We start from the raw sequence: 57,671 nt of genomic DNA on the forward strand, positions 1-57,671 counted from the left end.
ATTTAATTAATAATCGCCCAAGAAAATGCTTGGGCTGGAAATCTGCACACGAAGCGTTCATGGAGCAAGTGTTGCACTTAATTTGACAAAGTAACATATATTAATAAAGTTCAAATATCAACAATAAGTTATAACATAGCCTAAATAAAAAATGACCAACCCACAGGGCAAGTCATTTACTTGGAATACAGACAAATCTACTTCATGATATCGAGTAACGAAATAGCTTTTAAGAATTATAAAATAATAATCATTATCAATATGTAAATACTATTCAACCTTATTTGCCAGCATTATTTTCCGATGGGAAGCAAATAGTAACAGTAGTTCCTTCATTTATTGAACTTTGGAAGTCAATTGTTCCTTTATATTTTGCTGCTATATTAAAGCAAATCATCATACCTAATCCGGTTCCTTTGCTTTTTAAAGAGTAAAAAGGTGTACCGAGGCATTCAACTTCTTTTTCAGACATTCCGCGTCCATGATCTATTACTTGAATCTCTACAAAATCCTTTTTCTTTCCACCTTTAACAATAACGGAATCGCCAATATCAGAAGCCTCTATTGCATTTTTTATCACATTAATAAGCAATTGTTTTAACTCTATATTGTTCGCTGCGATATAACAATCTTCTGTTATGTCTAATTCAATATTATTATTATTTAAAAGCCCATATGAATTTAGTAAATCGGTTACGCTTTGAAGGACAACTTTTAAATTCACTAATTCAATATTTAGATTTTTTTCTGGTTTCGCAATAGATAAAAATTGAGATACCACACTCTCAGCTGTATTTAATTCATCAATCATCAAAGTAAATTGGCTCTTTACAGCATCATTAAATTGCGGATCTCTTTCATATAACTGCAAAAATCCTTTAACAACTGTAACAGGATTTCTAATTTCATGAGCAACAGCAGCTGCTAATTGTCCAGCTGTCTTTAAACGCTCTGCTTCTTTCACTTGCTCATAATATAATTCTTGTTTTTTAATACGCATATTTGTTAGATAGTAAATAAAATAAATGAGAACTTGACTAGCTAAATAGTTAAAACCGTTCCCTACTAAGTCTTGATTTATATAGATATATAGATCTCCCTGATCAATTAACGCAATAAAACCGAACGTAAATGCTATTAAAATAGCGTTGATAACTAAAGAAAAATAAAAGAGCTTAGAATCGAAAAACATAATAGCAACTGCTGGAATAAAACAGAGAAAAATAAAGTTCGACCAAGTCTCTGGATATAAAAAGAAAATATTATAAAAGTAGATGAAGGCTTCAATAATAATAATTGTTCTAAAACCATGCGTTCCATACTTAGGGTAGAGCAATAAACTTATAGATATAATTACAACAAATATGAATTGAATTGCACAACCAATTCCTAGTTCACCATCAAGTGGGTTTTTAATCAACAACCCCATAGTCATAAGTGTTATTACTAATAATACTGTAAAAAAATATACCCTCTGATTATTACGTATATAAGTCTTATACATACAAACTCCTTTAATAGTATTTCAACTTTTCAAATAGGACGTAAGATATCTAATAAACGAACAAATACAAAAAGGAAGACTTTTTTTGTAAAATGCATTTACCAACAAACAAATCACAGAAAAAGATCTTCCACATAACTAAGTTTACACCAGTTTTTGACCAACCTCTAGTAAAAAAAGAAGATATTAGGTAGTTTTTTTGTACAAAACACGCATCAGACTTAAAACAAACTGAATAATCTTACTCTCCCATTTCAAATCCTTATTCACCTCGAATATGCTATACACCTTCAGCTGTACTAGGTATTACACCATATTCTATTAAATAAGCACCTAGTGATTCACTTGTGCCACCTGTTGCTGGTTCTTCTGTAATTCCCATGGCAGCTGCAAACATTGTGATGTTCTCTTTATGCGAATTGTACATTCACCATTATTTTTAAACATAATATCACACTCCTAGAATCACTATAAGCAATTTAAAAAAAGTAAGTATATTATATTTTTGATATATTTCGCTCTCACGCAAACGAACGCACACCATCCAATAAGGGGGGGCAACAAGGCATTCGTTTGTGTCAGAACAAAATAAAAAGTACCACTAAGGGTACTTTAATCATTATTAGTTTTCGTGAATATTAATCTTCAACTTTCCATGAAAATTTGATCAAACTATCACAACACCCTGCTTATAGATTTTCGTTCCAACGTATAGCGGTTGGAGATAATTCAACAAGTTTTACTTTTCCTCAACTATTAGCCTCCTTTGATATTTAATATAAGTTAACGAAATTCAACTGCCCCATTATCTGCTGCCATTTCAAAAGCTTTTTGCCAATTACGGTATAAGTCAATCCAGTATTCACCTTCATCCAATGTATCTGCGAAGTCTTTTGCTTTTTCTGCATTATCATAGAAGTCTTTTGCTAATTTTTTTGCTACTACAAAGCCGATAACACCTTCATTGTCCGCAAAATTTATTAGTTCTTGAAATGCTTCATTGTTTGAAAATTGTTCTAACTTTGAACGCCACCAGTTAAAACCACTGTAACTACCAGCACGGAATCTAAAAACTTCTGCCCAAGTATAAACTTTTTGCGAGTCAATACCTTCTGCACGACCAGGAAAATTTTTTTCCGACCAATCCATACTATCTCCTGGCCTCCATTCCGTTGCCCAATTTAAAAGTTCTCCTTCCTCATCAAATTTAGGGTCTAAAACAACCGTTAAATTTCTGTATGTTTTAATATCTAATCCCATTTCATTCATCCCCTTAAATTTATTAATTATTAATGAAACTGACTACTTTACAATTTCCTGCCGTTAACTCTCCACCCCACGCTTAACCACTAAAGCCTGGTGAATAATCTCGTAATCTAGCAATTCAATTCGATCACCTTTGATTTTGATAATTCCCACATTCAAGTAGCCATGAATAAAGTTCTTTCTCACCAATATCAATATGGTTCTGTTTTAATAACTTTGCTAACTCCCTAATCAAGTTAGATGTTTGACTAGCAACTACCGAATCTGCGAATAATACCTTATGGCTGTTGTTGTTGAATGACAATCTTTTCTACGTTACATTTCCTCCTCTTTTAATTGAATTGCTACATTGATGATTGTGTCTGGATTTAACAAAACTTGTTCAATAGTGTCTGGTGGCATGTATGCTCCGTATTTTCTTATAGATCGAAGGACTTTTGATGTCACCATCGTTCGAAACGTTTTGCTGATCCGAGCTTCGATATAAGAAGTTAACAGTGCATACTTGATTTTTTGATGCCGTACATATCTCGATTTTGACCTGATACGTTAATTTAGCGTATTATTTAATCCTCATCCTCTTCCCCTTACACACACCAGTAGATTCTTGATCATGGCATTGGTATATTACTTTCGCTGAGGATTTAATCGATTCGTCGTGGCGTACTCCGCTCTTAGAATGTTTATTGCTGGGGGCGAGTAGTGCATTTAAGTAATTTTCAATTGTGCATATCTTACACAATTTAGCGCAAAAAAAATTAGTCCATTCAATATCTAAAACCACACCTATAGATTGTGCAACTTTTACACTTGGTATTAGACCATTCTCTATCTTGGTGTAATAAGAACGTTCTATTCCTACTTCATCAGCTACTATTTGTTGTGAAAAGTTCAATATCTTGCGTCGTTCTTTTAAAATATCAGTGAACATCTCGTCACCTCCTTTTGTATTTATTACTCATAATATATCGTGCATTTTTTGCACAGTCAACTGTTTTTGTGTATTTTCCACACAAATTAATTATTGTGCATAAAATTCACTTATAATAACCAAAGAGAAGGAGTTGATTTAGTTGGAATTTGGCGAAATCTTAAAACGATTAAGAAATAGTAAAGGGTTGTCCCAAAAAGAACTAACAGATAGACTTTTATTAAATCGTTCAACATATGCCCGTTATGAAACTTCTTCAACACAACCGGATTTTGATACTTTAAAAAAATTAGCAGACTTTTATAATGTCACTGTAGATTACCTATTAGGAAGAACAGACTCTCCTACTACTCCATCACCACTCTATAAGGATAAAAAAGAGTTCCAGGCATTCGTAAATGATCCATCGTTGCAGAAATGGTATAAAGACTTGCCGAAGTCTAGTGAAGAGGATTTACATAAGTTACGCAAGATGTGGGAGATTTTGAAGGATAACGATGACATTTAATACGATTCATAATAATGTCACTGGGCATTAATTTTTTACTTTTTTTATAAGTAAATATTGAAGATAATCTTATAAATGATTTTATGAGGTGATAATATGAAAACAAACATTTATTTAAACAATGAGAGATTTATTGCAGGAATAACCCTAAAAGATGAAACCGAACTTGAAAGCAACAACATGGCTCTTCATACATGTGTAAACCAAGAGAATGTAATGGAAAATCGCAAAAATTTAGCTACTTCCTTAAAATGCGAAGTACATGCTTTCGTCTGCGCCAACCAAACACATAGCTCGAATTTCCATAAGGTCACACTTGCTGATAAAGGCTGTGGCTCTAATCGTATTGATACCGCTATTACAGATACCGATGCCCTATATACTTATGAGTCAAATCTATTATTATGTTCTTTCACTGCTGATTGTGTCCCTGTTATTTTTTATAATGAAGTAACTGGCCTTATTGGCGTGATTCATTCTGGCTGGCAAGGTACAGTAAAAGAAATATCCTTAAACGTTTTTAATCATTTAATACAAGTCGAAAACTGTAATCCAATTGATTTACATATTCATATTGGTACGGCTCTTAGCCAAGAGAAGTTCGAAGTTGACACTGATGTATATGTAAAATTCAAAAACCTTGGCTACGCAGATGATTTTATCTATTATAATGGTGAAACTCACAAGTACCACATTGACAATCAGCAAACCGTAAAAAAACAATGTGAGCTAGCAGGAATCCCGTCTGATCGAATAATAATTGATCAAACTTGTACGTATTTAAGTCCGGAAGGATTTTCATATCGTCAGGATAAAAAAGCTGGAAGACATTTGAGTTTTATTATGAAAAAAGAAGAGTAATAAAATTAGAGCGGACTCAAATGTATCATCTTGAGTCCGCTCCTTTCATTGTTGATTTGGAATAAAGTTTGATTATTTTCTAGTAACTCTTCTTCGGCCAAAGTCCCCGTTCATAGGTCAGCAAAAGTAATCTTCACAATTTCTTCTAAGCTTAAAATAATCAATCCCTTAAATGGATTGTTCGAGAATCATGCCCAAAAATTCAGTGTACTGTACTATTCATCTGGAGTCCTGCCAAAATGACTGTATTCATTGCCAAGAGCTTAGGCTTCTTCCGAAGACATTGCATCTGCTTTGGTAACATGAACAGTACCAAATGGATGGTTAGGAGGAGCATATATCGAGTAAAGTTTTAGAGGGATATTACCTGTATTTGTTACATTATGCCATGTTCCAGCAGGTATCATTATTGCAGAATCATCGTAGACATTTCTTTCAAAGTTTAAATTATCTTTACTCTTTCCCATTTGAACAAACCCCTGACCTTGTTCAATACGTAAGAATTGATCAACGTTAGGATGTATTTCCAAACCGATATCTTCCCCAACCTTGATACTCATTAAAGTAACTTGTGAATGTTTTCCTGTCCATAAAGCAGTACGATACGTATTGTTTTGCTTCGTTGCTTTATTGATATTAATGACAAATGGTTTTGAACCATAATCTGTTAACAATATTCCACCATCACCATTGGAAGAGCGATAAGAATCAAATCTGTTTGAATGTTCTATCTCATTAGGATAATTCCAGTAAACCGGTTGTCTTTCATAGTTATACATTGGTACATTAGCATAATAAGTACATGGATACATATAAGGAACATAGTACATTTCCCTCAATCCCTTCACAGTTATAAAAATAGTTTATGCAACTTATTAACTTAAAGTACTTAGATTCAAAAAGACTAATTTTAAAGAAAGCATTTTCAGCCAAAAAACTTATTTTATTAAATAACCCGATTGTTATGCAGAGATCAAACAAGTACCTTTTAGCTAACACATTAATGTACGTACATCTCTTCACAATCTTTAAAGTTTCATTTACATAAATATCAATAAAGAAACCACCTCAACTCTAAGAAATACTATAGAGGTAAGGTGATTTCAATCAAATTTCATTATAAATAACAATCTTTTTTACAAAACTACATTCATTCATCGATACTATTTTTCTCAAACAAATAAATTTTAGCTCACAACTTTCTTAAAATATTGATAAATTTTTTCTAACTTTTTTGTTTGTCTTCCCTTTGGACTTTCCATATTACCAAATTCAAAAAACTTTACTCTTTTAATTCCTACAAAATTAAATAACGCTTTTCTCATCAATACCTTATGTGCATTATTCAACCATAAAAGTGGATACTTTGCAGGCCCCTTCATGGTGGATACACAAACGACGGACTTCCCTTTCAAAAGCCCCTCTGGTAATAGTCCCTTCTTATCTCGGTAAGCAAAATTCGCAGCGAATAATTGGTCAATGTAACCCATTAGCATTGCTGGGGGCCTCCCCCACCAGATTGGATAAACAAAGACTATTTTATCAGCCCAAGTAATTTGATTGCGATATTTCTCTAAAGAAGGATCACGATACATATCTCGCCTTCTTTTATTTTCATTAAATACTAGAAGTGGATTAAAGCCCTCTTCATATAAATCTAAAACCTGTAACTCTTTTATATTAGGATTTGCATTACTTCCTTTGATGATTTTTTGTAAAAATGCATAATTTAAGCTTTTATGATTAGGATATGTATAAACTATTAGTGTCTTCATAACGCACCTCTTTACTTATCATTCGATAACTAAAATGTACCACTTAACCAATTTCGTTGTCAAATGATAATTGTTTTATGATAACCCTTCTGTTATCTTCACTGTAAGAGGTGAAATTTATGGACAAAAATGCTCTATTTAATAAATGGGTTTCATTTACAACTTCTGTTCATCGTGTGACACACGAATTGACAAAAAACGCTAAATCAGATTCTATCACGCCAGTTCAATATAACATTTTAGAATATATTACAGTGAGTCAGCCTATTACACCAAGTGAAATCAGTGACTGTCAACATTTATCAATGCCGAACACAAGTCGAGAGCTAAAAAAATTAAGTGAAAAGAATTTAATCGAAAAGTTTAGTGATACTAAGGATCGACGAAAACAATATATTCGTCTCTCAAAAGAAGGGGAATCCATGATGAACGAGACATTTACATTAGTAGAATCCCGTTTCCTAAATCGAATACAAAATGCTTCAAAAGAAGATTTAGAGGATATTGACCGCGCCTTAAATATTCTTCAATCAAAATTATTTTTCTAAAAAACTATAGCTCCTCAATTAAAAGTTGAAAGCTAACTACAAATCAACTTTTATTGAGGAGCTATTTTAATAAGTATTCATGGAATATTTATTTGCTTAACAATTCATTGCAATAACATATAAGTTGCACTTAAAACTACTATAAAGCTCAATACCAAAACTTGTATAGCGAATGTAAAATTCGAATTTTTATGTTTCCTTTTCACTTGATGTAATTGGCTATTTGAAGAAATTAAATCCTCTTTGTACTGTTCATCCAACATTTCTTTTCTATTAATTTTTTTTTCACTTTCACTTAAGGAATTAAACCAGTTTATAAATTTTTTATAATCACCAATCACCTTTTTAGTTTCATCATACATTTTAATTTGTCCAAAATGAATCCACATCACTCTATCACAAAACGCTTCGATTTGAGATAATGAATGACTAACAAAAATGATCGTTTTTCGTTGGCTTTTAAATTCATTAATCTTATCTAGACATTTCTTGTAGAATGTTTGATCTCCAACAGATAATGCTTCATCTACAATTAATATATCGGGATTCGTATGAATTGATATTGCAAAACCTAATCGAGATTTCATCCCACTAGAATAGTTCTTAACAGGTTGATTAATAAACTTCCCTATATCTGCAAAATCAATGATATCTGATTTTAATTGATTAATTTCAGCATTACTTAAACCATGCATCAAACACTTTAGTTTTATGTTTTCTAAACCTGTTAATGAATTATTTAATCCAACAGAAATAGCAATTAATGAAGTTTCTCCATTAATTTCTATCGTTCCTAGACTTGGAGGAATTACTTGTGCAAGTAGATTTGAAAGAGTAGATTTGCCAGAACCATTAAGTCCAATAAGGCCAATGGCTTCTCCTTCATTCACTTCAAAACTGATATTTCTAAGCGCAAAAAAATGGTCTCTATCTTTTTTAAAAGAAATGATATCAAATAGTTTTTCTGATTGCTTACTATATAACCTAAAACTTTTTGATACATTCGTAAATCGAATTTTCGGATGCATTTCTTTTCCTCCGACTATAGATAGTCAACAAATCTATCACGAAATTTTATATGCATATAAGAACCAATTGTCAGTATTAAAATGGTTATACTCCAAAAATAAATGGTATAAGGAAAATCTTCGAAAAACCATTGTCCACCTAACAAAGAGTACCTAAATCCTTCGATAATATAAAATAAAGGATTTAATTTCAAAATACCTACCAATAGTTCAGGGAAATTTTGAACATTCCAGACGATTGGTAAGAAAAACATCATTAATCGAACGATTGATTGTACCATAATCTGAATATCTCGAATGATAGTTGTGAGTGTTGATAAGAGCAGTGTTAATGCAAAAAGAAAAAAATATAGGCAAAATAAATAATATAGTATTTGTACTAAATAAATCCCCGAGAAAATACCATATATTAAAACAATGACAAAAGTAAGGATAATCATAGGAATTAATGAGATTGAATTCCCCACGATTATTATAGTAGGCAGTACACTTACCGGGAAGTTCATTTTAGATACTAAATTTGCTTTTGCGTAAATACTATTGGACCCCTGTGTAATAGTCCGGCTGATATATAGCCACGGCACTAGACCAATGATTAACCATAGAAAAAATGGGGTTCCCTCAACAGGAGAACCCTTTCTTATTCCTAAACCAAAAATGAGCCAATACACGCTTATTTGAATAAATGGATTTAATATTTGCCATAAAGCTCCCAAGTAGTGCATTGCATACTTACCTTTTTCTTCATATAAACTCAATCGAAAAATCAAATTAAAATGAAAAACTTGTTCCTTCAGAATCTGTCGAACAAAATTCATACAATAGTAGCTTCCTTTTTAGTATATTTATATAGATTGCCATAGTTAATATATTCAACATAATTCGGAACACGTTTCACTACATTTTTTGTATCAAAAATCCTTATATTCGACATGTTGGCAAAATCAGAATTTCCAAATTCCTTAAACTCATGATGATCTGATAATACGACGATGAGATCTGAGTCTTTCACTGCTTGCTCTAAATCTTGCATAACCCAATCTAATTTAATATGTGGATCATACGCTCGTATCTCATAATTTTGTTGAGCTTTTAATTGATTAAAAATTTCGATTGCAGGACTTTCACGAATATCATCAACATTTCCTTTATATGTTAGTCCGAATACAGTTACTACTTTTCCTTCGACATTATTCATTAGCTTATTGACACTCTCTACTACAAATTGAGGCATAGAGGTATTAATCGTACGGGATAACTTTATTAATTGAGCAATCTCTGGTGCTTTAGCAACGATAAAATATGGATCTACAGCTAAACAGTGTCCACCTACGCCTGGCCCTGGTGTATGAAGATTGACACGTGGGTGTTTATTGGCCATTTCGATAACATCTAATGTATTTATTTCTAATAGATTACACACATTTGCTAATTCATTAGCAAGTGCTATATTTACATCTCTAAATGTATTTTCCATAAGCTTGGACATTTCCGCTGTCTTCGCATCAGTTTTAATAATTTCACCTTTTACGAAAGTACTATAAACGCTAACCCCTGCTTCTACACATGCAGGAGTTAACCCGCCAACAATACGATTATTAAATACTAATTCATGAAGAATTTGACCAGGTAGCACTCTTTCCGGACAATGCACTAAAAAAATGTCTTTTCCAACAACAAATCCTGCTTCATCTACTAATGGTTTAATGACGTCATCCATACTACGAGGTGCAATAGTAGATTCAACAATAATTACATTACCTTGCTCTAAATATGGTAATACTGATTTTATTGCACTAATCACATAGGTTAAATCACAGGATCTATATTGATCATGATTATTAGGTGTTGGAACAGCAATAATAAACACATCGGCCTTTTCAGGAATGATTGAAGCTCTGAATGTTCCCATTGCAATGACTTCATCTAGTGCATCTTGTAGTCCTGGCTCTTCGATATGAATTTCTCCATTATTTAATGAATCAATTACTTCTTTCTTCACATCAACTCCTACTACCTCTACATTGTTTTTTGCAAACATGATAGAAGTCGGTAAGCCGATATATCCTAAGCCAACAGTGCATAATTTCATCATTATTTCCTCCAATATTCATGGTAAAAGTTTAATGGATTGTTGATGTACTAAATTGATTCATGTTGACATTGAAGTTGCCCTTTTAGCATTCTCACTTCCTTTCAAAATGATTCTTTGCATTCAATTAATTCGAAAAATATTTAACGATTTGCTTATATTTTCTCTTCTCATATAGAGCAGCAAATTTATCAATATCCAAAGAATTATTAATTAAATACTCTTTATACAATAAGTAAATCTTGTAGAGAGTATCAATTGCCTCTTGTTGATCCTCATACTTTATCTTTTTAATTCTAATGAGATACCAATTTTTAAAGTAGAAGTTAAATCTTCGCTCCATATATAAATCCAACAGGTTATTTTTTATCAAAAATGGTAGTCTTTCTTTCTCTAATGTATAATATTTTTCAAAAAACTCTTTCGTAACCGTATTCGTAACAGATCCTGATACAGCTGCGTAATAAATATGTATATCTTTATCAATCACAGCCCCTTTACTAGAATGCAACAGCAATTCTTGGAAAAATAACGTATCTTGACCACCTGCATTTTCAACCATTTTCAAGTTATTATTTATTATGATTTCCCTTTTCACTACTAATGCCTGAATACTTTGTGCCCTCAAGTCAGTATCCATTAATAATTGTTTTGGATAATTAATAATATTGCTCTGACATGCACCAATGACCGTTTCAAAATATTTAAAATTAACAATTTTCAAATTATTTAACTTAATCATATTTCCTATTGCTATATCTACTTCTCTATTACTTTTTAGTACATGTAACAATTGTGCATATCCATCATTAACGGCTTCATTGTCTGGATCTAAATAAGTTACATATTCGGTAGTAGCAAGTTCTGCTCCCTTATTTCTTGCTCTTGAAGCACTTCCACTTCCACCCTCATGAAAGAAATGGGTTAAGACGTTAGGATGTTCCCTGGCTATTCTATTAATAGTAGTAATCGTCTCTTTCTTCGAAGAACCATCATCTACAATGATGATTTCCATCTCCTTAAAAAGGCTACTTCTTTTAAGACTATTAAAACATTTGTTTAACAAGTATTTCCCATTATTAAAAACAGGTACGATAACAGATAATTCATACACAATTTCATCCGTTTCAAGTTGAGGATTCTTAGGTAAAGCATTTAATTCAAAGTGGTCAATAGAATAGCCATTATCGCTTCGATAATTTTGCTGCATCTTTAACAACTCATTTGCTTTGAAAGAACCGGACCAAAACACCGTTTTATATTTATCTTTTATCTCATTTATATAAGTATGTTCATTACCTTCAACTAGTTGGTTTCCATGATAGTAACTATTTTTTGAAATATAATCAGAGTTTGTATATTTAAATCCATTTATCATATCTTCTAGATAATATTCTTGATAATTATATGTTGAATTAAAAAATGCTATAAAATCATACTCTATTTTTAGATGTTCATTAAACTCAGCTTCTGTTACGATTTGCTTTTCTAAATAAGTTTGATGATTAAAATCTCTTATTACATTAGCACTCATAGAATCTACTACTACCAGTACTTTTTTTGAATGTAGCTGCCTACTATACCCAATACAACCTAATAGATAATCAAATCTTTCAAACGTAGTATGCGATGACATGACATTTCTAATGCCAATTACCTGATGTTTATACACCTCTTCACTAGTAAATCCGTTTATAATATCTTTCATTTCGTTCTTATCATTCACTAGAAAGACGTTTGGAAACTTATCATTCACCCCTACACTATAATTAGAGACAATTATATTTCCAATGGCTTGTAGTTCGTAAATTCTGTTCGCAAACATTGTTTCACTAAATTTTATTGAATTTAAGTTAATAGCCCAATCGTATAATTTATGAACTTTTTGAAGATATTCATGTTCAATAGATGGAGATATATACTGCAAATACTTTGATGGAAAAAAATAGTTAGGTTTATTTAACTGAAAATTCCTATCGATTATTTTTAATCTTCTATTCGCCTTAGTTACCCCATCGAATATCTCCATTGTTTCCTTTTGTCTTTCTGGATATTTCGTTAGCCAGGATCCAGCAAAGAAAACATCATTACTTTTTTGAATGTTTTTTATCCCAATTGGATTATGGTAAAGTGGATTTACGCCAAACTCTAAAACAAAGATTTTGTCATGATGACAGTCTTTTCGATAACTTTCAATTTTCTCTATTGCTGTAGTAAATACGTACTCACATTTTTTGGCTAACCCTATGAATGCCTCGTAATTAACAGGATCTTCTTTAGAGTAAAACACCGTTTTCACTTTATTCTTTTTAAAAAAATGTATCACCTTGTGAGCTTCTCTTCTTTTATTGGAAGAAGGATTTCCTAAACCATCCCACGTTTTATCTACACCTTTCCAAGTACTGACCACTAATAAAATATCTAATTGATTTTTGTAATCTTTATAGTTGGAAAATGTAATTGGATAAAAGTTTGCTACATCTTTGTATGATTGATATAAAAATTCATCGGCTATGATTCCGACATTCATTTTATACTTTTGATAATAACGACTTCCGTTGCTATCAGGTATCTTTTCAAGCATAGGTTTTATGTGATCAAAATACTCGAAATCAGCAACTTCTTCCCTATACTCTAAATATTCCTCTTTATCCATTTTATTTGATGTATCTACCTCTTCATCAAATAAAGTGAACTGTTCGATTGAGATATCTATTGGTAATTCACAATTTTTTAATAAATAGTCAATTTCATATTTTTCTTTTTTAATCGCATATTCGATTATTTCTTTTCTTGATTTTATTTGATTGATTTGCTCATCCAAATTAGCTATTTTCATTTTTCTTGCCTCGCTTAATTCTTTTCAGGAATCTCCAATATGCATAAGTTAACTTACCTAGTTTCGAATTACTAATTGCATAATATTGCGCTGATAATTGTTTGTACGACGTTAATAATTTTTCTTCACTTTCATAAATTCTTATAAGCTCCTCAAAAATGCTTATTTTAGACTGCTTTTCGTATATTAGTCGTTTTGTTAGTTGATCCAATTCTTCAGATGTGTCATTTGTTTTCAAATCCAACATAAACACTCCTATTATTTTTAATTAGATATAGTAGTTTCAATTGCTTTAAAATAACTTGAAAATCTCTTAGTATAAACATTCATGAACAATTCTTTTTCTCTATCCCAATTATAGATTTCACTTGCTTTTATACTGTTTTCACTTAATTGATTACGCAATTTTCTATCTTCTAATAACCTGTTTACGGCATCAGCAATTGCGCTTGGATTATGAGAGTCTATACATATCCCTGTATTTTCTCCCTCGATTACTCTTTTAATTTCAGGAAAGTCACATGCTACAACTGGCACACCTGCCATCATATATTCAAATAATTTATTTGATGAAGCCGAGTAATGGTTAAAGTTTGTATTATTTAATACTTGAAAAGCTAAATAAGCATTTATTGTATATTTAGATAGTTCATTTAGTGGTACCTTTGCTATGAACCTTACCTTTTCTTGAAGGCTCATCTCTTTCACCATTTTTACCAAATCAGCTTTAATTCTACCGTCACCTATTAGCACTAGCGTCCCTTCCTTAAATTTTGGGACAGCCTGTATTAATTGTTTCAATCCCCTACCAGCTTGAATGCCTCCTTGGTAAAGAAGGATCTTTTCATCTGTAGGTAATTGAAGGATTTTATGAAGGTTTACTGTCTCATTTGAAATGGCTGTCTGTTTAAATGGATAATTATGAACTACATCTGGATAAAAGCCATATAAATCTTCATTGTATTTAGCTCTTGTATGATTTTCTACTATCATGGAATCAATTCTTTTTATGAAGAATCGCTCCATCATGCCATAAATAGGACTATCGTAGCCTGTTCTACTAGTTTGTACTTCATGGGAATCGTAAATAAGTGGTTTCTTATTTAGTCGCCATTTCGAACATATAAAACCTTGGGGTAAGGTATTCAAATCATTCGAATGATACAGATCATATTTTTTCTTGCTGCCTTTCATAATCATTCGAGAAATTATGCTGCCTCTAATAAACACTGTCTTCACCTTTGTCTTTAGAATAAGAAGTCCCAATAAGGTTAGCGGTAGGATTACTAAAGGAAGAAAACAAGCTGTTAACATCCAAATTATAAAAGTGATAACGCCAACTAATTTATACCTCAAACAAAACCTGTAATACGTTTGAAGTATAGTAAATAAAATAGGATATCTCCGAACTCTATAAACATTAAAATTTCCAGCTCTATTTTCTTCGAATTTCATCGTTTGATCATTTGGATCATGTATACAAATAAGATCTACTTTATATCCCTCTTCTGATAAAGCGGTACATTCCCTAAGCACTCTAGCATCGTTCGTGAAATTATTCCAAACAAACATACATACGTTTTTACTCATAATGTTAAATCCCTATCTATTTTGCTGTTTAATGGTCCTGCTCCACTGAATTTATAATCACTTTCAAATAAACATGTTAATTTTTGAATATTTTTTTCCCACAAGAAATGATTTTTAATTAACTTAATACTGTTATTCGCTATTTCTTCTCGTACTTCAGGTTTGTTTTTTAACATCAAAATATATTCTACTATTTCAGCTGCATCTCGATTTTCAGAAACAAAGCCTGTTTGATTTTTTTCAATAAGTTCTTTTGAATATCCTGAAACAGCTGCTACAACTGGTAGTCCAGATGACATATAATCAATTAATTTACCGGGTAAAACCGTATCAAACACTTCTTTATTATTTAATGCAAGTACACCAACATCATGATTTGCATTTAACTTTAAACACTCATTTCTAGTAGTTGGATTCTCAATTGTTACATTATGCAACTTGTTTTCTTTAATAAAATTGAATAGTTCATTTTTCTTTTGTCCATAGCCAACAATAGTGATCATAATATTATTTTCAGCCAAGTTATGAACTAATTCTTTGAGGAAATCTACATCTTGAGCAAGTCCAATATTACCTGTATAAATGACTTTAAAATGTTCATCTTCTTTATCTACTGGATTTACTTCATATTCTCTAGCAGCATTCGGAATAAATATGATTTTATTGTTATCTACTTTTGCCTTTTTCACTATATAATCCATGAAAGCAATACTATTAATGACGATGTAGTTTGCTTTTCTATATAAATAAATTTCTAATATGGAAAAAAACTTAATAATAAATTTATTATTAAAGACCCCAACCCCTTTTAATGATTCTGGCCAAAGATCTCTAATATCTAAAATAAATTTGGATTTATACTTAATTTTTGCTATGACTCCAACAAATGCCATAAATATTGCTGGTGATGTAACGAATACTGCGTCATATTTTTGTTTATCAAATAAAACATAAAACAACATTTTTAGAGAGATTTCCAAATAATGAATTAACCTATTTAACATACTAAATGCGTATTTCCTATTTTTAACATGCACTCTGTGAATATTTTGATGATCATTTAACGATTTGTTATTCCAAAACTGCCTATCTTCATATAGACTTTTATTCGGATAAGATGGTTCTGTTGTCAATACAGAGACCTCGTATCCTTCTATCTGTAATAATTGAAAAATATTATTCATTCTATTTGCATGGCTACCAATTTCAGGATGAAAATTTTGTGTGATAATCAATACTTTGGTTTTTGACAATTAGAGTATCCTCCTAAATTAAATGGTTTTACCGTAACAAGTTTGATTGTTGTTTTTTCATTACATCTGATAGCCTATTCATTGTAACATTAGTTTTTACATTATTTGTTAATGTAATGATTCTTTATTATTAACTTCTTGTAAACTTATATTAATAAAAGTAAATTATCGAAGTTTATTATTAAATTCGCTTCTTTATTGAATTTGTACTTTTTTAAAACTATAATTACTCATAAAGATCCCTTTATTCGAACTAACTCAGATTTCTTTTGAACTGACTCAACTATTCTTTAAAAGTATTACCGACTTTGATTTTCTGCTAAAATAAAAAAAACCATCTTCAAAAGAGGCTTTTGAGATGGTCATTTTGCTATTTTTTCATCAGTTAAGCGATACCCTTCTTTAAGCATGGGGATACTCAATCCGAAGGTCATCTGTAAATGAGGGTAATCTTTGAATCCCCTCCAATCTCCACCCCATTCAAATCCAAGTTCTTTTGCTAGTTCAGCGACTTCAAACCAATCGGATTCTCCATCCTTATTACCATCATATTCGATATCCCATTCTATACCGCCAGTAGCATTTTTTATAGCATAATCAAAGGCTAATCCATAATTATGATATGATTCTCCACCTTTTGAGTAAGTGACGATATTTCCTTTGATAGACCTTCCTTGTTCGTATAACTCATCCTGTTTTTCAAAGGATCTAATACCTGCTGTAATCATGACATCTATATTTTTATCTGCTGCTCTTTGTAATAAAATATTTTTGGCTTCCTCCACAATCGGATGTAGTCCAGTTGGTATTGGTGCTTCATCTCCTAGGTACGTATATTGGTCATTTTTTACTTGGTTGTATATAAAAAATATACTAATAGGGATAAGGATAAGGATAGAAATAATAATACCCATTACTAAACGATAATTAATACTGCTCTTCATGTATAATTGTTCTCCTCAAAAAATGATTCAGCTTTAGTATGAATCATTCATTTGTCTTCATTCATTATAACGTAAAATGAATGGGGACAAAAAAGGAGAAAATAGCTTAGATATTAGCTCAAATTTCAATTTTGAATATGAACAGTAGCCAATAAAGGCATGTTCTTTCTTCAAGATTCTTCGGAAGATTTTTTTCCATTATATTAAAACTCCTTCAAAAAATTGTTCTACCACCACGTTTTCAAAAATTGCATCGTGCTTTCTCTTCCAATTCTGATTAAACTATCTTTCGTCTCTTGATCTAAATCAAATTGTGTCGCGCTGTAATTTTCAACAGGTATGAAAATAATATCCTTTTCAAGTCTACGAGAAATATAACGTTCATCATGTGCATCTTTTATCGTTGTAAAAAGTGCTTCAAATAAATTGAGTCCATTATTAATTTTTTGAGGAGCCATATCTTCTCTAGGATTACTTAGCTTCAAGCCAATAACTGGACGTTCCTTTCGACCAGTTTCATCATCAAAAATCCATATGGGAAAATTACTAAGTACACCGCCATCCACTACTATCGATTCTCCGTTAGCAATCTTTAATTTGACCGGCTCAAAGAAAAAAGGAATACCACAGCTCATTCGTAAAGCACGAGCTACCGAAAATGACTCCCCATCTATCCCGTATTTTTTCAAGTCATCAGGCAATATTAGCATTTTGCCATTGGTTAAATCAGAAGCGATAAGCTTTATAGAACCATCTGGTAAATCCCCAAATGTATAAACACCTTTAACTGCAAGTTTTTTATAAAACCATTTTTCTAATGCTTTGCCTTGATATAATCCCATTTTAAAATAAAGATTGAGCCATTTTAGAAATGATAGTCCAAACAATGTTCTAGGTGGATCAAGAAGCGAAGAAACGTCTAGTTCATCTAACATCTTCTCTATTTCATCTGAAGTAAATCCAGCCGCAATAAAACTTGCAAAAATAGCGCCAGCACTTGTTCCAGCTACTCGATTAAAATGAATGTCCCTTTCTTCAAGCACTTGATATGCCCCTACATATGCAAAGCCTTTTATTCCTCCACCAGAAAATACCCCGTCGACAATCAATGCTTTCCCCCCTTTATACCTACTTGTATTTCTGTAAGAAATAAGAGCGTTATTAAGAACTTATGTCGAAAAAGCAATGAAAATGTTTCTCTTTTAAAATTTTTGTTAGATTGATTATCGAGAAACTAATGTTTTAGAATCTAATTAGGTAAATTCATTGGATAGAAGGTTTGTTTATACGTACCGTTAGTTTAAGACCGTTAATTTCCACTACGGTCGACGCTTTCCGCGGACGGGAGCCAAGTCGCTTCGTCGCTATGCTCCTGCAGGGTCTTAGACTGTCCCTTTCCCGCAGGAGTCGCCACCTTCGTTCCAATCAACTACACATGCAATATAAATAAATAAATAAATAAGACTGTTGATTTCCGCTACGGTGGACGCTTTCCGCGGGCGGGTGCCAAGCCGCTTCGTCGCTACGCTCCTGTAGGGTCTTGGACTGTCCCGCTTTTCCCGCAGGAGTCGCCACCTCCGCTCCAATCAACTATACATGTAATATAAACAAATAAATAAGACCGTTGATTTCTGCTACGGTCGACGCTTTCCGCGGACGGGAGCCAAGTCGCTTCGTCGCTATGCTCCTGCAGGGTCTTGGACTGTCCCGCTTTTCCCGCAGGAGTCGCCACCTTCGCTCCAATCAACTACACATGGAATATAAACAATCTTTTAAAGTTAGGAAAATCATGATTTAAAAAATAATCCTGAAAGAGATCAAATTGAAATGATTGCTTTGGATCCACTAGTACCTCAAAAACGATGCTATGGAATACCTTAAAAGGTCTTAAATGTGTTCATACAAGCGATGCTTACTTTTGCTGTGAATTTAAAGAAACTCGCTAATTGTCCTTAGTAAAGTTCAAAAATGGTATACAAGTTAACACTCAAAAAGTATTTTATCTATAAAAGAGGTTCTTAAATAACAAAAGACATTCAGGATTAAACCATTATGAATGCCTTTTATCTACATATTGAAGCCATCACTATTATGAAGGCTTTTCAGTGTATTTATAATTATAAATAATGGGATCTGGAATTACTTGAACGATTTTCCCGTCCTTATCGATATAAATATACTCAATATCTTTTTCATCTTCAAAAACAACTGTAAGGGCCCCCTCATTCCCAAATTAGTTTCAATTTTAAATTCACCTTCATCGTATTTTTCTATCAAATGGTTATAAATCTCTTTTTCAAGTATAAAGAGCTTATATTTGATTTTTTTCAAGAAAAACTTTTTGCTGGTTACCCTTTGTTATTTAGTAAATTAATGAACTTTATTGTCACTATACAAATTATATTTTGGATAAATTTCTCTTTATTAACAAAATATTTTATTTTAGTTTATAATTTTAGTTAAATAACATTTTAAGGTTGATTGAAATGAATGAAAAATTAGTGAAAGTACAAGAAGCTTTATTTGAAGATGATTTATCAACGAAGTAAACGATGGTACTCAATTTTGTACACAAGCATGAAAAATGTACGATGGGCGGTATTGTGCACTATGTGGAGAGTTCTCCTAGTACTGAAAGTCAAATAGTGCCGCGACTTGAAAAAAAAATTATCTCAAGCGTGACATTAACCCAAACAATCGTCGTGAATTGGTTGTCATGATTGCTGAACACGGAGAAGCGTATTATCGTCGAGAAGAACAAATTGACAAGCTCATTATTGAAAAATTTAATAGCAAAATGCCAGTTGGAGATTTAGAGCAACTGTGCAGCTTAATTCTGCGCTTGCATTAATTGTTGAGGAGGAAATTACAAACGATGGTTTGGAATAAAGTAAAAGAACAGCTTGAAAACACGTTTAATGGTACTGTGCTACTTGCGCAAGACGAGACAATTTTATTACAAGGTGCCTATGGGGAAGCTTCTATTCAAACACATGCTCCTATGCAACTTCATCAACGTTTTAACTTAGCTTCTGTATCAAAACCTATTACAGCATTAGGTATTTTACTATTAGTACAAGAAAATCAAATCACATTAGATGATGATATTAACAAGTGGTTCGCAAAATTGCCTTACGTTAATATTACCGTACGCCACTTATTACATCATACATCAGGTTTGCCCGATTATATGGAATTGTTTGCAGATCATTGGAACGAAACAACATTTGCGACAAATGAAGATGTGCTACAGCTACTAACTCGATATGCGCCACCTCGCCTTTTTGAAGCAGGTGAACGAATGGAATACAGCAATACAGGTTATGTATTACTCGCTCTTTTGATCGAGCGTGTCACTAATAAAAGTTTTTCTAAATATATGACAGAGGCTATTTTTAAACCTTTAAATATGATGCATACAACTGTAACTTCAACTACTTTTACAGAACAATATACAAATGAAATTGCACATGGATATGTGTATGATGTGTATGCTGGCCAACATGTTGACCCTGCTGAATTTGAAGAAACTAAAAGTACTATCTGTTTGAATTATATTACTGGTGATGGAGGGATCTATTCAACGGTAGAGGACTTATGGAAATTAGGTCGTGCTGTCATTCATGCACAACTTTGGGAAGAAGCTCTACTTGAGCAAGCCTTTACCCCATCGACTCTTACAGCAGAACAACCTTTTTCTTACGGAATGGGCTGGATTATTTATGAAGATGAACAGCTGGGAAAATGCGTATGGCATAACGGTGGTTGGCCGGGCTATGCAACTACATTTAAAATTCATCTGCAATCTAAAACCATTTTTGTCTTTTTACGAAGCAAAGAGCAAGAATTAGATTTTGAAATTGCGATCGGCGAAGCGATTGAAAAAGCACTTATCACAAATGAATTACATTTACCGAAAAAGCCTAAGCAATTAAAAGCTGTGCATTTACCAACTGAAATTTTAAAGTGCTATGAAGGTAAATACCAACTACAAGAACATCCTGAACATGCAATTGAAGTAGTCTTACAAGAAGACAATCGCTTATATATTTTCTTACCAAGTTCAATGCCACTGGAGTTACATGCGATTAAAGAAGATGAATTTTTCTTACGTGGTTTAGGCGTTCTAGTAACGATTAAACAAAATACTTTAACTGTTATCGAAGGAAATCAAAAAACAATCGCAATAAAATAATATCAAATTTGCAGTTGTAGCTTTAAAATAAAGTCATAATGTTTATAAAACAGATAGAAGTTTTACCCCTTTGGATTTGTTTATCTAAAGGGGCGTTTTATCGTGAATAGAAAAAAATGATCAAACTTTTTCCAAAATGGATTCTTTTTATATTTCTTAGAATATATGCTTAGATTTGTTTGATTTCTTTTAACTAGCATTCCCATAAAGTATAGAAAGTGAATTTAAACTGGAATCATAATCGTAAAAACAGTGCCTTTTCCTTTCTCACTTTCTACTTTAATCATACCTTTCACTTTATGTATGGTGCTATAAACCATGAGCATTCCTAACCCTGTTCCTTCCTTTTTCGTTGAATAATAAGGTTTTCCTAGAAAAGAAATTTCCTCATTTGTCATGCCAGTTCCTTGGTCTTTAATTTTTATGATAATGTTCTTCTTTTGCTCTGCAATATCAACCGTTAAGGTACCACCATTATCTTTCATGGCCTCAATCCCATTTTTATACAAGTTAATGAAGCATTGTTGCATTTGATTTTTATCAAAAGCTTTATGCAAAGAATTATGAAAACTCACATGTAAATTAACATTATACATATTAGCGTATGGAATAAGTATATTTTTGGCATATTCCGTTTCTTCTTTCAGATCGGAGTCCACCATGTTTTCACATAATGGCTTGGAGAAAGTTAGAAAATCACCCACGATTTTTTCAGCTCGCTTCAATTCTTGTAGTGAGTATTCAACATAATCTTTATCTTTTAATGAGATCGACTCTGAATGGCTTAATAATTGCAAAAAACCGCTCGTAATGGTAAGTGGGTTTCGGATTTCATGTGCCACACTAGCCGATAACTCACTTATTACTTGTAATCTATCTGATTGTATAAGCACTTCACGAGCTTTCATATTTGAGATGATACGCTCGATTAGAAGCATTAGAATGGTCGTCAAGACTACATGCGTAGTAATGGCATTAATAGATAATATCCAGAACTCTCGGTTAAATGGCATTTGAAAGATTAGTGTTGCAAGATAGAAACACACCGAAAAAAAAGAGAACATTGTAGCGAAAGAAATTCGATACCGACTATCTAGAGATTTAAATTTATTACTGCACATTGACACAACTACTAAAATGATAGTTGAAAATAGCAATGACTGTATTACCCCTTCGCCTCCAATAATAATTCGGTATGTATTAAGGACGATATAATGGAGTAATGTATATTTATATCCCCAGTAAAGTGAAACAATTATAAAAGGAATATATCTTAAATCAAAAATAAATCCACTTTCTAAATGAATAGGTACCGTCATGCATAAGATCATAATTATTGCTATTGTAATGTTAAGTATAGGTTTTCTATAATAAAGATTTCCATTTTCAAAAAATATGAAATATGCTAGAAATGGAATCAATAAAAACAGGAAATTTAATAGTAATGTTTGAAACAAAATTGTACTTCCTTCCGAGATAGATTTAACTTCTATCTATTTTTAACATAGCTAACACGATAAAGATAGATTGAATCTAACTTCCGCGGAAAATGCCAATCTCTATAAATAGGCATACTTTTAGTTTTCTCATAATGATGTAGTTTTTTAGTAGAGTTATTAGAGGTACACGTAGAACCCGCTCTTCCCCACTTAAAAGGAAAGGACTGAGAATTCTCTAATATATGGACAAATTATGCACAAACTATAACGCTATGTTCATGCCATTAATTCTAGTTCGAGTAATTATAATCTGCAATTTGATATCCTAGAGTATCAGTTTTTCCACTTAGTCTGTTTTGTAACTTCACGAAGCAAGAAATTCAGAAAACTGAAAAGATACTACTTCCTATAGCGATATTAGTTTACGAGCAATGAGATGCTCACATAACGTTGCTAAAGGTAAGCCAACCACGTTTAAATAATCCCCTTCGATACGATCAACCAAAAAGACACCTTCTGTTTGAATACCGTAGCCACCAGCTTTATCATACGAATCTCCAGTTGCGATGTATGCTTCTAATAATGCATCAGAAACGTTTTTAAAGACGACTGTCGTTTTTTCGACTAATGTTGTCTCAGTCCCGTCCTCTTCAATAATAGCCACAGCAGTTAATACATCATGTGCTGAGTTGCGTAGTTTGCGAAGATGTGACAACGCTTCTTCACGACTCGCTGGCTTATGTAGTAATTGGTTGTCTTTTGCAACGATTGTATCTGCACCAATGACTACTCTACCAGGTGATATATTCGCGACCGCGCGTGCTTTTAATAATGCAACCTCTGTGACATATTGTGTGACCTCTGATGCTTGTACACTCGTTTCCTCTACATCAGCTGTAACAATGTCAAATGGAATATTTAAACGGCTGAAAAGCTCTTTTCGACGTGGTGATGCGGATGCTAAAATAAATGATTTTGTTGTTTGAAATTGCATAGTTTCACTCCTCATTTTTATCATACAAAAGATGACGATATTTGCAAAATTGAATCTAATGGTTAATTATAATTGAAAATATAATAATCGAAAAAAAATAGATCCTATGTAGACTAAAAATCCCCTTATGTCTATAAAGACGTAAGAGGAAAAGCTTGTCTTAAATTAGATGCATTATGGTTTCATAGGCAAGATACACGCTACAAATTGTTAATACAGTAGCGATTATATTTTCCACCTTACTACCTGTTCGGGTTGTAATTGGAAAGCGTACTGTAATGTTAAGTGGAAACAATAACTTAATGCCATTTTTTGTAGCCATATCAAGCATATAATGGCTGACCATCCCTATTAATACACCTGCTGTGATGGATTCATTCGAAATATATGTATTCATGACCATGGCCATAAGGAATAAAAACAGCAAACTATGTGTGAACGATCGATGCCCAAATATCTTATTGACGATTTTGGATGTTATACGAAATGTCCGCCCTATTTTACTACCACTGTGGCAAATATCTGGAATCAATGCTCCAACAACACTAAAACCAACTAGCACTATTGGATCGTAATTTGAAACTTGTGCAAAAGCAAGACCTGCTGTAATGCCACCTATGATGTGAGTATTTCCTGTCATGCTTTCATTCTCCTTAAATCTATTAAAATGTATACCTTCTTACATTACACTATTTCGATTCATAATTGTATACAAAATGATGATTATGTGATAAATAAATTAAATAAGTTAGTACATATTACTTAATTAGTCTGTTTGTATTTTTGACTTCGTATAAGGAAATTGTAGACTTCATCGATGATATGATATTACATTGCTATAAAATTGGTACTAAGTTGCTCATAGAGATTTTATTTTATATTTCTTTCTTTTTAACTCTCTTTACATCTCGAATTATATATCCCTTTTTTCTATTTTACATAAGATCTATGATAAAAAAACTGCACCTACAATCAGTAAGATTGTGGTGCAAGCATACTTTATATCGTTAGCATTATTTGTTCTGATGTAATATGTTCATTTACATCGATATCTAAAATAGTAAAGCCCATTTGTCTAATTAAGTCAACTACTAATGCATTCCCCATACAGAAATACCGCATTCGGTCTGGCATTCCAGCAGTCCAGTGATCAGGGAATGAATTTAATCGCTCACATTCAATCGGTGTTAAAAATCGTTTTCGTCCATCAACCTCAACTACATGTGTACTACGATTAACTGAAGCTTCACTTGTTAACATTGTACGGCCTGGTCCATTTAAATCATCAGTTGGTGACATTCCACCTTCAGAGAAAATGTATTTATGTCCTTCTGCTGAAGTACGCTCAATTTTTTTTGGTCCTCGTAAGTATGCAAACTTCTCAACTTGAGCAGACGTTAAATAGTACTTTTCATCAATTGTTGCTTCATCTACTAAAATATCTTTTAAAGGGATGAATTTTTCGTTTTCTACAATTGTTTGTGCTGTGTAAACATTTCCATCCGTCATGATACCTGCTGTGTGGAAACCAAAAGAAAACTTGTCCGAAATTTCTAGAATATCTTCTGGTAAAGTTACTGCACTAATACGATCTTTATAGGGTTCTTGTTTTACAGGGAACGTATTTGCAAAGAAACCTTCTTTAAACACTAATTCATTTGGACTGTAATTAAGTTGTCTTTCCGCAAAATCAAGTGTGTTTTTGTATGCGAAAATAAATACACGACGTCGTTTTTGTGCACAACCGTATTCTGCTGCATTTACTACTCGCCATTCCACGATATAGTTCAAATCACGGAATGTCGCCAACATAATTGCATAATCACGTCCACGTTGTTTTGAGGGTGATTTTAATAAACGATCAACGTTTTCCAAAAGTACATATTTAGGGTGCGAGTTTTCAAGTACTCTTTTAATCTCCCAAAAAAGTACTCCTTTTTTTCCTTCAAGCCCTTTCTCATTTGATAAAGAACGAGCTACAGAATAATCTTGGCAAGGAAAGCCGCCTACTAATAAATCTATATTTAACTTCTGGAATACTTCATCAGGAACTGTTGTAATATCTTCATTACTATGAATTCCACTATTGAAGTTTCGAATATAACAATCATATGCATCTTGCGTTTTGCGCGATGGCTCCCATTGGTTTGCCCAAACTGTTTTAAATACATCTGAGTTTGCATTTTCCAAACCTAATCGAAATCCACCCACGCCTGCAAATAACTCGACTACATTTAGAGTTTCTTTCATTTAGCGAACATCCTTTCTTATGTATCCTTATTATAATAATTAAGAACACCTTAAGTCAAGATCGAATCTTATAATGTTAACATATTAATACTTACATATCAATTAAAAGCAGGACTTAAGACCTTTAGTTAAGACTACTTAAGCAACTAAACAATAATTATATTATCAGGGCAGGCTCCTATAATCTCCACTTAATAGTCATCATTTCATAAAATTATTCAACTTCTTCAAATAGCAATTTTTTCAATTGTTTATTGTAACTATATTTCATTAGTTTCAAATTAAACCATTCACTAGTTTTAGGAGGTCTTCTTCCCTTTGTAAAGACTCTTCTACCAATAGAATTTTTTAATTCTATTACTTCTACTGGGAAATTTTTCGCCACAATAAAAGCTTCTATCATATCATAATCCCCATATGCATTTTCTTGATTGACCCAGTCGACATACTTCATAACTTGATGAATAACATCAACTGTTGCATTATCCTTTTTTATTTCAAGCACCAAATATTTCGATACTGTGTTAAAGCTGGGTATAAATTTATAACCGAAAATATCCATTTTATCCATATAGTCTACAGGTTTAAATGGAGAAGCTACTACTTGGTGTGAAAGATAATCCCAATTACCAAATTTTCCATTAGGATTATTTTTTATGTAATCAATAATTCCTGCTTCGATTGCCATTTCATGCTTAATAGAGTCTCCACTCGATGCATTTTCTAATATATTTTCAGATGTCACCTTATATCTTTCATTATATAATTCTCTTAATCTATCGTGAAGAAGAATTGAAGTATCAAATATATTCTCCTGATCAAACATTTTTGATTCGTTTGATTTTAAAATTACATCTAAAAGAGCCTTATTTTCAATATCATCAATTTTTATAAATGAAAGCTTCCATAAAACTCGTAGCATTTTAAATGCTCTCGGATTAGATTCTAATACGTCGTCCATATCAATACCTTGTTTATAAAAATTGGGTGCTCCTTCGAAAGTACATATAAAGCGATTTCCTAAATTAAATTGAGTTTTATTTAATACCATTTGGTTCTTTAATTCTCCAAATTCTTTACATTGCGGAAAATCCGCATCTGGAAAATTCAAGATTTTACAACCACCTGAAATATTTATCAATTTACCTACGCCATATATTTTTCTTTTAATAAAGAAATAAACATTATCTCCTTCTGACATTGAAAGATAATCTGCAAATGTTCCCTCATGGTGCGTTCCCCAAGTATTTTTATTAGTAATCTTTAGGTTTGTACTATAGATACCGTTTTTAATAATTTCTTTTAATGAATCAAAACTATCTAAAGTAAAGATATATCCTGCCATCATTTCACCTTATTCTTTCACTATTTCTGCAACATAACCTGCATTCAACCAATAACATTGCTTCGTAATCAACTGTCCATCTGTTAGCTGGATTTTATCGTTTCCATCAGCTCCTTTAGGACGAACATGCACTATACCATTAAAATTTGATTTAGGGAAGTTATTTTCAATCCCTTTTTTCGTTTTAGTTAAAATGACACCTTCATTTAGTACTCGACGAATTTCTGTCCAATAATTAAAGAGTTCATTTTCAATTGTTTCCATTGGCATATGCCAAAGTTTAATACCTTTAAAGCGCAAAATATTTTCTTTATCGAACTGGAATACTACAAATAGTAACTGCATTTCGAGAAAATAGTTTCGAATGTAACTATCTTCCCATCCTTCTTCCAGAATTCCATGAAAATCGATGTTTTTAAATGACATGCTTTGTTGTGGTTTACCATTTTGTTGTAAGCGTACAGTTTTAAATTGAATATTTGCCTTTGCAAACTCTGCAACTTTATCTAGTTTAGTTCCCTTTACTCCTAATAAGGCACTAATTAAATTCGCAACAGATGAGCGATTACTTGGATTAATTTTCACTTGTAATTGATCAGCAATTTCATAGAAAGTCATACCAATATATGGAGCGAATTTTTCTTTTAACAGTTGGTATATTGTTTTTTCCTTCAATTCATTTTTAGAAGAAAAATACGTTAATGTTTCTTTTGATATGTATTCTCGGACAATAGATGTCATATATGAACTTTTCAGTGAAAATGCTCGCTGCATAGCAAGTTCACCAGAATAAGGCTGTTTGCGTATAGAATTTTTATTGGCTCCTTTTGTACAAGCCCCTAAATATTGCGTGTCTCCTTCAGAAAGTAGATGAGCTTCTCCTTGGCGAATCTTATCGACTATAAACTCCCAGTCCTTTTTGATGATAATTAAATCTTCTTCTGGAAATTCATAAAGAATCGTCTCAATAATTTTATAGTCACCACGATCCAATTCTTTTTTCCATTCATAAAACATGAGTAAAAGCTTTTGATTTTTCTTCCAAAAACTAGAGGTTTCAAAAGTATAATTTACTTCTTCTATATAATTAATAATATTTAAAACGAGCCGTTCCTTCGCAGAAAAGCTTTTATCTTTATTTTGTTTAAAAGGTGTTACTTTAAGCTCTACAGCAAGTTCCGCAAAATCAGCCTCTGCTTTACTATTGATTTCATACTCGAAAAAACTTTCTTCTATTATATTACCCAATGCCCCAGTTGCTCCTTTTTTTGATAAGCGCCCCTTTTTGTCGATTTCTGCAAAAGTCAGACCGCGGGCTTGTTGGGCTTTATTTTCAAGTTCTTTTATACTCTTATAATCCATTTATTACCACTCCCCTTTTCATTCTAAACATTATCTAACTCTCAACTCTTAGAATATATCATCCTATTTAACTATTTTTATGTATTGATTATACAAATATATTATAGCACGTATAAAAAACTCCCCACTGAATGAAAGATATAATTCTTTATTTTCTTCATAGAGCAAGGATAAAAAATTTATTTATTATCCTCCATTAATGAGTACTTTAAAAATTCCCATTATTCAGAACTTAACTTCTCCATAGTTAAGTACCTCGTTGTATTATGTACTTAACAACAAAAAGATAAGGTTGTGAAAGCAATGGAGAAAGAGCAATTACGAGGGAGTTTGGATTTAATTATCCTTTCTCGCATTTTGAAGGAGGAGAACTAAGGAGGAGACATTATTAAGAAAGTGTACGATGCTAGTGGAGAAATATTTAAGATAAGCAGGGTTCTCTGTACTCCCTGTTAAAGCGTTTAGAGAAAAAAGCGTACATTGAATCTTACTGGGGTGAAGAACATTTAGGAGGGAGAAGAAAGTAGTATAAAATCACTGCTTCTGGTCGTACATTATTTGGTGAAAAATTAGTAGGATCTCTAAATGCTCTTGAGCTTTTATTTCAAATAAACCGTTATGAGGGACAAGGTTATTTTTGATTTTTTTAAAAAGAGCATATTCCTGCTTATCTAACATTTTCTTAAGAAATCTAAATGTTGCCTTCCGCTTACTTGCTAATTCTGGAAAATATATATACAGGTACTTCCCCATTTTTCTTAAATAAATATCTAAAAAATTCTAAGTACTTTTCTTCTTGATGGAAATAATAATCTTGCCTTTTCTCTGTCATTTTTCAAACTAAAAAGTACCATTAAATCATCAAATTCTTCTACGGTTAACGCTCGATCAAATTGGTCAAGATGTCCTGTACAAAATTTTTCATAAGCTAATTCTTCATTTTGAATATCTAATCTACCGAATTTCTATTAATATTTTTTTCTTTTGATAACTCTTCAATACACAAAACTACTTCATTCCTTCTTTTTTTAATTCTTAACTCTTAGTACTTTTCCATCTCTGGTAATAGTGCTTTTACTTCACCATACAAATCTGTCTTAATTCTATAATTAAATTCATTAATTTCAGTAAATTCATTTACTATCCAGTCTTCTTTTACCTCATTGTTTAATGCGATGTGATGCAAATCTATATTTGGATAAACTTCTTTGTAATTTAAAGTGTTATTTTCTTTTTCTAGATTTGGATTCTCTGAGGGACCGTCAATATTTATGTGTAAATGAGTGTGACCTTTTCTTGTAGACGCTCTCTTATTCTTTTGATTTGAACATTAATTCCAACTCTGCACGTGATTTGTCGAACCCTAAATGACATCGTGTAGCGAAGCGTTGATTGTACTGATTAAACTGAGATACAAGAAAGCGTTCCAATGATTCTTCGTTTGGGAATTGCTCTTTTCGCTTGCTATATTTCTTGATTTGTTTATTAAAGGATTCTATTAAGTTTGTGGAGTAGATGCTGCGCCAGATGCCTTTTGGAAAGCTGTAGAACGTGAAAATATACGGATTTTCAAGCAATGCCTTTGTTACTTTCGGGTAAATTGATTTCCATTTCTCCACAAATTCTTGCAGTGCTTTATGCCCCATTTCGAGGTTGTCTGCACGATAAACAGTCTTAAAATCCTCGCAAATTTCAGCTCGATCTTTAACACGTACTTTATGTGCAATATTACGTGCAAGATGCACACAACACGATTGATATTTTGACTCGGGAAAGACGGAGAAAATACTATTCGTAATGCCTTTTAAACCATCTAAAATGAACAATAATATTTCTTCTGTGCCACAATCTCTGATATCTTCCAAAAGTTCTTTCCAAACTCTAGCTGATTCATTTGGTGCGATTGTGTAAGCTAAGACTTCTTTCGATCCATCTTCACGAATACCAACGGCAATATAGACGGCTTCTTTTTCGACTGTTTCACGTTTTAGAGCAATATAAGTCGCGTCCAAATAAACGCATGCATAACGTGCAGAGAGCGCTCGAGCTTGGAAAGCTTCTACCTGTTCAGACATCGCTTTCGTCATATTCGAAATCGTTTGTGGCGTGTAATGATGACCATACATTTTCTCAATTAAATCAGAGATTTCCGTCATCGTTACACCTTTTTGGAACATATGAATGACAAACGATTCGAGCGTATCATTTGAACGCTTATATGGAGCCACAGTCTGTTGTCTAAATTCACCGTTACGATCACGTGGAATGGCAATTTGGAGATTACCAAATTCTGTATGAAGCGTACGTGAATAGGCGCCATTTCTAGAGTTGCCAGAGTTGAAGCCAATACGGTCGTACTTTTCGTAGTCTAAGAAACATGTCAATTCGCTCGCTAAGAGTGCGTTTACGGCCGATTCTAGGTGAGTGCGAAAAACTTCCTTAATATCTTCTTTTTTTACTAGAGCTTGGACAATATCTGTTGTAAACTGATTCATAGGGAAGACCTCTTTTCTGTGAATTGTGTTATGGTGACTTAATTCTACAAGAAAAGGTCTTCCTTTTTCTATTTATTCATTTACACAAGATATTTTACGCTCTCGCCTGTTTTGACGATCCTTCAAGGGGCTATATAAGCCTGCTTTGAATCCCACCTCTACTGGCCGCACAAAAAAATGCTGTCTCAAAGGTCTGTAATGACCTTTGAGACAGCTCTTAGACAAGCCCGTATTTATTTTTTCAATGAAATCTCAAATTTGGAGCCAACTTCTCCTGCAAATACGATTCTACCATTCTTCGGTAATACGACCTGATTCTTACCGCTGACCACGGTATGGTTAATACAAAGGCCTTCTTGGTCATATACAGCAAATGAGCCCTTCGAAGGCATTTTAACCGTCATGACCTTTCCTTTGGCAGTCGCTGGAACTGAATACCATTTGGCAAGGCCGTCCGATTGGATTATTGTTGAAGATCGCTTACCCATATGGAGTGGTTTTACAAGTTCCTCACTAGCGAATATGTTACCTACTGCCGTAAAATACTCTAAGCCATTCTTCTTAAAGAAATTGATCTCCATCGTATCTCGACCAGCCATGACAGGGATTTGCAGTTGGTTAACTGCTTTGTTTGCTCCAGTAATCTTATTATTAAACAAATACCCTGGAAATTCTTTAACCGTATCCATTTGTATGATTGATCCAGGATTGAGATAGAGCATCGATGTATATTTCTCACTCACCAAGTAATATTTTTTACCTTCACGTTTCTTCCATGCGGTAGCTACATCTTTGGATAATACATTGGCCTCGAGCTTCTCAGCGTTATACTCTGAGACAGCGGTTTGTGGAAGCCCCGGTAATGTTATATATAAGCTGGACCATAAGTAGGTGCGCCCATTCTTCTCAACAACGAATTTTACCTTTTCTGTGCCTTCATCGTTTACAAAAGAACCATCAGCCGTATACGTATACTTTTGAGCAGGATTGTTCGGAGCCGTAATCGTGGATACAGACAATTGTCCCGCAGCATTCATTTCTACCTTCATTAACGAATTTGCACCACCATAAATACCTGCATACCTGGATAATTTCTGCGGCATATTTGCCTTTATAGGCACGCCATGCGACTTCTCCTTCTTCCGTTCATGAATAACCCCCTTCTCCTGAAGTGCACTAAGCAGTAGTTCATTCGCTAACAATTGATCGGTTAAGCTTTGACCACCTGAAGAGACAACGGCCGCAGCCATGTTATATTCCGGGAGCACAACTAATGATGAATGATAGGACATCGTATCTCCACCTTTTGTAAGTGCCTTGATGCCGTATTCGTTGAATGGGAATAAGCTCACACTATCCCAACCTAGTCCGTACCCGACTAATGACGGATCAGCTTTCTCCGGCCACATGCCTCTTTTATACTCTTCTTGTGCCATAGCTTCTACCGAGTTATTAGAAAGAATACCATCGACCTGTCCCGTGAAGATTTGTGAGAATTTAACAAGATCTTCAGCTGTTGAGTAAATACCTCCAGTTGCAATGACATTAGTATTCTCTTGTGGAAGCTGTCCCTCATAAACAGGGGAATAGACCCCAGCCAGTGTCGCTGAATCTACAAGATCCTGCGGTGTTTTCGTATGGTTCATTTCTAGAGGCTCTGTCAAATACTTGTGTATATATGCTGTAAAGCCCATGCCGCTAACTCTCTCTACCAGAATCTCAGCTAATGTAAAACCATCGTTACAATATACCGAGAACGCTCCTGGATCCGCCTTTAAGTTTTGAATGGCCAATTGCTCTAACAAAGTATCGTGTGCATACGTATCATTATCCCCATACAATGATGCATTACTGCCCGAGGTTCCTTGAAGACCAGAGGAATGATTCAGTAGCATGCGTGGTGTAATCTGTTTGTAACGGTTGTCTTTCATCTTAAAATCAGGTAAATATTTCACAATTGGCAAATCTAAATCTACCTTGCCCTCGTCTACAAGCTTCATAACAGCCGCTGTGAGCACCATTTTGCTCGTTGAACCTATACCATACATCGTTTTTGAAGTAAGTGGTATTTTGTCCGTCTTGTTGTTTTTGCCAGCATACCCTGAGATGACAATCTCTCCATCATCGATAAGCGCATATTGTAAACTTGTAGTGCCGTAAGTTTCTGTTAGCAGCTTGGCTTTCTTAACAGCTATTTTCTTACTCTCATCAAAAGTAAGATTACTACTGTTATTGGTGGTCGTTGTGGCCATTGTAGTCATTGGAGCAAGCATCATTAGCACGATGATAAAAGCGATAATTGGAGATCGTTTTCTACCTGTTTTTATGCCCATCCTCATTTTCATTACCTCTCTTTGTTTCATTCGTATCTTCTCCTATCCTCATGTATCATATTTTCCTACCTACAGATATTAATTCGCCATAGGGTTCTATTTTTCCTTGCTCCTATTTATTACAGACAATATTGACTATAATAACAATTGCTAAAAAAATTCCGATTGCTATAATTATTGCTCCTATTATTTTAAGTAGAATGATGAAATGTAGCATATGGGTCAACAGCTAGTTTCATTACCAATCTGGCTAAACCTGATTTTTTAAGTAGTTTATAAGTTTTTATTTGAAAGTCAGCATGCATACCGCCTTGCGTTGAAACACTGCTATCGTCCCCAACAAATGCACTCACGTTTTATTTGTTCTTGTACCCATCCTCATTTTCATTTCCTCTCTTATTTTCACTCTCATCTTCTCCTTTCCTCATCTTTTTTTGACTATCTTAACGGGCCGCTAATGAAAGCTTATACGACGAAGATGACTCCCTGTGACGACAATATGAACGGCGTATGAATGAACAAACAAAAAATGCTACGACGTCAAATGCAAGGAAGCTTGCACATGAGCCGTAGCAAGGAGATAGCGTTTAGAAAATCCGAGTTGGACATTTACAAAAAGAATATCTACTACATTAAACAAATGATCCCACTGAATTAGTTTCCAGTGGGATTTTATCGTCATTAAGTGCTAGACAGTCGTTCGATTATTTATCAAGTACCGCAATAAGTGCGATATGGGATTGTTGTTGCAGGTAGTGTTGTGTATTCGACCTGTTCGGTAGAGTATGCATAAGGGTTTGAAATAACACCCAAAAGCCGTTTCATCACACTGTAGTCGCCTTGATGCACTGCTGCTTCTAATGCGGCTTCTACCCTATGATTTCGTGGAATTACCGCCGGATTACTGTTCCGCATCAACTGATTCGAGGATGCTAGCGATTCCTGTTGTCTACTAAGTCTAGCTTGCCAGAGCTCATACCATTGAGCAAACTCTTGAGTCCCATATAGGCCAGTTTCCTCCAACATATCTAAAGTTAATGCACGAAAAGTATTGGTATAATCCTCACTATACTTCTTCATCATACTGAGGAGCCCATTAATAAGAGCTTCATCTTCGGTCTCTTCGTTAAATATCCCGAGTTTGGCTCTCATTCCTGCGAGCCATTTGGATTGGTATAACTCATTAAAACTTGATAACTGATCTTGTGCCAGCCCGATAGCCTGTTCCAGATTATCATGCAGCAGAGGCAATAAGGCTTCAGCAAATCGCGCAAGATCCCAACCTGCAAGAAACGGCTGATTGCCATAGGAATAGCGTCCTTGAATGTCAATGGAACTGAATACTGTTTCTGGATCATAGACATCCATAAAAGCACAAGGACCATAATCGATGGTTTCACCACTAATGGTCATGTTATCTGTGTTCATCACACCATGAATAAATCCAACAAGTTGCCATTTAGCAATAAGCTCAGCTTGACGTTTAATTACTTCCTGAAGGAAAGAAAGGTATCGGTTTTCATTCATTTCAATATTAGGAAAATGCCGCTCGATAGTATAGTCAGCCAAAATTCGTAGTTCCTCTAAAGTGCCCCATTTTGCAATGTATTGAAAGGTACCGACACGTATATGACTAGAAGCCACACGAGTCATAACTGCACCCGGTAGTTCGGTTTCACGGATAACTGACTCACCTGTTGTCACTACTGCAAGACTACGGGTAGTAGGAATACCAAGCGCGTGCATGGCTTCGCTGATAATATATTCTCGTAGCATTGGTCCAAGTGTTGCTCGACCATCACCCCCGCGAGAATATGGCGTTCTACCTGATCCCTTAAGCTGAATATCAGTTCTCTCACCATTTGATGAGATGTGCTCACCTAACAGCACTGCTCGGCCGTCTCCCAACATATTAAAATGACCGAATTGATGCCCCGCATAAGCTTGAGCAAGAGGCGAAGCACCTTCAGGAATCTGATTTCCTGCAAGAATTTCTATGCCTTCTTCTTTTTGTAGCCCTTGAACGTTTAAATCCAAGGATGTTGCCAACTCGCTATTGAAAATAATCAACTCCGGCGAACTTACTGGAGTTGGGTTGGTGCGGGAAAAAAATGAGTTCGGTAGCTGACTATAACTGTTGTCAAAGTTCCAACCAGTTTTATTATTTTTTGTCATGTTTTCTCCTTTTTTGTCTTTTTTAAAATCGCTTTTCGTTTTATAAAGCAATATTCATAAACATTTAATATTATTTTTAGTTACCTTCATTCTGTATTACGCAATACTTTTCCTTAATGTTTACTTCTACCTATTTATTATACCGTTTCCAGTCCTTTATTATTGTTTATTTTCGGAATTGGTCACTTTGAATGTCCACCACAATTTTTTAATTTTTTTAGCATTGACCTTCATGAACTGGATATACCAACTAACAAATACGAAAAACTTCCAACTCAGTTTAGCAAATAAAGATCAATAAATACTCAGTTTTGAGTAGTATTTTCTGTGATAAATAACCATTTCAATACCATATGTAAGAAGAGTATTCTTAAGAGTTAAATGAGCTTGATAAATTAGTTACTGAAAATAAATAAAAAATAGGAGGTCTTTATTTGGAATATCAACGTGCGCAAGAAATTGTTGCTTCACCATCGGAATTCGAAGTGAGCTATAACGGTGTTTCTGTATGGATTGATAAACTACATGATAATGGAAAATTAGCAACCGTCCATTTAAGACATTCATTAGAGGAAAGATCCGAAGTAGATATCTCAGAATTAAAAGAAGAATATCCAGTACAATAATAAAATGATCCCATTGGAATTATATCCAATGGGATTTTATGGTTACTTAGTTTGCAATAGATTGTGAAACTAAAAATTTATGATATTCACCATCTTATTTCAGAAGAATTTTTCTATTTCCGCTTCATCTTTAACTCAATTATTTCTTCTTTCTTTTATTTGATTGTTTGTGATGCCAATAAGTTGAATAATTTCCTGGGGAATGTTTTGATCAAAATATACAAGTCCCCTTCAGTTTGGATAGTTTCTCCCACATTAATTGCAACAATTGAAAGTATCCTGTCTCCCTTTTCAAATGAAAAGCCTGTTATTTCAATATCAAAAACAACTACATTTAATTCATGCAAAGATGTAATTAGTGCTTTTTTTCTTTATTTATTTCTTTATCCCTCACTTCATACGTTTTCGTAATATTATCTAAGTTATATTATACTGATTCAGATAAAGCATCTTCTTTACTTTCAAATTCTTTAGCATTAGCGAAATTAGGAAATACATTAGACACAAGCAATGTAAATATAAAGCTACAAATTATAAACTAATTTTTTCATTATAACAGCTCCATATCTATTTTTTTGTAATTAAGAATGTTATAATTATTTATTAACGAAGATACATTTTTTAAATATATTGGTATAAATATCTAAGTTAATAATATTTGTACATTATAAATAATCTATACAGTTGTAAAAAACAAGTGCGAGGTGAGCCTTTTGTATTTCTCAGACATACAATTTTTTATGCTTTTATTTGGTTTTATTATAATGATTTTAAGTTTACTTAAAGTTTATCAAATTAAAAAGGAATATTTAATCAAACATATGGAATTAGAAGTAGAATTAAAAAAAATAGAATTAGACAGACAAAAAATAAAAGTAGAAAATACGTGACTAATAAAGAATAAGTATAATGTACTAGGCCTTTTGTAAATAAAGTTAAGACCTTTTAGAATACTCAAACATTTTAGAAAACAAAGAAGGTTTCTTTTGCAGTTTTTGTTCTTCCTCCAACGTTTCTATTTTCACATTTAGCTTCTTGATTTCATTCATAAGTGCGTTTATCTGTTTGTTACCTTCATTGATTAGATTCAATCGCCCTTAAAGTTGCATTTTACTTGCTACCACACACTCTAACACTCCAAAAAAGCGGTATTATAACGTTGCAACGTGTTCAGCCATGTTTTCCATTGAGCTTACTTAATAAGAAGGAATAATATTCCCTTTTGTAGAATAGTGGCTATAAATATGTTTAGTACTAACAATTAAAGGAGCTGAAATCATGATAACAAATACTACTATTTTGAATTTAAATAAGGAAAGTTGGGAAAAATCTGCAGAACGTTTTTTTGGAAGAACAGCTCTCCCAGACTACGGGCCATTCTCTCCAAGTGAAGAACAATTAAAATTATTTGATGATATTTCAGGTCTAAAGGTATTGGATATAGGGTGTGGTAGCGGGCACTCTTTACTCTTTATGGGGAGCCAAGGAGCGGAGGAACTATGGGGATTAGACCTTATTTGAAGCCAGGAGGGATATTCATCTTTAGTTGGGAACATCCGATTCACGATCGTTTGACCTTTGAACAGTCATCATTCACTTTTAATAAATCCTACAATATTGAAGGTCCTGAATATAACGAAGCTTGGCATAATAGTGTTGTTATACACCACCGGAAACTAAGTACATACATAAATACACTAATTGAAACTGGTTTTACAATTGAAAAGGTAATAGATGATGTTATATTACCTGATAACGAGGTTTCAGATACTCCATCTAAATGGTATTCAACCCAAAAAGCACAATTAGTGCCTGCAACATTTATTATTAAAGCATCTAAAAAGTAATTAAAATGAGAGAACACTTATTTGTGGTATAAAAAAGTGTTCTCTTTTTCCATTATGATGTTTTCTTGATTGAATATTTCAAGCTCATATAATTTCATTTTCTCTACGAATGATCGGAATAGCCGCAAGAACGTTATCAATAATAAAAGTACGTTTATCGCGCTTAACAAAGCAATAGGCTAAGAACTTTTCTGATGATACTTCAATAATTTTCACACATCGTTTCGATATCTCTCCACTCTTCGAAATATACATCAAGTTAACCAATTGTTTACGCTGCATTGCATTTATTAATTGCACCTTTACAATATCCACTCCTTTTTGTTCTTTAAATAAAAAAGCCAGGCGATCGAATTCACGGTTACCTAGTCTAAATGTAGTATGCATATGGAACCTGCTCTACCATATTATGAAGCACACACCACTTCCTTATGGACAATCATGAAGATGTTCTGTACGGATTCTTAGCGAGTGATGAGGCACGTTTTGTTACTGGTTCTGAACTTATTATCTATGGTGGATGGACTACGGAAGCTCTTCATCCCGGTTCGAATTCCTCTAACTCAGAATTTTCTTTTGGCGGTGGCGACTAAAAAAATAGATTAGACTAGGTGAGCCATATCTTCTGTCATTGTAACGATAATAATAAGGATATTTTTTATGCCATTGACCAACAAATCAAATAAAACCCATCTTTAAAATAGTAAAATAATAATTTTAATACTTTTACCTTTCAATATTTATTTCAAATTTCTTTTATTGGAGGTTTATTATGTTTTTTTCAATATAAAAATGCTATAAATTCTTCTTATTTTATTTTCCATTTCACCTTAAAATTACAATTACATTTAAGTTAAAAAATGTAATTTGCGGACACGTAATTTAAGATTTTACATCCTTCTATTGGAAACTAAAATACTCTTTTTAAGTTCTTTGAAAGGTCTTACTTTATACCGTAAATTTAAATAGGTCTAAATTCACATTTTCAAAAAATATTTTATCTACGATTCTATGTATAAAACAAACTAACAATATAGATTTTAAACCATATATGCCAACGTTTTATCTGCGTTTCATCAAATTTAACACTGCGAAAAACTTATCGGAAATGATAGTTCCAAGTACGGCTTTCATTTGATATGAAGTTTAGTAAACGATATAGTAATAAAGTAAACACTCTATTTTGCCCTTGAAAAATTCCCATATTTGCTGTTGTTTTTCCTCTTTTTTCATAATCCTCATCAGTAGTAAATTTCATTATTTGGTAAAAATAAGAGTTAAGCAAGCATAAATAAAATGACTTATTTCCATTTACTTTATTAAATAATTGGAAATTCAAGTAAGAAGGATTGTTTTAGTCAACTTCGCACATGATAAATCAATGACTTCTTTTTTATTTACGAAATAATTACATTTCTGAATTGTTATTTCATGACTGCTTCTGTTTTCAAAAAGAATATAAGAACGAGGTGTTTAAATGGATCCTTTTGTAGAAGTAAGAAACGTATCAAAGATTTTTGGTAAGTCTCCCAAAGCAGCACTGGAGCTTTTAGAATTAGGTCGTTCTAAAAAAGAAATTTTGAAAGAGACTGGACAAACTTTAGGTGTAAAAGAAGTGAACTTTAGTATTTATCCTGGAGAGATTTTCGTTATTATGGGCTTGTCTGGTAGTGGTAAATCTACGTTAATTCGTATGTTTAATCGTCTGATTGCACCAACTATTGGCGAGATTTTAATTGATAATGAAGATATCGTAAAGATGAGTGCTGCCCGTCTTAGAGAAGTAAGACAACAGAAAATTAGTATGGTCTTTCAAAACTTTGCTCTCTTCCCCCACAAAACAATTTTAGAAAACACAGAATATGGACTTGAGATTCAAAAGAAGCCTATTAAAGAACGACGTGAGAAAGCTATGCAAGCTTTAGAAATCGTTGGACTTAAAGGGTATGAACATCAATTACCTTCACAACTGAGCGGTGGTATGCAACAAAGGGTAGGTCTTGCACGCGCACTTGCTAGTGACACAGATATCTTACTTATGGATGAGGCATTTAGTGCACTCGATCCATTAATTCGAAAAGATATGCAAGATGAACTACTAGAGATACAAGAAAATTTCAAAAAAACAATTATCTTCATTACACATGATTTAGATGAAGCATTACGCATTGGTGATAGAATCGCCTTAATGAAAGATGGAAGTATCATTCAACTTGGTACTCCAGAACAAATCATGATGAGTCCAGCAAATGAATTTGTAGAAAAATTCGTTGAAGATGTTGATCTATCTAAAGTATTAACTGCTTCGCACATTATGAAACGACCAGAGAAAATCGGTATCGATAGGGGTCCTCGTGTTGCATTAGAGATCATGCGTAAAGAAGGATATTCTAGTATATTCGTGGTGGATCGTAAGCAAAAATTACTGGGCGCGATCTCTGCCGAACAAGCTCGTCAAGCGATTGATCAAAACCTATCAATATCAGAAGTCATGACAACAGAAGTACCAACAGTGCCTGAAGATGCGCTTTTAGTAGACTTAATGGATGTTATGGCAACATCTTCTCTTCCAATATCAGTTGTGGACGATAAACACAGAATCAAAGGAATTGTTATTCGCGGAGCTGTCATTGGCGCATTAGCTGGTAACAAAGATTCCTTGAATACATTGGAGAGTGATTAAACCATGAATATGTCAAAAATTCCATTAGGTGAATGGGTAGATTCTTTAGTCGATTGGATCACGGTCACATTTGCTGCACTGTTTTCTTTTTTTACAAATGCAATCGATGGACTGTTAAATATTATTGTTGATGTACTAAGTGTAGGTCCCCCAATTGTTTTAATTATTGTGTTAGCCCTATTAGTCGGCTATACAAGTAAATGGCCATTAGGGATATTTACAATAATTAGTTTGTTATTAGTTGATAATCTAGGTTATTGGAATTCCACGATTCAAACTTTAGCGATTGTTTTAGTATCGGGATTCTTTATCATATTACTTGGTATCCCTATAGGTATATGGTGTGCGCAAAATAAAACCGTACAAAATATCGTTACACCTATTTTAGACTTTATGCAGACAATGCCTGCATTTGTTTATCTCATTCCGTCGATACTATTTTTCGGAATTGGTGTAGTACCGGGTATTGTTGCATCGTTCATTTTTGCGATTGCGCCAGCTATACGCATGACCAACCTAGGTATTCAAGAAGTGCCAAGGGATTTGATTGAGGCATCAGATGCATTCGGTTCAACATCTAGTCAAAAATTATTTAAAGTCCAATTACCATTAGCAACACCAACCATTTTAGCTGGGATTAACCAAAGTATTATGCTTGCCCTTTCAATGGTTGTTACTGCTTCACTAGTTGGTGCGCCTGGACTTGGTGCAGACGTTTACCGTGCAGTTAGTCAGATAAATGTTGGACAAGGTTTTGAAGCAGGCCTATCCATAGTCTTTATTGCCATTATTTTAGACCGCATTACTCAAAACATTCGCAAACCCGCATATGAAAAACTAGTAAGTCGTAAAATTGTCCTTAGTATAGTCGGTATCCTCATTGTTGTTGCCGCACTCTTTAACACCTTTGCAAAAGAGGAAGCTATAACAGGTACTGGTTCTGCGATTGGTGAATCTACAAATTATAAAATCATCGGAATCGAACCAGGTGCTGGATTAATGGCACAAGCAAAAACTGCGATGAAAGATTATAAATTAGACAATTGGACTCTAGTTGAAGGTTCAGCTGCCGCAATGGTTGCTGAATTGAAAAAAGCGTATTCAAAGAAAGAGCCCATTATTATTACAGGTTGGTCCCCTCACTGGATGTTCGCTTCCTTTGATTTGAAATATCTCGATGATCCAAATGGGACATTTGGTGGCTCAGAAGAAATTAATACACTTGTTCGAAAAGGACTAAAAGAAGATGCTCCAGGTGCCTATACAATACTTGATCAATTTGCTTGGGATACGAGCGACATGGAGAAAGTGATGGTAGATGTCTCAGGTGGGATGGATCCAAAAGATGCTGCTGAAAAATGGATTAAAGCAAATACAGATAAAGTAACTAAATGGACAAAAGGAGCACAGGCGGGTAAAGGTAAAGAAATCAAGCTCGCTTATGTTGCATGGGACACTGAAATTGCTAGTACAAACGTGATTGCAAAAGTACTTGAGCAAAATGGATATAAAGTTACGCTGAGTCAAGTTGAAGTTGGCCCAATGTTTGCAGGTGTTGCAAACGGCAGCGTTGATGCAATGGTCGCTGCATGGCTCCCAAGTACTCACAAAGATTATTATGCATCTTACAAAAAAGGTCTTGTTAATTTAGGACCAAACTTAAAAGGAACAAAAAGTGGTATTGTTGTCCCTAAATATGTAGATATTGATTCGATTGAAGATTTAAAATAGTAGAAACTGAACCCAAAATAGTGGATACTATTTTGGGTTTTTGGTTATTAAAACCTAGTTAGATTATCCGGAATATAAAGTACTGATTTTTCTTTAGGATACGATTTCAATCTTTCTATGCACCGCTCCGATCAGTTCTTTTACCTTATACTGTTCTAGATTAAGGATTGTTTTTACAATTTGTACTCTTTGTTCAAAAGGTAGCTCGTTTGTAAGTGTCATAAATTTTTCAACTAACGTTTCTGTTGAAACAGGATTTTCTGGATCTCCTACTGGATATCGCGTTTTTGCTTTATAAATCGAACCGTCTGTAAAATGAATCGATAAATTTGCACCCCATTCTTTTGGATACGCTGCATCTACTTTTTTATCTACTTGAACTTCAATTTTTTCCAGTATTGCTTGAATAGTTGGATCGTGTAATATTTGTTCAGTAAATGCATGATAACCTCCGCTACCTGTTGATAGTGCAAGTGCTGCACAAAACTGAATACTGAATTTAGCAGCATAAATCGTATCAGGTGATGGATTATTTGTAATATCTAGCGCTGTCTTATATGTTGAAATGACTATTTTCTCTATAGTTCTGATATTCACATCATGCACTTTATGATATTCAACTAGTAAATCCATTACAGGATGTGTATGGCGGCAAGATGCGTGCACTCTAAATGAGTTTTCAATAATTTTAAAGCTATCTCCAATACCTGCTGTCATTTTGGATACGTCATACTGTTCACTCATCGCTTCAAAAAAGCCGCGGCTTCCTTCTAAAATTTTCTTCGCACCGGTAAAACCTTTTTGTGCAAGTAAACAACTTAATACGCCGTGCATTGCTGCTTTTCCTGGATGAAGTTGCTTTGACATTGCCCCATCCTCTATAAATTCCCAAAGACCTGCTGCTTGTGTACCTGCACTACCTAATGCATCGACAATTTGATTTTCATTTAACTCCAATAGTTTTGCTACAGCCGCTGTCGCTCCATAAGTTCCGCATGTAGCTGTATTATGGAAGTAATAATAATGCGATGGTGACACTGTTTCTCCAATTCGATAAGCCACTTCATACCCTGCTACAATAGCAGTGATGAGGGCCTTACCAGAAAGCCTTTTCCATTCAGCAACTGCGATTGCTGCTGGCATCACAACTGTTGCGGCGTGTACTATAGAAGTTTTATGAATATCATCAAGCTCAATAAAATGACTTGCCGCACCATTTAATAAGGCTACGTTCACTACTGAATTTTTAGCATTAGTAACTGTTGTTGCTTGCGATGCACCACCCATTTCACGAATGAGTTCATCAATCATTTGAATCGGTACCCCGTCTCGCCCTTTAAGAGCAGTTGTATAATAATCTAGAATACAGCGTTTTGTATATGAAACGACTTCCTTTGGTAGCTGGTCATATGTTAAACCTATAACGTAGTCTGCAATTTGATAGCTTAATCCCACACATTCGCCCCCTAATCACTGTTTCAAAGCCTTCGGTAATATCTTCAAGAGAAATAATTTTCGACATGAGCTCAACTAAAGACAAGTATCCTATCTCCAAGGGATTCTTCTAAAAATGTCCTTAGCTCATCTGCTATAAACACCGTATTTCTCCCTCACTTTCCTGTGAAAAGTGGTGCTCTTTTTTCATTAAATGCATGTACACCTTCAAGCCGATCATCTGAATTAACTGCTAAATTATAAATCTCTATTTCTCGTTTTCTTGCTTCACTATTTTGTAACGCACCTAATGTATTTGCATTCATCTTACAACCTTGCACACCTAAGGGCGCATTTTTTGCAATTTTATTTGCAAGCCTTAGAGCTGTTTGGAACAATTCTTCTGGAGGGACAACTGCATTAAGTAAGCCAGTATCATGTGCTTCATCTACTCCAAAAATTTCACCTGTAAATAACCATTGTTTTGCTTTATGTAATGGCACTCGTTTCGGCAAAAGGCGAGAACCACCACACCCAGGCATAATACCACGTGTTACTTCTGGTAAACCAAATTTCGCATTTTTTGCAGCAACAATTAAATCACAATTGAGTGCTAATTCAAAACCACCAGCCAAAGCATAGCCATTTACTACTGCAATTGTTGGTTGTGGTAAATCCTCAAGAGCATAAAACAACTGCTCAAATAATTCATGTTGTGTCTTCCACCCCTCCCGAGAGAGTCCGTTACGTTCCTTTAAATCTGCCCCTGTACAAAAAGCTTCATTATTTGAGGAAGTTAAAAGTACGACTCTAATGGACGAATCAGTTGACACAACTTTTAAAAGTGACAACATATACTCTGCCATCTTTGTATTAAATGCATTGAGCATTTTTGGTCGATTTAAAGTTATGTTTAAAACCTGTCCATTGTCTCCTACTATTTCCGTTAATATGACATTCATGATTACACTCCTTCATTTACTAAAATTGAAGCGCGAGTTACTTCACGGTTTGCGGACGTATCCAGTGCTTTCGCAATATCAGTTAATGTGTCGTCACATGCGAGCATGTCATTGAATGGATAAATTTAACTATTATTACTTAAAAATGTCAGATCTTTGCAAATACCAAGGATTGTAATTGAAATACACCTAGTATTTGAATGTTTTTCCTTGTCATTAGTCCAAATCAAGTTCTGTCAGCTTTCCTGGTGAGATATTACCAATACTACTTTCACTAGCACACTACCTTGTTCAGCTTATGGAAAATCACATTCCTAGAAGACAAGTTGCTCAGGCTCTGTCATTAACTCAACTTTCCCTTTCATAGTAACCCCACCTTTTCTTTCATTTACATCTTATTAATTCTATTTCTATAAGATAAAAAAAATGAGCATCTTAAGTTTAATTATCAATAAATTTATTGATAATGCATGATGAATGCCCTTTCAAACTATTTTTCTTGCCTTTTAGCTATTAAACCCTTAAATTTTGACTGAACAATATGAAATAAGTGCAGATTTATACACTTTTAGAGCATTATTTGCTGTCTTGTTAAGAGTTCCATGATATACTAGAAGCATTGTGAAAAAAGGAGGAACTTACATGATTCAAGTAAGTAATGTAGGTCTTCGCTATGGCGACCGTAAATTATTTGACGACGTAAATATTAAATTCACACCAGGTAACTGTTACGGCCTAATCGGAGCAAACGGTGCTGGTAAATCGACATTTTTAAAAATTTTATCAGGTGATATCGAGGCACAAGATGGCCACGTATCTATGGGCAAAGACGAACGCCTTTCTGTATTAAAGCAAAATCACTTCGAATACGATGAATTTAACGTTTTAGATACAGTTGTTATGGGGAACAAACGTCTTTGGGAAGTAAAAGCTGAAAAAGATGCAATCTACGCAAAAGAAGAATTTTCTGATGAAGACGGCATGCGTGCTGCTGAATTAGAGGGTGAATTTGCTGACCTAAATGGTTGGGAAGCTGAATCTGAAGCGGCAACATTATTAAACGGTTTAGGAATTGGCGACGATCTTCACTATATGCTTATGGCTGACCTAGAAGGTTCTGACAAAGTTAAAGTATTATTAGCACAAGCCCTATTTGGTAAGCCTGACGTTCTATTACTAGATGAGCCTACCAACCACCTTGACTTAAAAGCAATCCAATGGTTAGAAGAATTTTTAATCAACTTTGAAAATACGGTTATTGTTGTATCCCATGACCGTCACTTCTTAAACAAAGTATGTACACATATCGCTGACCTTGATTTCTCTAAAATCCAATTATATGTTGGTAACTATGACTTCTGGTATGAGTCTAGTCAATTAGCACAAAAAATGATGTCAGACCAAAACAAGAAGAAAGAAGAGAAGATTAAAGAGCTACAAGCATTCGTTGCTCGATTCTCTGCGAACGCTTCTAAATCTAGCCAAGCAACTTCTCGTAAAAAAATGTTGGATAAAATCGAGCTTGATGATATTAAACCATCTAGCCGTAAATATCCATTCATCAACTTCCAAACAGGTCGTGAAATCGGTAATGACGTGTTAACTGTTGATAGTCTAGCAGCAAGTCACGAAGGCGAAACTCTATTTAAAGATATTCGTTTCTCAATGAACAAAGAAGATAAAATCATTTTATTAGGTAGCCCGCAAGCAAAAACTGCTCTTCTTGATATCCTAATGGAAGAAAAAGAAGCAGATGCTGGTACATTTAAATGGGGTGTTACTACATCTCAAAGCTACTTTGAAAATGATCACGATAAATACTTCGGTGGCACAGAGAGATCATTAGTAGAATGGTTACGCCAATATTCTCCAGAAGACGAAACAGAAAGCTTCTTACGTGGATTCTTAGGTCGTATGCTATTCTCTGGTGAAGAAGTGAAGAAATCTCCTTCTGTATTATCAGGTGGAGAAAAAGTTCGTTGTATGCTATCGAAAATGATGCTTGCCTCTGCAAACGTTATTTTACTTGATGAGCCTACTAACCACCTTGACCTTGAGTCAATCCAAGCACTAAATGAAGGTTTAATTCGCTTCAAAGGTGCTATGATTTTCACATCTCATGACCATCAGTTCATCCAAACAATTGCTAACCGCGTAATTGAAATCCGTGAAGACGGTTCAATTTTAGATAAGCAATTAACTTATGATGAATATTTAGAGTGGAAAGAAAAAGAAGGATTAAAATAATCCTTTTAACAGTCCAATCCCCGTACTCCCCAATTAAATTGGAGCGTACGGGGATTTTTTATGTCTAGTTTCTTTTTATCACTCCTGACTCCCCTCTCAATTCAGTCTTTTTATTTTTATACAGGATAAATCTGTTTTTCCGAAGCTTACTGCTCGCTTTCCGCGGGAGTCGAACGGACGTCTCCAAACCAAAAAAAATTCGACCTTCTACTTTTCTATTGACTCATTCAAAAATCTATCATTTTTCTCAATGTAGTCGCTGCGTTTGATTCGTTTATAGCGTCTAAGCAATTTTCCACCGCAAATGTGCGAATGCTACGTTCATCTGTATCAAAAGCAAGTGTATCCAAGAAATATAAACAGTGTAATTAAACAGAGCGTAAGAATAATCTTGACTTACTTAATTTTTATACTGCCTACTGAACAAGAAATTATCAATTCCCTATCCCGATTGGAAGGTTGAATTAATTTTTGACCAGCACCATGATTAGTTATTAAATCTGTCGATACTTTACCATTCTCAGAAACAATCTTGCCATTTTTTGTTGCGATTTTTAAACTTAGATCAGCCATTTCTATGTCACTTGGCAGTGTTATTTTCACATGACCATTAGACAATCTAATCGTATTTTTCCCCTTAATATCAGTAAATTCCAAACTGTTTAGATTACCTGTTCTGTTCTTAATGTTTACTTCCGCATCGACAGATCCTATATTTATTGAGCCATTTTTCGCTTCTACATCTAATTTGTTACCTTTAAAAGAATTAATATTGATTTTCCCTACACTCGAATTAAGTTTTAACCGATTTACTCCACTTAAATTTTTTACATCAATGTTCCCATTTTTTGTATTTATTTGTACCTCTTCTAGCAATCTAGGTGGAATATTTAATAGCAATTTACCTCTTTTTGTAGAACCAGGTATAACGGTCATCCACCTTTTTTGAAGTGCACGTATCTTTATTATTGCTTGATCTTTGTCATAAACTATATTCATATCAGGGGTTCCCACTAATGATCTCTGTCCTGCATACTGCACATTTAAATCGGAATCACTAGTAACAATAACAACGTTCGAAATATCAGCATCAACAAAGATCTTTTTCACATTTTCCAAATCACTGTTATACATAACTTCTTTTTTATTCAAATTTAAAGAAACCAACGAGCCAGCTATTATCAAAATCAAAACCCCAATCATCCATTTTATTATTTTCATATTCTTCTCCTTATTTAGAATTAGTAATAAACATTTTAATTTCAACCAAAAAATATTTTAGTTACTAAAATATCTACTTATTATAATATTAAACAATGATAATAAATGTCAATTTTTTTATTAAAGGGCTATATTAATTAACTACATTGATATTTGATATGAGCAAATATACGTTGGTAACCTCAAAAAGATCTTCAATCATAAAAGACTTTAAGATTAACATTATTCTATTAGCCAAAAATATTAAGCAGATTAGAATTAATTCGTTTAGACTGTAGATAAGACCGTTGATTCCCGCTACGGTGGACGCTTTCCGCGGGCGGACGCCAAGTCGCTTCGTCGCTATGCTCCTGCAGGGCCTTGGACGGTCTCGCTTTTCCCGCTGGAGTCGCCACCTCCGCTCCAATCAACTACAATGTAAAGCCTGGAAGAAATCAAATTGAAATGATTGCTCCAGGTCCACTAATATCTCAAGAACATTTTATGGGGAAAGTTGAGAAAAAAAGTGCCCCAATGAACTCTCAAAGAGGATTTTATCTATAAAGGAGGATCTTAAATAACCAAAATATATAAAAATAACAAAAGACATTCAGGATGTGAGTATCCTGAATGCCTTTTTTAGGTATGATCAATATTCAATTTTTGCAAATAGCTTATTTATCTCTACTAACGTACTTGATATTTGCTCAATCTTTTCTTTTGAGAATTTAGAGAAAATGGCTTCCACTCTTTGTTCACCTTTTTTAGTAAGAGATACCCTTACAACTCTTCTATCATCTTTAATTCTTATTCTTTCTACATAATCTAAATTTTCAAGTTTATCGCACATATTCGTTGCTGCCCCAGGTGTTAGCATAAAGGCTTCAGAGATATCAGTAATTTTCATATGTCTGAATAATTTTAGTCTCAGTAGTAATAAGATTAAATTTTCCGAGAGACTCTCATCATGAGTAAGTACCTTCATAAACTCATTTGATTTATTTTGAATATTAAACATTTCTTCCATTAGATTACGTATAGCATCTTCTAAAGATTTTTCCATCTCAATCATCCCTTAGACAATTTTAGTCATTAAAATATAGATTAACTAAAAAATTCAATAACTATATAGGTATTATACAGTCCCCAGGAATAATATGCTAATCATTATAAAATAGATGTTATGTTATGTTATATCATTTCCTTCTTTTTCTTGTATGGTCTTAGTCCTATATTACGAATAAGAAGTTAGATATACAAGTCTAATTTCAGGCAAATAGATATTTGTGCAAACTATTTACGAAACTCACCTTTCAACTTCCTTAATGTATAATTCGATTTAAAATCTTTTAAATTAATAAAACGAATATTTCGAACTTGTTCTTTATTCAATATATTAAATACCTTTTCAGTAATTATTATATTACCATACCAATTGTCAAAATAAAAAATATCACTACCGTCCCACTGATTTTCATTTACACTAAGACCATCTCCAATATCTTCTAGAAACCTATTACAACTTTCACAATAAAGTATTACATTTCCCTTTAGATTATGTAAAAACCCACCATTCCCAATAGGTTCAAATCTACATAATTTATGCTTTTTATTCTCCATTTCAAAATCAGTATATTTGCATTCGATATCTATTTGATATTATTCTCACTTAATATTTCATATACATTATTACTGAGAATATTATATGGCGGTACATCATAAAAATCAGTGATATTTTTGATTGGAAAATATACTTTTAATCTTGTCATTAAGAATGGGTGTCTCCCATTGCATTTACTACATATTTCTATTCTATAATCATCGAATGTATTGATTTGTTTTTCGTTAAAGTAATTATCAGATCTCATTATATAGAACTCCATAATACCCTCCCACTATTTCTTAGGTTTTGCTTGCCTATTAGATATTCCAGCAGCTTCTACCATTTCACTAAGTTGTAATTCTATTTCTTCTGGACTTGCAGTAGGATTATCTTTAATAAAATCTCTCCAAACAGAAGACCAATTTTCCGCTTATTATGTATTACAATATTATATTAACATAATTTTATAGTGTTAAACTTAAACTAAATGTTCTTACACTTATTTTAAGTCTTTATATAACAGATTCTCATATCTAAAAGATAATCGGAACCGCCAATATTTATGTGTAAATGGGCATTTCTTTTACTTGTAGGGGCTCTTTTATCTACGACGTAAATTTCAGATGAGATCTATGGATTACTCCCCCTTCTCATTGAATTAGGGTAATATAAAAAGCCACATCTACTTGATGTGGCTTAAATCATTAATCGTCTATTCCGACAATCTCAGAGATATGTGCAATTGAAATGGTTGTAAATTCATCTAAATCAAGATATTCATAATTTTCTACCGATTCACTTAAATAATTTTCGTAAAACTCATCGGGAGATTCATCAACTACATATGTATTCCCGTTCCCCATAATGACCAATGATTTCTTCATATCTCTTCCTCCTTACAACATATTATTAATACTATATGCTAGTAATCGAGAGGTTCATGCCACATTTGACAAGGATTATTATTTAAAGCTTTATGCCGTCAAATTCACACTATCAACTTACAAAGTATCTGGATTTTGTATTCTACTACACTAAAATAACCTAAATATGCTGTTCAGTTACTTTAAAATCCATTTAATTTATCTTTCTTGATTATCATAATATGTTTTATCAGCTTGATTTTGATCTGTCCCTTTTAAGTAGCCTAATATTACTTTTGGATTTTTCAATAAACCCCAATCGCCATAAGCATCAAATCTTCTACACGATGTAATCATTGCATTTTTTATAGTTCCGAACTTTTTATTATTTTTCTTCCCCCACTTTTTCAACCGCATTGCAAAATCTGCATCTTCTGACATGAACATTTTTTCATTAAATCCGTTGATTGCTTCGAAATCTTTTTTATAGCACCAAAAAATCCCGACAGAAATAGCTCCATACTTAAAAAGTAATGGAATTATTATCAATATAGCTGAAACGATAATTCCTAAAGAAACCCTTTCAAACTTCCCATTAACCCCACCGCCAATATATTTTCCTGATGATAAATATTTGTCTACATTAAACAACAAATCCTCTGTCATCTGGGTATCAGCATCAATCGTTATGATTATTTCACCTTGTGCTATTGCAGCACCCGCATTACGGATTTTAGATAAGTTTTTATCACCATTTTTTAATGTAATGCAATTATAAGACTTTGCTATTTCCTCCGTTTTGTCTGTACATCGATTTAATACAACAATTACTTCAATTTGATCTGCATAATCTTTTGAGGCTTTTTTAATTGAATCCAGGCATTTTCCAATGTATTTCTCTTCGTTATGTGCAGGGATTATTACGGAGAACTTTATATTCTCTTTAGCTTTTCCTTTCAATGTTTGATTTGAACTCATCATACTTCATCTCCTTTAATATTTGTTGTCTCTTTATTATCTATAATAGAGTAAATACTTTTAGTTATGTATGTTGTTATTTACAAATTTATGTATAATATCTATTTATTTGTACTTAAACTACAATTCTAGATTTATAGGAGTAAAACGTATAAGCAATTCTTATGAGTGTTTATAATTTTAATCACATTTTCTTATCAAACAATTTTAGTTAAAATGTTGTTATAACAGTACAGGGGGGGATATACAATGTCATTTGTATTCAAATCAATTGCCCATATTCAACTAGCTGCGCCTAAGAATTCAGAAACTGAAGCAAAAAGATTTTTTGGTGATATTCTAGGATTTCGAGAAATAGAAAAACCAGAACTGTTAAAGAAAAGGGGCGGTGTTTGGTTTGAATTTGCTCACTGCCAAATCCATATAGGAATTGAAGAACCGTTTGCTCCAGCTAAAAAGGCACATCCCGCTTTTGAAGTAGAAAATATTGAAGCTCTAAAAACACATTTATCAAAAAACGAAGTTAATTTTATTATTGATAAAGATTTACCAGGCGCAAATAGAATTTATATTAATGACCCATTTGGTAATCGAATAGAGATATTAGAATGGCTTTGATAGCCATTAATTTCCCATTGCACAAATTCTTTTGACATTATTTCGTATTTCGTTATAATAAATATAATTTAACTGAAGATTTTAAAAGCTATGATAAGAAAGAGTAACATAAGCAGAAGCAAACAGAAAGTAGTCGTATGATGAGAGGCGTGTGTAGAGTTTATGAGAATACGTCTTGGAGCTGTGTACCGAAATTCAGTAGGCTACACCGGGGTTGCAACCGTCATTACAGTAGCGGTATCGCGAATCGGCGTACCTACAGAGGGTAGTTAGGTAAGTAGTTATTAATAAAGGTGGTAACACGTGTATAATGTGTCCTTTAGTTTTTTTACTAAAGGGCTTTTTATTTTACTTATAAGGAGAGAAAGAAATGTTTTTAGTACCTGAAGGAGAAATTACCGATTTTAAAGGGAGTTCAAACTGGTTTCTTTTTGTTTTTCTTGACATAAAAAGGGGTAATCCCTCAGCCAATTTTCCATGGTTTTTGGGACAGCCTAATCCTTTAACTGATAGAAAACCTGTTCAATTTTGCCTCAGTACCAAGCATGACAGTGTTAAGCTCATTCCCTCGGCTACCTTGTCCCCTTCTGAAATAGAGACTGCGTAAAAAATTCTTGCTGTTCACGCGAGCGATCACCTGACTGCGACTTCTCGGTAAATTACAGCATTTCGCTAAGCCGCTAATCCAATCAGCAATTTCTTGATATGGAAGTAACTCTTTGTCAATCATCGTATCCACGATGTTGACCAACCGCTCATCATCCTCATCGCTAAAAATGTGTCTACCATTATGAAGCATGCCAGAAATAGCGACAAGAACCTCACGCAGCATTGCGACGCTAATTTCCTCGCACTGCACCAGCTCGACAAAAACATCCGCACCGTGAGACGCACTGTGAGCCCAGCCTCCTACTGAAAGGTAACCTCGCAGATCCTTCTCCTCTTTATAATAACGGAGCATTGCATGCATTAATTGCTCAATTTCCTCTTGATTGAGAAATGGATTCTGTCTATGGCGTTGCACAATCAAAGCGATAGGCAAGGCAGAGAACGTCCTCGTAAAAACTGACTGATCATCCTCGCTGCCAATATTATAGAACAAATGGTTCTCATCAGTCAGAACAGATAAGAGGCTACGCAACTCCTCTTCACTGAACCTATTCTCTTCCTTAATCCACATATAAAACATCGGATAAATCAGATTATCCCGTAATTCTGGCTGAGGATCGCCAATATATTGAAGTAAAAAAGGTAAGAAATCTTTATGTTGCTCACCTTCGCGTAACTGATACTCATCCTTCTCAATTCTTTGCAAATCCAGCATCAATTTGGTCCTTATATCGCTCATTTTCCCATCCCTCTCATAATTTTTTCACTTCCCTCGCCGAGATCATGAGTAGCGGAAATTCTGCTTATTCCTATCTCAGTCCAACACATGCGAGACATTTGATCATGGATTCCATAGTTACAACATGCTTGTATTTCCCATATTTTAAATAAGTAATGAATTATAACAAACTAATAAAAAGAGTAAGTTTTCAAACAAATTGTTCAAAACTTACTCTCTATATTAATAAAATCTATTTTGAACTTTTACAGAAGCCAAGTAGATTATATAAACTACTAGCTCTTAGTTATTGGATACAACCAATTTAATTTTTGGAGATCGATAAGCTACAAAAAACCAGCTAATATTAACGATTATAGCAGCTAAACAAATAGCTACAACGACTAAAATTTCAAGAATCATATTTTGAACAAAACCTAGGAAAATCACAGCCCCAATTGTAGTTGTAAATATTAGTATGCCGAAGCCACAAAGGATTGCCATTACGAATTTCATCGCATTTATCCCTGCTACGAAGAGAATTACAGGCAATAGATAGCAGAACAATATCATCACCATGCCTAACCACATACCTACCGTGCCAAATTTATTGGCATTCTGGCCCAAATCAGAGATAGGTGTAAGTGAACTTACGACTAGTAAAGCACAAAAAAGGATTGCAGAAATAAGCGTCATTACAATAACGCTTTTTTTATTGACCATTAGTATTTCTAACCCCCTTATTTTATAAAATATCTTTAATTTATAGGTAGATACATAACATCTTCGTCATCATACACCTCTCTTGTTTGAAGAAAACCAAATTTTTCATATAAATATCGCGCATTACTATTTTCTTTATGAACTGTTAAACGAATTTCTTTACAAATATCAAATCGATTTTCTATCCACTTAACTATTTCAGCTAATGCTGCTTCACCATAACCTCGTCGTTGATATTTGTCATCAACAATAAACCCGTTTATCCAATACATATTCGTCGTATTCTCTTCAAAAGCATGCATTATGAAACCTACCATTTGCTCATTGTCATAAATGGCGAATGGTATATATTCAACTGAATCACCATCTGGTTTGATATATACTTTAGCTAAAGATACTGCAACTGATGGTACAAAATTCGTCTGTTCATTTTTAACACTTAACTTCAGTGCTTCTTCCCAATTTTCTCTCGTTACGGGTTTTAATTGTACTTTTATATAAATCACCTCTATGTCAATTTAATTAATAAGCATTTGCATTTTCACTACTTCTTATATCCATAATACACAAATCGAGTAACAATATTCTATATAAATTCAATAAATTCCCTCTGATTAATTATGTTATAAGAAAATTGTCCGTAACGAATATCAAAGTTCTATCGAAGAAATTGCTCAAACCATTACGTCAGTTTACTTCGAAGGTTTGTATTTGTAATTATATTAATGATGCTATATTTGGTAGTTCGAAAAATAATCCAGTCACCCTTTTGCTATAAGCTTATGGTTAGTTCAGCTCTTGCCAGTCCATTTTGCTGTGCATAGGCGACGTCCTTTGAAATTCGCTGAATGAACTTCATCGAATTGCTTTCCATTTATGTGATATAACCGTTGAAATGCCAATAGCCTGTTCAAAAAATTGCAGCATTTTACGCTCAGCCTCTGCCATTTTAAAAAAAGCATTTGCTTGTTTGTTTATGATATGTTTTGCTTCATCTTTTGATTTTGGAAAGAAAGAGGTTTCGGCAATTTCATAAAATTGCTCCATGATAATCTCCATTAATACAATTAAAAGATCCTCTTTTCCTTTAAAATGAATATAAGCAGTTCCATAATCGATGTTTGCCTTTTTGATCATTTGAGAAATAACCTCAGCATGAAAACCTTCTTCAAGAAAAATTTCCTTTGCAACTCTAATAGCTTTTGACGTGTCATAATTGAGCGCAAGTGTTGTTTATCCCCTACTTTACCATTATCCATTCCTATTCCTCCCCTTATCCTCTAGCATAAATCCCCCCCCAAAACAAAAAACATTTATTAGAAAAAATCACTCCGATATTTTAATGTTAATAATTTTCTGAATTGACTTATTGACATTGTGTCATATTCTTTGGTACGATTCCTTGGAATATTCAGACAAATTAATTTAGGAGGATCATTATGGTTTCAAAATACACTTTGGATTACGCAAAACAACTGGATGAGAAAGATATCCTTAAAAGTTTTCGAGACGAGTTTTATTTAAAGCCAGATGGCATTTATATGGATGGAAACTCATTGGGACTTCTTTCGAAAAGAGCTGAGCGTACTCTTTTGGAATCTTTAGAGGATTGGAAAAAATACGGGATTGACGGATGGACTCAAGGGAATCACCCATGGTTTTACATGGCAGAGAAATTGGCCGTAAAGATGGCACAATTAGTTGGCGCATCTCACGAGGAAGTTATTGTAACCGGGTCTACAACTGTAAATCTGCATCAACTTGTAGCTACTTTTTATAAACCGGAAGGAATACGCACAAAAATACTAGCAGATGAACTAACTTTTCCGACTGATATTTATACTCTTCAAAGTCAACTGTCTATACATGGATACGACCCGCAAACCAATCTCATTCGTGTGAAAAGTCGCGATGGCCGATTTCTTGATGAAGATGACATTATCGAAGCAATGACCGATGATATCGCAATGATTATCTTACCAACAGTCCTGTATCGCAGTGGTCAAATTTTAGATATGAAACGCTTAACTGAAGAAGCACATAAAAGAGAAATCATGATAGGATTTGACGGATGTCATTCTATTGGTGCAATCCCGCATTTATTCAGCGAATGGGGCGTTGACTTTGCGTATTGGTGCAATTATAAACATTTAAATGGCGGTCCTGGCGCTGTTGGGGGTTTATATGTAAATAGAAAACATTTTGGAACGATGCCTGGGTTAGCAGGATGGTTCGGGTCCAGAAAAGATAAACAATTTGATATGGAGCATACATTAACACCAGCTGAATCTGCGGGCGCATATCAAATCGGAACACCTCATGTTTTAAGTTGTGCACCCTTGATTGGGTCTTTAGATATTTTCATAGAAGCAGGAATCGAAAATATTCGAGAAAAATCTCTTAAAATCAATCAATATTTAATAGATTTAGTGGAATTAGAGTTGGAAAACATGGGATTTTTCATTGGAACTCCTAGAGAAGACATACGTCGCGGAGGTCATGTGAGCCTTGAGCATAAAGAAGCTGCACGCATTTGTAAGGCATTGAAAGAAAACGGTGTCATTCCGGATTTCCGAGCACCAAACATCATCCGTCTTGCTCCAGTTGCACTATACACTTCCTACGCAGAAGTTTGGAAAGTGGTACAAATACTTAAGAATATCATGTCCGAAAAAAAATATGAAAAGTTCAAGAATGAACGAGAAGTAGTTGCATAATGTAGTATCCACCAAAGGACAGTTTACAAGTTTCTGAATCATGCTTTAATTAGGGATTCCTCATCATTGAAGCGGAAGATTCTCTGGATGTGAAGAATAAATAGAGTGAAATGATGGAAAGCAATTTATATTTGAAAAGTGAGGGGATCGCAGAATGAAGAGTCAGGATAATAATGAACAAACAATCTCTGGGATAGAGAAAGAAATTCAAACTGATTTTCAAAAATCGATGTCTTACGGAGATTATCTCCACCTTGATAAAATTTTATCTAGTCAGTGTAGACTTTCAGACCATCACGATGAAATGCTTTTCATCATTATCCATCAAGCAAGTGAGTTATGGATGAAGCTCATTTTACATGAGTTGGCAGCTGCTACTGAGTGT

At 33.7% G+C, this 57,671-nt stretch carries 52 protein-coding genes and 1 pseudogene (1 of these 53 running past the window's edge); 16 read left to right on the top strand and 37 right to left on the bottom strand.

Features of this window, described 5'->3' with window-relative positions:
* Positions 1-280 precede the first annotated feature (280 nt).
* From ACQKMD_RS08980 to ACQKMD_RS08995, 4 genes are all read right to left on the bottom strand, one after another.
* On the bottom strand, positions 281-1,504 hold the full coding sequence (locus ACQKMD_RS08980) for an ATP-binding protein (RefSeq protein ID WP_427751298.1): 1,224 nt from the start codon (positions 1,502-1,504) through the stop codon (positions 281-283).
* Positions 1,505-2,287: 783 nt separating this feature from the next.
* A complete protein-coding gene (locus ACQKMD_RS08985; RefSeq protein WP_427751300.1) occupies positions 2,288-2,764 on the bottom strand; it encodes a hypothetical protein in 477 nt (158 codons plus the stop codon).
* A 133-nt stretch (positions 2,765-2,897) separates the two neighbouring features.
* On the bottom strand, positions 2,898-3,074 hold the full coding sequence (locus ACQKMD_RS08990; RefSeq protein WP_427751301.1) for a phage antirepressor KilAC domain-containing protein: 177 nt from the start codon (positions 3,072-3,074) through the stop codon (positions 2,898-2,900).
* Between the two features lie 258 nt (positions 3,075-3,332).
* A complete protein-coding gene (locus ACQKMD_RS08995) occupies positions 3,333-3,701 on the bottom strand; it encodes a helix-turn-helix transcriptional regulator (RefSeq protein ID WP_427751302.1) in 369 nt (122 codons plus the stop codon).
* Between the two features lie 142 nt (positions 3,702-3,843).
* Between ACQKMD_RS08995 and ACQKMD_RS09000 the strand changes: the two genes are divergently transcribed.
* Both ACQKMD_RS09000 and pgeF read left to right on the top strand, forming a co-directional pair.
* Entirely contained in the window at positions 3,844-4,209 is a 366-nt protein-coding gene (locus ACQKMD_RS09000) for a helix-turn-helix domain-containing protein (RefSeq protein ID WP_427751304.1), read from the top strand.
* Between the two features lie 96 nt (positions 4,210-4,305).
* The gene (pgeF, locus tag ACQKMD_RS09005) at positions 4,306-5,070 is read left to right on the top strand and encodes a peptidoglycan editing factor PgeF (protein ID WP_427751306.1); all 765 of its coding nucleotides are present in this window, start codon (positions 4,306-4,308) and stop codon (positions 5,068-5,070) included.
* Between the two features lie 263 nt (positions 5,071-5,333).
* Here pgeF and ACQKMD_RS09010 read toward each other — a convergent pair whose 3' ends face one another.
* Positions 5,334-5,900: a cupin domain-containing protein gene (locus ACQKMD_RS09010; RefSeq protein WP_427751307.1), complete on the bottom strand. Its 567-nt coding sequence runs from the start codon at positions 5,898-5,900 to the stop codon at positions 5,334-5,336.
* 357 nt (positions 5,901-6,257) lie between these two features.
* A complete protein-coding gene (locus ACQKMD_RS09015) occupies positions 6,258-6,845 on the bottom strand; it encodes an NAD(P)H-dependent oxidoreductase (protein WP_427751308.1) in 588 nt (195 codons plus the stop codon).
* A 119-nt stretch (positions 6,846-6,964) separates the two neighbouring features.
* Between ACQKMD_RS09015 and ACQKMD_RS09020 the strand changes: the two genes are divergently transcribed.
* Complete coding sequence (locus tag ACQKMD_RS09020) at positions 6,965-7,393, top strand: MarR family winged helix-turn-helix transcriptional regulator (RefSeq protein WP_427751310.1); 429 nt, start codon at positions 6,965-6,967, stop codon at positions 7,391-7,393.
* Positions 7,394-7,497: 104 nt separating this feature from the next.
* Here the strand turns inward: ACQKMD_RS09020 and ACQKMD_RS09025 are convergent, their stop codons facing one another.
* From ACQKMD_RS09025 to ACQKMD_RS09065, 9 genes are all read right to left on the bottom strand, one after another.
* Positions 7,498-8,421 carry an ABC transporter ATP-binding protein gene (locus ACQKMD_RS09025; RefSeq protein ID WP_427751312.1) on the bottom strand — a complete coding sequence of 308 codons (924 nt, stop codon included), beginning with the start codon at positions 8,419-8,421 and terminating at the stop codon, positions 7,498-7,500.
* A 14-nt stretch (positions 8,422-8,435) separates the two neighbouring features.
* A complete protein-coding gene (locus ACQKMD_RS09030) occupies positions 8,436-9,239 on the bottom strand; it encodes an ABC transporter permease (protein WP_427751314.1) in 804 nt (267 codons plus the stop codon).
* The gene (locus ACQKMD_RS09035; RefSeq protein ID WP_427751436.1) at positions 9,236-10,513 is read right to left on the bottom strand and encodes a nucleotide sugar dehydrogenase; all 1,278 of its coding nucleotides are present in this window, start codon (positions 10,511-10,513) and stop codon (positions 9,236-9,238) included. Before ACQKMD_RS09035 ends, ACQKMD_RS09030 begins: the two co-directional genes overlap by 4 nt.
* A 127-nt stretch (positions 10,514-10,640) precedes the next feature.
* A complete protein-coding gene (locus tag ACQKMD_RS09040; RefSeq protein ID WP_427751316.1) occupies positions 10,641-13,352 on the bottom strand; it encodes a glycosyltransferase in 2,712 nt (903 codons plus the stop codon).
* Positions 13,339-13,596, bottom strand: coding sequence for a hypothetical protein (locus ACQKMD_RS09045; protein ID WP_427751318.1), 258 nt, complete (start codon positions 13,594-13,596; stop codon positions 13,339-13,341). Before ACQKMD_RS09045 ends, ACQKMD_RS09040 begins: the two co-directional genes overlap by 14 nt.
* Positions 13,597-13,616: 20 nt before the next feature.
* Entirely contained in the window at positions 13,617-14,945 is a 1,329-nt protein-coding gene (locus ACQKMD_RS09050; RefSeq protein ID WP_427751438.1) for a glycosyltransferase, read from the bottom strand.
* Positions 14,939-16,195 (bottom strand): glycosyltransferase family 4 protein, encoded by a 1,257-nt coding sequence (locus tag ACQKMD_RS09055; RefSeq protein ID WP_427751320.1) that lies wholly within the window; start codon positions 16,193-16,195, stop codon positions 14,939-14,941. The genes ACQKMD_RS09050 and ACQKMD_RS09055 overlap by 7 nt, the downstream gene beginning before the upstream one ends.
* A gap of 362 nt (positions 16,196-16,557) precedes the next feature.
* Positions 16,558-17,139, bottom strand: coding sequence for a M15 family metallopeptidase (locus tag ACQKMD_RS09060; protein WP_427751322.1), 582 nt, complete (start codon positions 17,137-17,139; stop codon positions 16,558-16,560).
* A 227-nt stretch (positions 17,140-17,366) separates the two neighbouring features.
* Positions 17,367-18,248 (bottom strand): patatin-like phospholipase family protein, encoded by an 882-nt coding sequence (locus ACQKMD_RS09065; RefSeq protein WP_427751323.1) that lies wholly within the window; start codon positions 18,246-18,248, stop codon positions 17,367-17,369.
* A 1,607-nt stretch (positions 18,249-19,855) separates the two neighbouring features.
* Between ACQKMD_RS09065 and ACQKMD_RS09070 the strand changes: the two genes are divergently transcribed.
* Together ACQKMD_RS09070 and ACQKMD_RS09075 are read left to right on the top strand one after the other, a co-directional pair.
* Positions 19,856-19,990 (top strand): hypothetical protein, encoded by a 135-nt coding sequence (locus ACQKMD_RS09070; RefSeq protein ID WP_427751324.1) that lies wholly within the window; start codon positions 19,856-19,858, stop codon positions 19,988-19,990.
* Between the two features lie 24 nt (positions 19,991-20,014).
* On the top strand, positions 20,015-21,334 hold the full coding sequence (locus tag ACQKMD_RS09075) for a serine hydrolase domain-containing protein (protein ID WP_427751325.1): 1,320 nt from the start codon (positions 20,015-20,017) through the stop codon (positions 21,332-21,334).
* Between the two features lie 224 nt (positions 21,335-21,558).
* Here ACQKMD_RS09075 and ACQKMD_RS09080 read toward each other — a convergent pair whose 3' ends face one another.
* The 6 genes from ACQKMD_RS09080 to ACQKMD_RS09105 all read right to left on the bottom strand — a co-directional run bounded on the left by ACQKMD_RS09080 (position 21,559) and on the right by ACQKMD_RS09105 (position 28,724).
* On the bottom strand, positions 21,559-22,791 hold the full coding sequence (locus ACQKMD_RS09080; RefSeq protein ID WP_427751327.1) for an ATP-binding protein: 1,233 nt from the start codon (positions 22,789-22,791) through the stop codon (positions 21,559-21,561).
* 388 nt (positions 22,792-23,179) lie between these two features.
* Entirely contained in the window at positions 23,180-23,767 is a 588-nt protein-coding gene (locus ACQKMD_RS09085) for a Maf family protein (protein WP_427751329.1), read from the bottom strand.
* Between the two features lie 160 nt (positions 23,768-23,927).
* Positions 23,928-24,407, bottom strand: a complete 480-nt coding sequence (locus ACQKMD_RS09090; RefSeq protein WP_427751331.1) for a metal-dependent hydrolase — start codon at positions 24,405-24,407, stop codon at positions 23,928-23,930.
* A gap of 359 nt (positions 24,408-24,766) precedes the next feature.
* Complete coding sequence (dcm, locus tag ACQKMD_RS09095; protein ID WP_427751333.1) at positions 24,767-26,017, bottom strand: DNA (cytosine-5-)-methyltransferase; 1,251 nt, start codon at positions 26,015-26,017, stop codon at positions 24,767-24,769.
* A 214-nt stretch (positions 26,018-26,231) separates the two neighbouring features.
* Positions 26,232-27,362 carry a hypothetical protein gene (locus tag ACQKMD_RS09100; protein ID WP_427751334.1) on the bottom strand — a complete coding sequence of 377 codons (1,131 nt, stop codon included), beginning with the start codon at positions 27,360-27,362 and terminating at the stop codon, positions 26,232-26,234.
* Between the two features lie 9 nt (positions 27,363-27,371).
* Positions 27,372-28,724: a Sau3AI family type II restriction endonuclease gene (locus ACQKMD_RS09105; RefSeq protein ID WP_427751336.1), complete on the bottom strand. Its 1,353-nt coding sequence runs from the start codon at positions 28,722-28,724 to the stop codon at positions 27,372-27,374.
* Between the two features lie 449 nt (positions 28,725-29,173).
* Here ACQKMD_RS09105 and ACQKMD_RS09110 point away from each other — a divergent pair, with 449 nt between their 5' ends.
* Positions 29,174-29,251 carry a hypothetical protein gene (locus tag ACQKMD_RS09110; RefSeq protein ID WP_427751440.1) on the top strand — a complete coding sequence of 26 codons (78 nt, stop codon included), beginning with the start codon at positions 29,174-29,176 and terminating at the stop codon, positions 29,249-29,251.
* 783 nt (positions 29,252-30,034) lie between these two features.
* Here ACQKMD_RS09110 and ACQKMD_RS09115 read toward each other — a convergent pair.
* From ACQKMD_RS09115 to ACQKMD_RS09130, 4 genes and pseudogenes are all read right to left on the bottom strand, one after another.
* A complete protein-coding gene (locus ACQKMD_RS09115) occupies positions 30,035-31,219 on the bottom strand; it encodes an IS256 family transposase (RefSeq protein ID WP_427751338.1) in 1,185 nt (394 codons plus the stop codon).
* 233 nt (positions 31,220-31,452) lie between these two features.
* Positions 31,453-33,582, bottom strand: coding sequence for a serine hydrolase domain-containing protein (locus tag ACQKMD_RS09120; RefSeq protein ID WP_427751340.1), 2,130 nt, complete (start codon positions 33,580-33,582; stop codon positions 31,453-31,455).
* Positions 33,583-33,764: 182 nt separating this feature from the next.
* Positions 33,765-33,905, bottom strand: a pseudogene (locus tag ACQKMD_RS09125) (alpha/beta hydrolase); the annotation flags it as partial.
* A gap of 358 nt (positions 33,906-34,263) precedes the next feature.
* The gene (locus ACQKMD_RS09130) at positions 34,264-35,727 is read right to left on the bottom strand and encodes a protein adenylyltransferase SelO (RefSeq protein WP_427751341.1); all 1,464 of its coding nucleotides are present in this window, start codon (positions 35,725-35,727) and stop codon (positions 34,264-34,266) included.
* A 434-nt stretch (positions 35,728-36,161) separates the two neighbouring features.
* Between ACQKMD_RS09130 and ACQKMD_RS09135 the strand changes: the two genes are divergently transcribed.
* The 3 genes from ACQKMD_RS09135 to ACQKMD_RS09145 all read left to right on the top strand — a co-directional run bounded on the left by ACQKMD_RS09135 (position 36,162) and on the right by ACQKMD_RS09145 (position 38,200).
* Positions 36,162-36,353 (top strand): H-type small acid-soluble spore protein, encoded by a 192-nt coding sequence (locus ACQKMD_RS09135; protein WP_427751343.1) that lies wholly within the window; start codon positions 36,162-36,164, stop codon positions 36,351-36,353.
* A 1,278-nt stretch (positions 36,354-37,631) separates the two neighbouring features.
* Entirely contained in the window at positions 37,632-37,874 is a 243-nt protein-coding gene (locus tag ACQKMD_RS09140; protein WP_427751345.1) for a hypothetical protein, read from the top strand.
* A complete protein-coding gene (locus ACQKMD_RS09145; protein WP_427751347.1) occupies positions 37,853-38,200 on the top strand; it encodes a hypothetical protein in 348 nt (115 codons plus the stop codon). The genes ACQKMD_RS09140 and ACQKMD_RS09145 overlap by 22 nt, the downstream gene beginning before the upstream one ends.
* Before the next feature lie 84 nt (positions 38,201-38,284).
* On the opposite strand, the gene ACQKMD_RS09150 is transcribed toward ACQKMD_RS09145, so the two are convergent.
* The gene (locus tag ACQKMD_RS09150; RefSeq protein WP_427751348.1) at positions 38,285-38,587 is read right to left on the bottom strand and encodes a transcriptional regulator; all 303 of its coding nucleotides are present in this window, start codon (positions 38,585-38,587) and stop codon (positions 38,285-38,287) included.
* 44 nt (positions 38,588-38,631) lie between these two features.
* Here ACQKMD_RS09150 and ACQKMD_RS09155 point away from each other — a divergent pair, with 44 nt between their 5' ends.
* The 3 genes from ACQKMD_RS09155 (at position 38,632) to ACQKMD_RS09165 (ending at position 42,614) form a co-directional block, all read left to right on the top strand.
* Positions 38,632-38,793 (top strand): hypothetical protein, encoded by a 162-nt coding sequence (locus tag ACQKMD_RS09155; RefSeq protein WP_427751350.1) that lies wholly within the window; start codon positions 38,632-38,634, stop codon positions 38,791-38,793.
* Between the two features lie 884 nt (positions 38,794-39,677).
* Positions 39,678-40,883, top strand: coding sequence for a quaternary amine ABC transporter ATP-binding protein (locus ACQKMD_RS09160; protein WP_427751352.1), 1,206 nt, complete (start codon positions 39,678-39,680; stop codon positions 40,881-40,883).
* 3 nt (positions 40,884-40,886) lie between these two features.
* Positions 40,887-42,614 carry a glycine betaine ABC transporter substrate-binding protein gene (locus ACQKMD_RS09165; protein WP_427751354.1) on the top strand — a complete coding sequence of 576 codons (1,728 nt, stop codon included), beginning with the start codon at positions 40,887-40,889 and terminating at the stop codon, positions 42,612-42,614.
* Between the two features lie 93 nt (positions 42,615-42,707).
* On the opposite strand, the gene ACQKMD_RS09170 is transcribed toward ACQKMD_RS09165, so the two are convergent.
* Positions 42,708-44,069, bottom strand: coding sequence for an MmgE/PrpD family protein (locus ACQKMD_RS09170; RefSeq protein WP_427751356.1), 1,362 nt, complete (start codon positions 44,067-44,069; stop codon positions 42,708-42,710).
* 155 nt (positions 44,070-44,224) lie between these two features.
* Complete coding sequence (locus ACQKMD_RS09175; RefSeq protein WP_427751358.1) at positions 44,225-45,010, bottom strand: enoyl-CoA hydratase/isomerase family protein; 786 nt, start codon at positions 45,008-45,010, stop codon at positions 44,225-44,227.
* A gap of 642 nt (positions 45,011-45,652) precedes the next feature.
* Between ACQKMD_RS09175 and ACQKMD_RS09180 the strand changes: the two genes are divergently transcribed.
* The gene (locus ACQKMD_RS09180) at positions 45,653-47,257 is read left to right on the top strand and encodes an ABC-F family ATP-binding cassette domain-containing protein (RefSeq protein WP_427751360.1); all 1,605 of its coding nucleotides are present in this window, start codon (positions 45,653-45,655) and stop codon (positions 47,255-47,257) included.
* A 396-nt stretch (positions 47,258-47,653) separates the two neighbouring features.
* On the opposite strand, the gene ACQKMD_RS09185 is transcribed toward ACQKMD_RS09180, so the two are convergent.
* The 4 genes from ACQKMD_RS09185 to ACQKMD_RS09200 form a co-directional block, all read right to left on the bottom strand.
* A complete protein-coding gene (locus ACQKMD_RS09185; protein ID WP_427751362.1) occupies positions 47,654-48,478 on the bottom strand; it encodes a DUF4097 family beta strand repeat-containing protein in 825 nt (274 codons plus the stop codon).
* A gap of 628 nt (positions 48,479-49,106) precedes the next feature.
* Positions 49,107-49,520 (bottom strand): MarR family winged helix-turn-helix transcriptional regulator, encoded by a 414-nt coding sequence (locus tag ACQKMD_RS09190; protein WP_427751364.1) that lies wholly within the window; start codon positions 49,518-49,520, stop codon positions 49,107-49,109.
* A 1,244-nt stretch (positions 49,521-50,764) separates the two neighbouring features.
* Positions 50,765-50,944 (bottom strand): hypothetical protein, encoded by a 180-nt coding sequence (locus ACQKMD_RS09195; RefSeq protein ID WP_427751366.1) that lies wholly within the window; start codon positions 50,942-50,944, stop codon positions 50,765-50,767.
* 198 nt (positions 50,945-51,142) lie between these two features.
* Positions 51,143-51,904, bottom strand: coding sequence for a glycosyltransferase (locus ACQKMD_RS09200; protein WP_427751367.1), 762 nt, complete (start codon positions 51,902-51,904; stop codon positions 51,143-51,145).
* A 246-nt stretch (positions 51,905-52,150) separates the two neighbouring features.
* Between ACQKMD_RS09200 and ACQKMD_RS09205 the strand changes: the two genes are divergently transcribed.
* Entirely contained in the window at positions 52,151-52,519 is a 369-nt protein-coding gene (locus ACQKMD_RS09205) for a VOC family protein (RefSeq protein ID WP_427751369.1), read from the top strand.
* A gap of 502 nt (positions 52,520-53,021) precedes the next feature.
* Here ACQKMD_RS09205 and ACQKMD_RS09210 read toward each other — a convergent pair.
* The 5 genes from ACQKMD_RS09210 to ACQKMD_RS09230 all read right to left on the bottom strand — a co-directional run bounded on the left by ACQKMD_RS09210 (position 53,022) and on the right by ACQKMD_RS09230 (position 55,828).
* Positions 53,022-53,867 (bottom strand): DUF2785 domain-containing protein, encoded by an 846-nt coding sequence (locus ACQKMD_RS09210; protein WP_427751371.1) that lies wholly within the window; start codon positions 53,865-53,867, stop codon positions 53,022-53,024.
* A 282-nt stretch (positions 53,868-54,149) separates the two neighbouring features.
* Positions 54,150-54,569: a DUF5391 family protein gene (locus ACQKMD_RS09215; RefSeq protein ID WP_427751373.1), complete on the bottom strand. Its 420-nt coding sequence runs from the start codon at positions 54,567-54,569 to the stop codon at positions 54,150-54,152.
* Between the two features lie 35 nt (positions 54,570-54,604).
* Positions 54,605-55,066 (bottom strand): GNAT family N-acetyltransferase, encoded by a 462-nt coding sequence (locus tag ACQKMD_RS09220; protein WP_427751442.1) that lies wholly within the window; start codon positions 55,064-55,066, stop codon positions 54,605-54,607.
* Between the two features lie 358 nt (positions 55,067-55,424).
* Positions 55,425-55,706 (bottom strand): hypothetical protein, encoded by a 282-nt coding sequence (locus tag ACQKMD_RS09225; protein ID WP_427751375.1) that lies wholly within the window; start codon positions 55,704-55,706, stop codon positions 55,425-55,427.
* Positions 55,703-55,828 carry a hypothetical protein gene (locus ACQKMD_RS09230; RefSeq protein WP_427751377.1) on the bottom strand — a complete coding sequence of 42 codons (126 nt, stop codon included), beginning with the start codon at positions 55,826-55,828 and terminating at the stop codon, positions 55,703-55,705. Before ACQKMD_RS09230 ends, ACQKMD_RS09225 begins: the two co-directional genes overlap by 4 nt.
* Before the next feature lie 180 nt (positions 55,829-56,008).
* Between ACQKMD_RS09230 and kynU the strand changes: the two genes are divergently transcribed.
* Both kynU and kynA read left to right on the top strand, forming a co-directional pair.
* Entirely contained in the window at positions 56,009-57,286 is a 1,278-nt protein-coding gene (gene kynU / locus ACQKMD_RS09235) for a kynureninase (RefSeq protein ID WP_427751379.1), read from the top strand.
* Between the two features lie 154 nt (positions 57,287-57,440).
* Positions 57,441-57,671 carry the beginning of a tryptophan 2,3-dioxygenase gene (gene kynA, locus ACQKMD_RS09240; protein ID WP_427751381.1) on the top strand. 624 nt of this gene lie beyond the right edge of the window, so only the first 231 of its 855 coding nucleotides appear in the window; it begins with the start codon at positions 57,441-57,443; the stop codon falls past the right edge of the window.

It is taken from the genome of Viridibacillus sp. NPDC096237, assembly GCF_050278625.1.
GTDB lineage: Bacteria > Bacillota > Bacilli > Bacillales_A > Planococcaceae > Viridibacillus.

Coding starts and splice junctions, on each gene's coding strand:
- ACQKMD_RS08980 (WP_427751298.1), bottom strand. CDS start 1,504: ATGTATAAGACTTATATACGTAATAATCAGAGGGTATATTTTTTTACA.
- ACQKMD_RS08985 (WP_427751300.1), bottom strand. CDS start 2,764: ATGGGATTAGATATTAAAACATACAGAAATTTAACGGTTGTTTTAGAC.
- ACQKMD_RS08995 (WP_427751302.1), bottom strand. CDS start 3,701: ATGTTCACTGATATTTTAAAAGAACGACGCAAGATATTGAACTTTTCA.
- pgeF (WP_427751306.1), top strand. CDS start 4,306: ATGAAAACAAACATTTATTTAAACAATGAGAGATTTATTGCAGGAATA.
- ACQKMD_RS09010 (WP_427751307.1), bottom strand. CDS start 5,900: ATGTACTATGTTCCTTATATGTATCCATGTACTTATTATGCTAATGTA.
- ACQKMD_RS09015 (WP_427751308.1), bottom strand. CDS start 6,845: ATGAAGACACTAATAGTTTATACATATCCTAATCATAAAAGCTTAAAT.
- ACQKMD_RS09020 (WP_427751310.1), top strand. CDS start 6,965: ATGGACAAAAATGCTCTATTTAATAAATGGGTTTCATTTACAACTTCT.
- ACQKMD_RS09025 (WP_427751312.1), bottom strand. CDS start 8,421: ATGCATCCGAAAATTCGATTTACGAATGTATCAAAAAGTTTTAGGTTA.
- ACQKMD_RS09030 (WP_427751314.1), bottom strand. CDS start 9,239: ATGAATTTTGTTCGACAGATTCTGAAGGAACAAGTTTTTCATTTTAAT.
- ACQKMD_RS09035 (WP_427751436.1), bottom strand. CDS start 10,513: ATGAAATTATGCACTGTTGGCTTAGGATATATCGGCTTACCGACTTCT.
- ACQKMD_RS09040 (WP_427751316.1), bottom strand. CDS start 13,352: ATGAAAATAGCTAATTTGGATGAGCAAATCAATCAAATAAAATCAAGA.
- ACQKMD_RS09060 (WP_427751322.1), bottom strand. CDS start 17,139: ATGAAGAGCAGTATTAATTATCGTTTAGTAATGGGTATTATTATTTCT.
- ACQKMD_RS09070 (WP_427751324.1), top strand. CDS start 19,856: ATGATTGCTGAACACGGAGAAGCGTATTATCGTCGAGAAGAACAAATT.
- ACQKMD_RS09075 (WP_427751325.1), top strand. CDS start 20,015: ATGGTTTGGAATAAAGTAAAAGAACAGCTTGAAAACACGTTTAATGGT.
- ACQKMD_RS09085 (WP_427751329.1), bottom strand. CDS start 23,767: ATGCAATTTCAAACAACAAAATCATTTATTTTAGCATCCGCATCACCA.
- ACQKMD_RS09090 (WP_427751331.1), bottom strand. CDS start 24,407: ATGACAGGAAATACTCACATCATAGGTGGCATTACAGCAGGTCTTGCT.
- dcm (WP_427751333.1), bottom strand. CDS start 26,017: ATGAAAGAAACTCTAAATGTAGTCGAGTTATTTGCAGGCGTGGGTGGA.
- ACQKMD_RS09100 (WP_427751334.1), bottom strand. CDS start 27,362: ATGGCAGGATATATCTTTACTTTAGATAGTTTTGATTCATTAAAAGAA.
- ACQKMD_RS09105 (WP_427751336.1), bottom strand. CDS start 28,724: ATGGATTATAAGAGTATAAAAGAACTTGAAAATAAAGCCCAACAAGCC.
- ACQKMD_RS09115 (WP_427751338.1), bottom strand. CDS start 31,219: ATGAATCAGTTTACAACAGATATTGTCCAAGCTCTAGTAAAAAAAGAA.
- ACQKMD_RS09120 (WP_427751340.1), bottom strand. CDS start 33,582: ATGAAACAAAGAGAGGTAATGAAAATGAGGATGGGCATAAAAACAGGT.
- ACQKMD_RS09130 (WP_427751341.1), bottom strand. CDS start 35,727: ATGACAAAAAATAATAAAACTGGTTGGAACTTTGACAACAGTTATAGT.
- ACQKMD_RS09140 (WP_427751345.1), top strand. CDS start 37,632: ATGATAACAAATACTACTATTTTGAATTTAAATAAGGAAAGTTGGGAA.
- ACQKMD_RS09145 (WP_427751347.1), top strand. CDS start 37,853: ATGGGGATTAGACCTTATTTGAAGCCAGGAGGGATATTCATCTTTAGT.
- ACQKMD_RS09150 (WP_427751348.1), bottom strand. CDS start 38,587: ATGCATACTACATTTAGACTAGGTAACCGTGAATTCGATCGCCTGGCT.
- ACQKMD_RS09155 (WP_427751350.1), top strand. CDS start 38,632: ATGGACAATCATGAAGATGTTCTGTACGGATTCTTAGCGAGTGATGAG.
- ACQKMD_RS09160 (WP_427751352.1), top strand. CDS start 39,678: ATGGATCCTTTTGTAGAAGTAAGAAACGTATCAAAGATTTTTGGTAAG.
- ACQKMD_RS09165 (WP_427751354.1), top strand. CDS start 40,887: ATGAATATGTCAAAAATTCCATTAGGTGAATGGGTAGATTCTTTAGTC.
- ACQKMD_RS09175 (WP_427751358.1), bottom strand. CDS start 45,010: ATGAATGTCATATTAACGGAAATAGTAGGAGACAATGGACAGGTTTTA.
- ACQKMD_RS09180 (WP_427751360.1), top strand. CDS start 45,653: ATGATTCAAGTAAGTAATGTAGGTCTTCGCTATGGCGACCGTAAATTA.
- ACQKMD_RS09185 (WP_427751362.1), bottom strand. CDS start 48,478: ATGAAAATAATAAAATGGATGATTGGGGTTTTGATTTTGATAATAGCT.
- ACQKMD_RS09190 (WP_427751364.1), bottom strand. CDS start 49,520: ATGGAAAAATCTTTAGAAGATGCTATACGTAATCTAATGGAAGAAATG.
- ACQKMD_RS09195 (WP_427751366.1), bottom strand. CDS start 50,944: ATGAAGAAATCATTGGTCATTATGGGGAACGGGAATACATATGTAGTT.
- ACQKMD_RS09200 (WP_427751367.1), bottom strand. CDS start 51,904: ATGATGAGTTCAAATCAAACATTGAAAGGAAAAGCTAAAGAGAATATA.
- ACQKMD_RS09205 (WP_427751369.1), top strand. CDS start 52,151: ATGTCATTTGTATTCAAATCAATTGCCCATATTCAACTAGCTGCGCCT.
- ACQKMD_RS09210 (WP_427751371.1), bottom strand. CDS start 53,867: ATGAGCGATATAAGGACCAAATTGATGCTGGATTTGCAAAGAATTGAG.
- ACQKMD_RS09215 (WP_427751373.1), bottom strand. CDS start 54,569: ATGGTCAATAAAAAAAGCGTTATTGTAATGACGCTTATTTCTGCAATC.
- ACQKMD_RS09225 (WP_427751375.1), bottom strand. CDS start 55,706: ATGATCAAAAAGGCAAACATCGATTATGGAACTGCTTATATTCATTTT.
- ACQKMD_RS09230 (WP_427751377.1), bottom strand. CDS start 55,828: ATGGATAATGGTAAAGTAGGGGATAAACAACACTTGCGCTCAATTATG.
- kynU (WP_427751379.1), top strand. CDS start 56,009: ATGGTTTCAAAATACACTTTGGATTACGCAAAACAACTGGATGAGAAA.